We start from the raw sequence: 51,309 nt of genomic DNA on the forward strand, positions 1-51,309 counted from the left end.
GAAGGTCTCCACGAACAGACCGACGGGCTCGGCCTTGCCGATCGCGTAGGCCACCTGGACCTCGCAGCGGGAGGCCAGGCCGGCCGCGACCACGTTCTTGGCGACCCAGCGCATGGCGTAGGCGGCGGAACGGTCGACCTTGGACGGGTCCTTGCCGGAGAAGGCGCCGCCACCGTGGCGGGCCATACCGCCGTAGGTGTCGATGATGATCTTGCGGCCCGTCAGACCCGCGTCCCCCATCGGGCCACCGATCTCGAAGCGGCCGGTCGGGTTGACCAGGAGGCGGTAGCCCTCGGTGTCGAGCTTGATGCCCTCGTCCAGCAGGGCCTTCAGCTCGGGCTCCACGACGAACTCGCGGATGTCGGGGGCGAGCAGCGACTCCAGGTCGATGTCCGAGGCGTGCTGGCTGGAGACGACGACCGTGTCGAGGCGGACGGCCTTGTCGCCGTCGTACTCGATGGTGACCTGCGTCTTGCCGTCCGGGCGCAGGTAGGGGATGGTGCCGTTCTTGCGGACCTCGGACAGGCGCTTGGACAGGCGGTGCGCCAGGAAGATCGGCAGCGGCATGAGGGTCGGCGTCTCGTCGGAGGCGTAGCCGAACATCAGCCCCTGGTCGCCGGCGCCCTGCTTGTCGAGCTCGTCGAGGTCGTCACCTGCGGCGGCACCCTCGACCCGGGACTCGTAAGCGGTGTCCACGCCCTGTGCGATGTCCGGGGACTGCGCGCCGATCGAGACCGAGACGCCGCAGGACGCGCCGTCGAAGCCCTTCTTCGAAGAGTCGTAGCCGATCTCGAGGATCTTGTGGCGGACCAGCGTCGCGATGTCCGCGTACGTCTTGGTCGTGACCTCGCCGGCCACGTGCACCAGACCGGTGGTGATCAGCGTCTCGACGGCGACCCGGGAGGTCGGGTCCTCGCGCAGAAGCGCGTCGAGAATGGTGTCGCTGATCTGGTCAGCGATCTTGTCGGGGTGACCCTCGGTCACGGACTCCGAGGTGAACAGGCGACGGGACACAACGCTCCCTGGGGTTGCAGCGGCTGCTGGCTGATCATTGGCGGACGACACGGGGAGCTGCGCCCGGCATCGTCCGAGAACAGTTTATCGGTCGTACCTTGCCGTCGGCCCACCTGTCTCGCCACTCGGGAGTGCTGTGACCTGCGGCACAGGCATTCTGCCCAATGGGCGGCGGCGTTGAACAGAGCCCCACACCCCGATGTGACGTCCGGAAAAGTTGACGAATGGCTGAAAAAAGTCAACCCAATCGGGCCGCCACCAGATCCCACACGATGTCGGCGAGAGCCTCCTTGGGCCCGTGCGGCACAGGCGTCTCACTGCCGTCGGCACCGAGCACCACGGCCTCGTTCTCCTCGGAACCGAAGGTCTTGCGCTCCCCCACCTCGTTCACCACGAGCAGGTCGCAGCCCTTGCGCGCCAGCTTGGTCCGGCCGTTGGCGAGGACGTCGTCGGTCTCGGCAGCGAAGCCGACGATCACCTGTCCGGGCCGCGCCCGGTCGGCCGAGATCTCCGCGAGGATGTCCGGATTCCGCACCAGTACGATCGGCTCGGGATCCTGGCCGTCCTTCTTCTTGATCTTCCCGGCCGCGTAGACCGCGGGGCGGAAGTCGGCGACGGCGGCGGCCATGACCACGGCGTCGGCGTCGGCGGCCGCCTTGAGCACCGCCTCCCGAAGCTGTACGGCCGTACCGACCGGGACGACGTCCACGCCGGCCGGGTCGGGCAGACCGGTGGTGTTGGCCGCGACCAGCGTCACCCGGGCGCCCCGCGCGGCAGCCGTGCGGGCGAGGGCGTAGCCCTGCTTGCCGGAGGAGCGGTTACCGAGGAAGCGGACGGGGTCGAGGGGCTCTCGGGTACCGCCGGCGGAGATGACGACATGACGCCCCGTAAGGTCGGGCTCCCGCCCTCCCCGCACGAGGATGCGACGGCAGTCCTCGAAGATCTCCACCGGGTCGGGGAAGCGGCCCTTGCCGGTGTCGACCCCGGTGAGGCGGCCGACCGCCGGTTCGATGACGACGGCGCCGCGGCGGCGCAGCGTGGCCACGTTCTCCTGGGTGGCCGGGTGCTCCCACATCTCGGTGTGCATCGCGGGAGCGAAGACGACCGGGCAGCGGGCCGTGAGGAGGGTGTTGGTGAGCAGGTCGTCGGCGAGGCCGTGGGCCGCCTTGGCGAGCATGTCGGCGGTGGCGGGGGCGACCACGACCAGGTCGGCGTGCTGGCCGATCCGGACATGGGGGACCTCTTCGACGTGGTCCCAGACCTCGGTGGAGACGGGGTTACCGGAGAGGGCGGACCAGGTGGCGGCGCCGACGAAGTGCAGCGCGGAGGCGGTGGGCACGACCCGGACGTCGTGGCCCGACTCGGTGAACCTTCTCAGCAGCTCGCAGGCCTTGTACGCGGCGATGCCACCGCTGACCCCCAGCACGACCTTCGGCTTGTCCACCGGGCCTCCACTCGTTGAATCCACGACTCCATCACACACCACAGGCCCGGCAGCATGACTGCCGGGCCTGTGGATAAGTCAACCGCAATCTGAAAGTACTACTGCGCCGGGCCTTCGACGGCCTCGGAGGTCAGCAGACCCGCGTTGATCTCGCGCAGGGCGATGGAGAGCGGCTTCTCGTGGACGTGGGTGTCGACGAGCGGACCGACGTACTCCAGGAGACCCTCGCCGAGCTGCGAGTAGTACGCGTTGATCTGACGGGCACGCTTGGCCGCGTAGATCACGAGGCTGTACTTCGAGTCGGTGGCCTCGAGGAGCTCGTCGATCGGAGGGTTGATGATGCCCTCGGGCGCGGTGATGGAAGAGGACACGCTCTGCCTTCCGATGGATGGGAAAGATTCAGTCTGAATGATCAGGGACGATCACACAACGTCCATCAAGGCTAGCAGCTCGCGCGCCACGTCCTCGACGGAGGTGTTGACCAGTGTCTCGTCGAACTCCGGCTCCGCCGCCAGCTCGATCTTGGCCGCGTCCAGACGGCGCTCGATCACCTCGGGCGGCTCGGTGCCCCGTCCGGTGAGCCTGCGCACCAGCTCCTCCCAGGAGGGAGGGGCCAGGAACACCAGCCGACCCTCCGGCATGGACTCGCGGACCTGCCGGGCGCCCTGGAGATCGATCTCCAGCAGCACCGGCACCCCGGACTCCAGGTGCTCCAGCACCGCCTGTCGCGGGGTGCCGTAGCGGTTGCCGGCGAATTCGGCCCACTCCAGGAGCTCGCCGTTGGCGATGAGCTTGTCCATCTCCTCGTCGGAGACGAAGAAATAGTGCACTCCGTGCTTCTCGCCCGGGCGGGGCCTGCGGGTGGTCGCCGACACCGAGAGCCAGACCTCGGGGTGCTCCTTGCGCATATGGGCGACGACCGTGCTCTTGCCGACCCCGGAGGGGCCGGAGAGCACGGTCAGCCGCGGACGTACGTCCGGGGGCTCGGGGGTCGTCCCCCGGAATGTTGCAGCCATGCAGCGATTATTCCAGCAATCGCAGGTTGCCCGGGACGACTGTCCCGGACCGCCCGGTGATCAGGAGCCGGTGCTGCCGAACTCGCGCTCCAGGGACGCGATCTGGTTGGAACCGAGGCCACGCACCCGCCGGCTCTCGGAGATCCCGAGTCGCTCCATGATCTGCTTGGCGCGGACCTTGCCCACGCCCGGCAGGGACTCGAGCAGGGCGGAGACCTTCATCTTGCCGATGACGTCGTTTTCCTGGCCCTGCTTGATGACCTCATGGAGAGAGGCGCCGGAGTGCTTGAGTCGATTCTTGACCTCGGCCCGCTCCCGGCGAGCCGCGGCGGCCTTTTCGAGCGCGGCTGCGCGCTGTTCAGGGGTAAGGGGCGGAAGAGCCACGCCTACGTCACCTCGGATGTCGAACTGTCGGATACGGACCGGTGAGGAACCTAGTCGCCCCACACCTGGGGAGCTACGAGCAACACGCTTGCCCGTTCACTCTGCTCGGAGACTAGCGGGCAAGTCCGCCAGAGTCAGCGAGAACAGCGGAAAAGTCCTGGTCAGCCTCCGTGAGGCCAGACATTTCAGACATACTGCCCAGGATTTGAGGATGTATTCACGCTGAACCCGTCGCCGGAGCGCTCGCCGAAGCGCTCCAGGATCACTCATCGGAGGACTCATCCACCTGCGAGGACGTCCCGGATCTCACCCGCGAACCGCTCCGCGGCCGCCCGAAGCGCTCCGGCGTCGGGACCGTGACGCAAAACACCTCGGCTCACGTTTGGAACGACATTGCGCACTGCGGCCCCGAAGACCGTGGGAAGGTCGGCGGCGGTCGCCCCCTGGGCTCCGACGCCGGGCGCGAGCAGCGGACCGTTGATGTCGAGGTCGTACGACGACAGGTCGCCGACCGTCGCGCCGACGACGGCGCCGAAGGAGCCCAGCGGCTCCTCCCCCGTGTTCTCGGCGGCCAGGTGGGCCAGCATGGTCGCGCCGACCGTCCGGCCGTCGGAACGCACCGCGTGCTGCACCTCGGGGCCCTCCGGGTTCGAGGTCAGCGCCAGCACGAACAAGCCGGCTCCGCTCTCCCGGGCCAGCGCCACGGCCGGGCTGAGCGAGCCGTAGCCGAGATAGGGCGAGACGGTCAGGGCGTCCGAGAACAGCGGCGCGTCCTTGCTCAGGTAGGCCTCCGCGTACCCGGCCATGGTGGAGCCGATGTCGCCGCGCTTGGCGTCCATGACGACCAGGGTTCCGGCCGCGCGCGCCTCCTGCACCACCCTTTCCAGGACGGCCACCCCGCGCGAGCCGAACCGCTCGAAGAACGCGCTCTGCGGCTTCATGACCGCGACCCGGTCGGCCACCGCCTCCACCACGGTCCGGCTGAACCGCTCAAGCCCTGCCACGTCGTCGTTCAGACCCCACTCGGAGAGCAGCGAGGCGTGCGGGTCGATACCGACGCACAGCGGACCGCGCTCGTCCATCACACGGCGCAGCCGTGCGCCGAAGGGCTCCAACGGGCTCATACGGTCTTCCTCACATCGGCGCCCACCGCGTCGGCGAGCGTGGCGTACGGACTGGTGCGCAGGCGCGCCGCGAGGCCCTTGTGGATGGCGCGGCCCCAGAAGGGTCCCTCGTAGACGAAGGCGCTGTAGCCCTGGACCAGCGTGGCACCGGCCAGGATGCGCTGCCAGGCGTCCTCGGCGTTCTCGATGCCGCCGACGCCGACCAGGGTGATCCGGTCGCCCACGCGCGCGTACAGCCGCCGCAGCACTTCCAGGGACCGCGCCTTCAGAGGGGCCCCGGAGAGCCCCCCGGTCTCCTTCACCAGCTCGTGGCCGGAGCGTAGCCCGAGACCCTCGCGCGCGATGGTGGTGTTCGTCGCGATGATCCCGTCAAGGCCCAGCTCGACGGCCAGGTCGGCGACGGCGTCGACGTCCTCGTCGGCGAGGTCCGGCGCGATCTTCACCAGCAGCGGCACCCGGCGGTTCGCCACCACGCGGTCGGCGGCCTCGCGAACGGCCGTCAGGAGCGGACGCAGATGATCGACGGCCTGGAGGTCGCGCAGTCCCGGCGTGTTCGGGGATGACACGTTCACGACCAGGTAGTCGGCGTACCGCGCGAGCCGCTCGGCGGACTTCACGTAGTCGCCGACCGACTCGGCCTCCGGTACGGCCTTGGTCTTGCCGATGTTGACGCCCACGACGGTCTTGAAGACGGGCTCACGGGAGGCGAGCCGGGCGGCGACGGTGAGCGATCCGTCGTTGTTGAATCCCATCCGGTTGATCAGCGCCCGGTCGGCGACCAGCCGGAACAGCCGCTTCTTGGGATTGCCGGGCTGCGCCTCGCCGGTGACCGTGCCGATCTCGACGTGGTCGAACCCGAGCATCGACATACCGTCGATCGCGACGGCGTTCTTGTCGAACCCGGCGGCCAGCCCGAAGGGCCCGTGCATCCGCAGCCCGAAGGCCTCGGTGCGCAGTTCCTTGTGGCGGGGCGCCAGGGCGGCCGCGACGAAGGTGCGCAGCACCGGGATGCGAACGGCCACGCGGATCCAACGGAAGGCCAGGTAGTGGGCCTGTTCCGGGTCCATCCGCTTGAAAACGAGATTGAAGAAGATCTTGTACATGGAGTCCTCATGCGGAGGGGGACACCGTCACCGGTGCCCCCCTTCATAGACAGCTGGGCAACGCGCCCCGTCAGAGGCGCGGGGAACTGCGCGACCAGCCAGAACCGGTCCGCATCCTCACTACGGGCTTCTAGCCCCTCGCCGCGGTCAGGCGTTCCGCGTGCTCCTGGAGCGACCGCACACCCACGTCCCCGTGGTTCAGCGCGTCGATCCCCTGCACGGCCGCCGCCAGCGCCTGAACCGTCGTCAGGCACGGCACCGACCGCGCCACCGCGGCCGTCCGGATCTCGTACCCGTCCAGGCGACCCCCCGTGCCGTACGGGGTGTTGACGATGAGGTCGACCTCGCCGTCGTGGATGAGCTGGACGATCGTGCGCTCGCCGTTCGGCCCGATGCCGTCGGACTGCTTGCGCACCACCGTGGCGTTGATGCCGTTGCGCTTGAGCACCTCGGCCGTGCCGGAGGTGGCGAGCAGTTCGAAGCCGTGGGCGACCAGTTCCCGCGCCGGGAAGATCATCGAGCGCTTGTCGCGGTTGGCGACCGAGATGAACGCGCGGCCCTTGGTCGGCAGCGGCCCGTACGCGCCGGCCTGGGACTTGGCGTAGGCGGTGCCGAAGACGGAGTCGATGCCCATGACCTCGCCGGTGGAGCGCATCTCCGGGCCGAGCACGGTGTCGACGCCCCGGCCCTGGATGTCCCGGAAACGCGACCACGGCATGACCGCCTCCTTCACGGAGATCGGCGCGTCGAAGGGCAGTTCGCCGCCGTCACCGCGGGCCGGCAGCAGTCCCTCGGCGCGCAGTTCGGCGACGGTGGCGCCCAGGGAGATCCGGGCGGCGGCCTTGGCCAGCGGCACCGCGGTCGCCTTCGAGGTGAAGGGGACGGTGCGGGAGGCGCGGGGGTTGGCTTCGAGGACGTAGAGGATGTCCCCGGCCATCGCGAACTGGATGTTGATCAGACCGCGGACCCCCACCCCGCGCGCGATGGCCTCCGTGGACGCCCGCAGCCGCTTGATGTCGAAGCCGCCGAGGGTGATCGGGGGCAGCGCGCACGCGGAGTCGCCGGAGTGGATGCCGGCCTCCTCGATGTGTTCCATGACGCCGCCGAGGTAGAGCTCCTCGCCGTCGTAGAGGGCGTCGACGTCGATCTCGATCGCGTCGTCCAGGAACCGGTCGACCAGGACCGGCCGGGTGGGGCTGATCTCGGTCGACTCGGCGATGTAGGCGGCCAGCCGGGTCTCGTCGTAGACGATCTCCATGCCGCGGCCGCCCAGGACGTACGAGGGGCGGACGAGGACCGGGTAGCCGATCTCGTCGGCGATGGCCTTGGCCTCGGCGAAGGTGGTCGCCGTGCCGTGCTTGGGCGCCGGCAGGCCCGCCTCCGCAAGCACCCGCCCGAAGGCGCCCCGGTCCTCGGCCGCGTGGATCGCCTCGGGCGGGGTGCCGACGACCGGCACCCCGTTGTCCTTGAGCGCCTGCGCCAGACCCAGCGGGGTCTGGCCGCCCAGCTGCACCACCACGCCCGCGATGGGGCCGGCCTGCTGCTCGGCGTGGACGATCTCCAGCACGTCCTCCAGGGTGAGCGGCTCGAAGTACAGCCGGTCGGAGGTGTCGTAGTCGGTGGAGACGGTCTCCGGGTTGCAGTTGACCATCACCGTCTCGTACCCGGCGTCCGACAGCGCGAAGGACGCGTGCACACACGAGTAGTCGAACTCGATGCCCTGGCCGATCCGGTTCGGGCCCGACCCCAGGATGATCACCGCGGGCTTCTCGCGGGACGCCACCTCCGTCTCCTCGTCGTAGGAGGAGTAGAAGTACGGCGTCTTCGCGGCGAACTCGGCCGCGCAGGTGTCGACCGTCTTGTAGACCGGGCGCACCCCCAGCGCGTGCCGGACCTCGCGGACGACGTCCTCGCGCAGGCCGCGGATCTCGCCGATCTGCTGGTCGGAGAAGCCGTGCCGCTTGGCCTCGGCCAGCAGGCCGGGGGTGAGTTCGGCGGCGGCCGCCAGTTCGTCGGCGATCTCCTTGATCAGGAACAGCTGGTCCACGAACCACGGGTCGATCTTCGTGAACGCGAAGACCTCCTCGGGCGTGGCGCCCGCGCGGATGGCCTGCATGACCGTGTTGATCCGGCCGTCGGTGGGCCGCACCGCCTCGTGCAGCAGCGCCTTCTTGTCGCCGGGCTCGCCGGTGAACGTGAACTGGCTGCCCTTCTTCTCCAGCGAGCGCAGCGCCTTCTGGAAAGCCTCGGGGAAGTTACGGCCGATGGCCATGGCCTCACCGACCGACTTCATGGTGGTGGTCAGCGTGGAGTCGGCCTGCGGGAACTTCTCGAACGCGAACCGCGGCGCCTTGACGACCACATAGTCGAGCGTGGGCTCGAAGGAGGCCGGGGTCTCCTGCGTGATGTCGTTGGGAATCTCGTCGAGCGTGTAGCCGACGGCCAGCTTCGCGGCGATCTTCGCGATCGGGAAGCCGGTCGCCTTGGAGGCCAGCGCCGAGGACCGTGACACACGTGGGTTCATCTCGATCACGATGACCCGGCCGTCCTCCGGGTTCACCGCGAACTGGATGTTGCAGCCACCCGTGTCCACACCGACCTCGCGGATGACGGCGATGCCGATGTCCCGCAGGATCTGGTACTCGCGGTCGGTCAGCGTCATCGCCGGGGCCACCGTGATCGAGTCACCGGTGTGCACGCCCATCGGGTCGAAGTTCTCGATGGAGCAGACGACCACGACGTTGTCGTGCTTGTCGCGCATCAGCTCCAGCTCGTACTCCTTCCAGCCCAGGATCGACTCCTCCAGGAGCACCTCGGTGGTGGGAGAGAGCGTCAGGCCCTGCCCGGCGATCCGGCGCAGTTCCTCCTCGTCGTGCGCGAAGCCGGAACCGGCGCCGCCCATGGTGAAGGAGGGTCGCACCACCACCGGATAGCCGCCGCCGAGGGTGTCGACACCGGCGAGGACCTCGTCCATGGTGTGGCAGATCACGGAGCGCGCGGACTCGCCGTGCCCGATCTTGCGGCGGACCTCGGCCACGACGTCCTTGAACTGGTCGCGGTCCTCGCCCTTGTGGATCGCGGCCACATTCGCGCCGATCAGCTCGACACCGTACTTGGCGAGGACGCCGTTCGCGTCCAGCGAGATCGCGGTGTTCAGCGCGGTCTGCCCGCCCAGGGTGGGCAGCAGGGCGTCGGGACGCTCCTTCGCGATGATCTTCTCGACGAACTCCGGGGTGATCGGCTCGACATAGGTCGCGTCGGCGATCTCCGGGTCGGTCATGATCGTCGCCGGGTTGGAGTTGACCAGGATCACCCGCAGCCCCTCAGCCCGCAGCACACGGCAGGCCTGGGTGCCGGAGTAGTCGAACTCGGCGGCCTGGCCGATGACGATCGGGCCGGAGCCGATGACCAGGACGGACTGGATATCGGTGCGCTTAGGCACGCTGGCCCTCCATCAGGGAAACGAAGCGGTCGAACAGGTAGGCGGCGTCGTGCGGGCCGGCTGCCGCTTCGGGGTGGTACTGGACGGAGAAGGCCGGCTGGTCGAGCAGCTGCAGCCCCTCCACGACATCGTCGTTCAGGCAGACGTGCGAGACCTCGGCGCGGCCGAACTTGGTCTCACTGACCTGGTCGAGCGGGGCGTCCACGGCGAAACCGTGGTTGTGCGCGGTGACCTCGACCTTGCCGGTCGTACGGTCCTGGACCGGCTGGTTGATACCCCGATGGCCGTACTTCAGCTTGTAGGTGCCGAAGCCGAGCGCGCGTCCGAGGATCTGGTTGCCGAAGCAGATGCCGAACAGCGGGGTCTTCCGCTCCAGGACGGTGGCCATCAGGGCCACCGGGCCGTCGGCCGTGGCCGGGTCGCCGGGTCCGTTGGAGAAGAACACGCCGTCGGGGCCGACGGCGTAGACGTCGTCCTCGGTGGCCGTGGCCGGCAGCACATGGACCTCGATGCCGCGCTCGGCCATCCGCTGCGGGGTCATGCCCTTGATGCCGAGGTCGATCGCGGCGACGGTGAACCGCTTCTCGCCGACCGCCGGGACGACGTAGGCCTCCTTGGTCGCGACCTCCTCGTAGAGGCTCGTGCCCTTCATGTGCGGCTGGGCCTGCACGCGCGCGAGGAGCTCGGAATCGGCGGCGATCGCCTCGCCCGAGAAGATGCCGGAGCGCATCGAGCCGCGCTCACGGAGATGGCGGGTGAGGGCCCGGGTGTCGATCCCGGAGACGCCGACCACGCCCTGGGCGACCAGCTCCTCGTCAAGGGACCGCGTGGCGCGCCAGTTGGAGGGCACGCGCGCGGGGTCGCGCACGACGTAGCCCGAGACCCAGATGCGGCCCGACTCGTCGTCCTCGTCGTTCCACCCCGTGTTGCCGATCTGCGGGGCGGTGGCGACCACGATCTGGCGGTCGTACGACGGGTCGGTCAGGGTCTCCTGGTAGCCGGTCATACCGGTGGAGAACACGGCCTCGCCGAAGGTCTCCCCCACGGCCCCGTAGGCGCGGCCGCGAAAGATCCGGCCGTCCTCCAGGACGAGTACGGCGGGAAGCGCCTTCTGAAAAGCGGTTCCCCTGGTGGAGGTCGTCATCGTTCGGCGCCTTCCGTGCTGGGTGTCTTGATCATGGAGTTGATGGCGTCGACCCACTCGGGGTGCTCGGCCGCGTGGTCGGAGCGGAATCCGGAGTCGATCAGCCGGTCGCCGTGCGCCCAGGTCACCACGAGCAGTCCGCCCTCGGTGAGGACCTTGCCCGCGATGCCCTTGCCGAGAAGGGCCTCGCGGAGCGCAGCGGCGGGGATGAAGAAGTCGGTCGCCCCGGGGCGTACGACGTCCAGGCCCGCGTCGGTCAGGGTGAGCTCGACCCGGCTGCGGGAGCCGAGGCCGCGGGCCACGATGCGGTCCAGCCACTGCCCGGCGGTGGTGGAGCCGTGGTAGCGGCCGCTCATCGTCAGTTTCGCTTCGCCGAGGTCGTCCGGCGCGCTGGGCAGCTCCGGGAGGTCGCCCTGGAGGGTGCCGCGCCATTTCCAGCCCTCGCGCATCAGCCAGTAGACGAGCGCGACGAACAGGGCGAGGCCGACGAGCCAGCCGATACGGGCGGACCAGTCGGTGACCGCGGCCGACTTCTTCTCGTCGGCCAGCAGGATCAGAGGTGTCACGTCAGCTTCCCGTCCACGAGCGTCGCCTTGCCCCGCAGCCACGTGTGGGTGACACGGCCCGGCAGCTCGCGTCCCTCGTAAGGGGTGTTGCGGCTGCGCGAGGCGAAGCCCGCGGGGTCCACCAGGCCACGGTATTCCGTGTCGACAAGGGCGAGGTTGGCGGGCTCACCTGCCGAGACGGGACGGCCGTGTCCGGTGGCCTGTCCGATCTGCGCGGGCTTGACGGACATCCGGTCGGCAACGCCGGCCCAGGTCAGCAGGCCCGTGTCCACCATGGTCTCCTGTACCACTGACAACGCGGTCTCAAGGCCCACCATCCCCATGGCGGCCGCGGCCCACTCGCAGTCCTTGTCCTCGTGCGGGTGCGGGGCGTGGTCGGTGGCGACGATGTCGATCGTGCCGTCGGCGAGGGCCTCGCGCAGGGCCATGACATCGCGTTCGGTGCGCAGCGGCGGGTTGACCTTGTAGACCGGGTTGTACGACCGCACCAGTTCGTCGGTGAGGAGCAGGTGGTGCGGGGTGACCTCGGCGGTGACGTCGATGCCCCGGGACTTGGCCCAGCGCACGATCTCGACCGAGCCGGCGGTCGAGAGATGGCAGATGTGGACGCGGGAGCCGACGTGCTCGGCGAGCAGCACATCGCGCGCGATGATCGACTCCTCGGCGACGGCCGGCCAGCCGCCCAGCCCCAGTTCCGCCGAGACGACACCCTCGTTCATCTGGGCGCCCTCGGTCAGCCGCGGCTCCTGGGCGTGCTGGGCGACGACCCCGCCGAAGGCTTTCACGTACTCCAGCGCGCGGCGCATGATCACGGCGTCGTCGACGCACTTGCCGTCGTCGGAGAAGACGGTGACCCCGGCGGCCGACTCGTGCATGGCCCCCAGTTCGGCGAGTTTCCTGCCCTCCAGGCCGACGGTCACGGCGCCGATGGGCTGGACGTCGCAGTAGCCGTGCTCCTGGCCGAGTCGGTAGACCTGCTCGACCACACCGGCGGTGTCGGCTACCGGGAAGGTGTTGGCCATGGCGAACACGGCCGTGTAGCCGCCGGAGGCAGCCGCGCGGGTGCCGGTCAGCACGGTCTCGGAGTCCTCACGGCCCGGCTCACGCAGGTGGGTGTGGAGGTCGACCAGACCCGGCAGCAGCACCTTGCCGGCGGCCTCCACGACCTCTGCGCCCTCTTCCGAGAGCCCGTTGCCGACCGCCTCGATGACCGGACCGTCGATCAGGACGTCCTGCGGCTCCCCGCCGAGCACCTTCGCACCACGGATAAGGATCTTGCTCATGGGTCTTACTTCTCCTCGATGGTGCGGGCGTGACTGCCGGCGGGTTCGTTGCCGCCGAGCAGGAGGTAGAGAACGGCCATCCGGATGGAGACTCCGTTTGCGACCTGCTCGACCACGGTGCAGCGGTCCGAGTCGGCGACCTCGGCGGTGATCTCCATGCCGCGGACCATCGGTCCCGGGTGCATCACGATGGCGTGCTCGGGCATCCGCGCCATGCGGTCGCCGTCGAGGCCGTAGCGCCGCGAGTACTCGCGCTCGGTCGGGAAGAACGCGGCGTTCATGCGCTCGCGCTGGACGCGCAGCATCATCACCGCGTCGGACTTGGGGAGGACGGCGTCGAGGTCGTACGACACCTCGCAGGGCCAGTTCCCGACACCGACCGGCACCAGGGTGGGCGGGGCGACCAGGGTGACCTCGGCGCCGAGGGTGTGCAGCAGGTCGACGTTGGAGCGGGCGACCCGGCTGTGCAGGACGTCGCCGACGACGGTGATGCGCTTGCCGGCCAGGTCCTGCCCTATCCCGGCGTCCCGGCCGACGAGCCGGCGGCGCATGGTGAAGGCGTCCAACAGGGCCTGGGTGGGGTGCTGGTGGGTGCCGTCGCCCGCGTTGATGACGGCGGCGTCGATCCAGCCGGAGTTGGCGAGGCGGTAGGGGGCTCCGGAGGCGCCGTGCCGGATGACGACGGCGTCGACACCCATGGCCTCCAGGGTCTGGGCGGTGTCCTTCAGGGACTCGCCCTTGGAGACGCTCGACCCCTTGGCGGAGAAGTTGATGACATCCGCCGACAGCCGCTTCTCGGCGGCCTCGAAGGAGATCCGGGTCCGGGTCGAGTCCTCGAAGAAGAGGTTGACCACGGTGCGGCCGCGCAGGGTCGGCAGCTTCTTGATCGGCCGGTCGGCGACCCGGGCCATCTCCTCGGCGGTGTCGAGGATCAGGACGGCGTCGTCGCGGGTGAGGTCGGCGGCCGAGATGAGATGACGCTGCATCTGTCAGGCTCCGTAAGGCAGTTCATATATCGGGAGATTGCGGGCAAGCATGGGCGCGCCAGTGCGGTGCGGGCCCCTGGGCTTGCTACGAGGTCGGCTTCACACCGAGCAGCACGGTGTCGCGACCGTCCTCCTCGGTGAGCAGGACCTTGACCGTCTCCCGCAGCGACGTGGGGAGGTTCTTGCCGACGTAGTCGGCGCGGATGGGCAGTTCGCGGTGGCCTCGGTCGACGAGGACCGCGAGCTGGACCGCGCGCGGGCGCCCGATGTCGTTGAGGGCGTCGAGGGCGGCGCGGATGGTGCGGCCGGAGAAGAGCACGTCATCGACGAGGACGACCAGTCTGCCGTCGATACCGTCACCGGGGATCTCGGTGCGGGCCAGCGCACGCGGCGGGTGCATGCGCAGGTCGTCCCGGTACATGGTGATGTCCAGCGAACCGACGGGCATCTTGCGGTCGGTGATCTCCTCCAGCTTGGCGGCGAGCCGCCGGGCGAGGAAGACACCGCGGGTCGGAATGCCGAGGAGCACGACGTCGTCGGCGCCCTTGGCGCGCTCGACGATCTCGTGGGCGATGCGGGTCAGCACCCGCGCGATGTCGGGCCCTTCGAGAACGGGCCGGGCATCGGATGCCTGAAGGTCAGGCCTGAGCTGCTTGTCCATACGAAACGGACCTCCTTCTCCGCCTCACGGGACGGACCTTAAAGGACGTCGGATTTGCGCCATCCACCGTATCAGGTGCCGGAGAGGCCCCTGATCACCCCCTTGGCCTAATCGGTCATCGCTACCACGGAAGAGTCGGTGCGGACCATTCGGCTTGACGCAAGAGAGTAACGCTGCGTAACCTCACAGTGAGTTACCAGCCGCGCGGCGGGACCAAGGCCGGCCGCGTCGACACAGTGTCCGGGGAGCCATATGTCCAGCGAATACGCCAAACAGCTCGGGGCCAAGCTCCGGGCCATCCGCACCCAGCAGGGCCTTTCCCTCCACGGTGTCGAGGAGAAGTCCCAGGGGCGCTGGAAGGCCGTGGTGGTCGGTTCGTACGAGCGCGGCGACCGTGCCGTGACCGTGCAGCGCCTTGCCGAGTTGGCGGATTTCTACGGCGTTCCGGTGCAGGAGCTGCTGCCGGGCACCACCCCGGGCGGAGCCGCCGAGCCTCCGCCGAAGCTGGTCCTGGACCTGGAGCGGCTGGCCACCGTGCCGGCCGAGAAGGCGGGCCCGCTCCAGCGCTACGCGGCGACGATCCAGTCCCAGCGCGGTGACTACAACGGCAAGGTGCTGTCGATCCGCCAGGACGACCTGCGCACCCTGGCCGTCATCTACGACCAGTCCCCTTCGGTCCTCACCGAGCAGCTGATCAGCTGGGGCGTCCTGGACGCGGACGCCCGCCGCGCGGTGGCCACCCACGAGGACGCCTGACCCGCAAAACGCCTGAGCAGAAACGTGCCGCCGGGGCGTCCGGAACTCGACGGTTCCGGGCACCCGGCGGCTTTTCGTCATCGCCCTTCGCGTACTGACCGACGGCCACACGCCCACCCCAGGGGCGCGGGGCTGTATCGATATGCGGCTCCGCCGCGTGGACGCGACAAGCCCCACACGCCCCGCAGACGCCCTCTGAGCGCACCACCCATCCCACTGGGCACCCAACGCCGGAGGGCCCGCAGCAAGCGCACGCTGCGGGCCCTCCGGCGTTTTCTCGGCTCACGCCTCCCGGCGCAGCGACGGCTTCAGCTCCTTCAGCCGCCCCAGCAGTCCGTTCACGAACGACGGCGACTCCTCCGTCGAGAACTCCTTCGCCAGCTGCACCATCTCGTCGAGGACGACCGCGTCCGGCGTCTCGTCGACCCAGATCAGCTCGTACGCCCCGAGGCGCAGGATGTTGCGGTCGACGACCGGCATCCGGTCGAGCGTCCAGCCGACCGCGTACTGGGCGATCAGCTCGTCGATCCGCCGCGTGTGCTCGGCGTAGCCCTCGACCAGCTGCATCGTGTACTCGCTCACCGGCGGCTGCCGGGTGTCGTCCCGGGAGAGGCGGATCCAGTCCGCCAGAACGGTCAGGACGTCGGCCCCGCGCTGGTCGCCCTCGAAGAGGATCTGGAAGGCTCGCTTGCGGGCCGTGTTGCGGGCAGCCACGGTTAGCTGTTCACCCGGCCGAGGTAGTCGCCGGTGCGGGTGTCGACCTTGATCTTCTCACCGGACGTGATGAAGAGCGGCACCTGGATCTCGTAGCCGGTCTCCAGCTTGGCGGGCTTGGTGCCGCCGGTGGAGCGGTCGCCCTGGACGCCCGGCTCGGTCTCGGCGATGGTCAGCTCGACGGCGGCGGGCAGCTCGACGTAGAGCACCTGCCCCTCGTTCTGCGCGACCATGGCCTCGAAGCCCTCGATCAGGAAGTTCGCGACGTCGCCGACGGTCTTGCGGTCGACGTGCAGCTGGTCGTACGTGTCCATGTCCATGAAGACGAAGTAGTCGCCGTCCATGTACGAGAACTGCATGTCGCGCTTGTCGACGTTGGCCGTCTCGACCTTGACGCCGGCGTTGAAGGTCTTGTCGACCACCTTGCCGGACAGCACGTTCTTCAGCTTGGTGCGCACGAAGGCCGGGCCCTTGCCGGGCTTGACGTGCTGGAACTCGACGACGGACCAGAGCTGGCCGCCTTCGAGCTTGAGCACCAGGCCGTTCTTGAGGTCGTTCGTGGAAGCCACGGTTGCGGAATCTCCTGGACTGACGTACGACCCCGGGTCACGCGCTACAGCGCGAGCAGCTCCTTGGTCGTGATGGTGAGTAGCTCGGGTCCGCCGTCCGCCTCAGGGCGTACGACGAGCGTGTCATCGATCCGGACACCGCCCCGGCCCGGGAGGTGGACCCCCGGTTCGACGGTGACCGGCACGCAAGCGTCCAGTTTACCCATGGACGACGGGGCGAGCTGCGGGTCCTCGTCGATTTCGAGTCCGACACCGTGTCCCGTGAGGGGCTGCAACCCCTCGGCATAGCCCGCGGAGTCCAGTACCTGGCGTGCGGCGCGGTCCACGTCGCGGTACGCGGCCCCCGGTACGAGGCCCTCCCGGCCGGCCCGCTGAGCGGCGAAGACGAGGTCGTAGAGCTCGATCTGCCAGTCGGCGGGCGAGGTGCCGATGACGAAGGTACGGCCGATCTCGCAGCGGTAGCCGCGGTAGGTGGCGCCGAGGCAGACGGAGAGGAAGTCGCCCTCCTCGACCCGCCGGTCGGTGGGGCGGTGACCGCGGCGGCCGGAGTTCGGTCCGGTCGCCACGGAGGTGGGGAAGGCCCGGCCGTCGGCGCCGTGGTCGACCAGGCGGCGCTCCAGCTCGAGGGCGAGATGCCGTTCGGTACGGCCGACGAGGATCGACTCCAGCAGCTCGCCGAGGGCCTGGTCGGCGATCTCGGCGCCGATGCGGAGGCAGGAGATCTCCTCCTCGTCCTTCACGATCCTGAGCTGCTCGACGGCACAGCCGAGGTCGGTGAGGCGCAGGCGGGGGGCGACCGAGGCGAGAGCGCGGTGCCGGGTCACGGTGAGGTGGTGCTCCTCGACGGCGAGGGCATCGGCGTCCTGGGCGGCGGCGAGGCCGGCGGCGGCCACGGCGGGGTCGCCGCCGGGTCCTTCGATGAGGTGCTGCCGAAGTGACTCGTCGGGGCGTGCCTCGGTGGGGCGGTCGTCCTGTGGGCCGGGGCTGACGAGGAGGTCCTCGCGTTTGCCGAGCAGCAGGACCGAGCCCGTGGGGGCGGCGCCGGCCAGGTATCTCACGTTGGCGGGGTGTGAGATGAGGGCGGAGGCGCTGCCGCTGGCTTGGCAGCGGTCCCGTAGGCGGGTTCGGCGGGTGGCGTACACCTCTGACATGAGTCGAGCGTAGGAGTCGTGGGCGATTTTTGCCGGTTGAGGAGGGCCGAGTGGGGTGCGTTGTCGGATGCGGACGGGTGGAGGTTGCTCGCCCACGCGGCGGAGCCGCACATCGACAAGGCCTCGCGCCCCTCGGGTTTCTCCGCTGGTCCCCGTTTACCAGCTGGGCGGGCTCGCTATCGCCCGTGCCAGGACCTCGTCCAGCACGCGGGCCGTGCTCGGCACGTCCAGCTGTGAGTTGTCGATGATCGGGAGGCCCGAGCCGTACCAGCCCGCCATGCGGCCGTGGATGCGGGCCACCTCCTCGTCGGTGAGGCGGCGGTTGCCGGTGCGTTCGGCGTTGCGCTCCAGGACGATGTCCAGGCCGGGGAGGAGGACGACCGGGAGGAGGCCGGGGCCGACGTGGCGCTTCCAGCCGCCGAGGCCGACGACCGGGCGGTCGGGGAAGACCGCGTCGTCGAGGATGCACGAGATGCCGTTGGCCAGGAAGTTGCGCGCGGCGAAGCCGCAGGTGCGGCGGGCCAGGCGGTACTGGGCCTCGGAGTTGTCGTTCCAGCCGGACTGGGGGTCGGCGAAGCCGGAGCGGACCCATTCGCGGACGTCGTCGAGGCTGATGTGGGCCGTGGGGACCCGGCGGTGGTCGGCCCAGTACTTGGCCACGCTCGTCTTGCCCGCACCCGCCGGGCCGATGAGGAGGACGGCCAGGGTGGTGGCGGTCGGGTCGGGCGCGGTGGTCGCGGCCGGGGGTGCGGTGGGGATACCCACGGGGGCTCCCGGCGGCAGCGGGACATGGCCCGTGGCGTCGGGGGGCGGCGGGGCCGAGGGCAGCGGGGGAGGCGGCGGAACCGACGGCTGCGGGGGCGCGGCCGGTGGCGGCGGCACGGGCGCGGGGCCCTGCGGCGCTCCCGGATGGTGTGCGGCCGGCGGCCAGCCGGTCGGTCCCTGCCCCGGCTGATGGGGCGGCGGCAGCGGAGATCCCACTGCGTGCTGCATCCGGTGCCACTCCGTCTCGTCATGTTCGGCTGCGCTCGTTACCGAACGGTACCGCCCCCGGTCGTCGTTTGGTGAAACGGCCGGGGGCGGTACGAAGTGCCCGTGCCGCCAGGCGAATCGGGCGGAAGGAACAGCGGCGGACTTACTGCCCGACCTCGCCGTAGGCGGCGAGCAGCACGGCCGGGTCCGGGCCATCCAGGACGGTCGGCTTGGCGAGGCCGTCCAGGACGATGAAGCGCAGCAGGTCGCCACGGGACTTCTTGTCGACCTTCATCGTCTCGACGAGCTTGGGCCACTGGTCGTAGCGGTAGTACAGCGGGAGGCCGACCGACTCCAGGACCGTGCGGTGGCGGTCCGCCGTCGCGTCGTCCAGGCGTCCGGCGAGCCGGCCCAGCTCGGCGGCGAAGTGCATGCCGACGGCGACCGCGGCGCCGTGCCGCCACTTGTAGCGCTCGTTCTTCTCGATGGCGTGGCCGAGCGTGTGGCCGTAGTTGAGGATCTCCCTGAGGCCCGACTCCTTGAGGTCGGAGGAGACGACCTCGGCCTTGACCCGGATGGAGCGCTCGATCAGCTCGGCCGTGTGCGGGCCGGCCGGGGTGCGCGCGGCCTGGGGGTCGGACTCGATGAGCTCCAGGATCGCGGGGTCGGCGATGAAGCCGGCCTTGATGACCTCGGCGAGCCCGGAGACGTAGTCGTTGACGGGCAACGAATCCAGTGCGGCCAGGTCGCACAGCACACCCGCCGGCGGGTGGAAGGCGCCGACCAGGTTCTTGCCCTCGGCGGTGTTGATGCCGGTCTTGCCGCCGACCGCCGCGTCGACCATGGCGAGGACGGTGGTCGGGACGGCGATCCAGCGGACCCCGCGCAGCCAGGTGGCGGCCACGAAACCGGCCAGGTCCGTCGTCGCCCCGCCGCCCACGCCGACGATGACGTCGGAGCGGGTGAACCCGGACTGGCCCAGCGCCTTCCAGCAGTAGGCGGCGACCTCGGCGGTCTTGGCCTCCTCCGCGTTGGGCACCTGGATGGCGACGGCCTCGTAGCCCTGCCCGGCCAGGTCGGCGCGGAGCGCGTCGCCGGTCTCGGCGAGCGCCTCGGGATGGATCACGGCGACACGCTTGGCCTTCTCGCCGACCAGTCCGCCCAGTTCGCCGAGGAGTTGACGGCCGACCAGGACCTCGTACGGCTCGGTGCCCGCCGTGCCGCCGACCTGGATCCGGGTGACTGCCTCGCTCATGCTTCCTTCAACTCCAGTGCGTCCAGGGCTTCTTGGGTGACCTCTTCGGGCGTACGGCCGTCCGTCGCGACGACGGCCGTGGCGACCTCCTCGTACAGGTGCCGCCGCGCCTGCATCAGCTCGCGCCACTGTTTGCGCGGGTTGATGGCGAGCAGCGGCCGGGCCGCGTTCAGACCGGTGCGCTTCACGGCCTCCTCGACGTCCATCGAGAGGTAGACCACCCGCCGCCCGGCGAGCAGCGCACGCGTGTCCGCGTCGAGGATCGCACCGCCGCCGAGCGCGAGGACGCCCTCGTGCTCGGCCAGCGCAACCCCCACCGCCCGCTTCTCGATCTCCCGGAAGACCGGCTCGCCCTCGACCACGAAGATGTCGGCGATGCTGCGGCCCTCGGCGGCGACGATGTCCTCGTCGGTGTCCCGGTAGCCGACGCCGAGCCGCTCGGCGAGCAGCTGCCCGACCGTGGACTTGCCCACCCCCATCGGCCCGACCAGCACCACCATCGGCGCGCTGCTCACCGGATGACCAGGTTCTCGAGGTAGGACCGCACGTTGCGGCGGGTCTCTGGCACCGAGTCACCGCCGAACTTCTCCGCCACCGCATCCGCCAGCACCAGCGCGACCATCGCCTCGGCGACGATCCCCGCGGCCGGCACCGCGGACACGTCGGAGCGCTGGTGGTGGGCCTGGGCGGCCTCGCCGGTGGACACGTCCACGGTCTGCAGGGCGCGCGGCACGGTCGCGATCGGCTTCATCGCGGCCCGCACCCGCAGCAGTTCACCGGTGGACAGCCCGCCCTCGGTGCCCCCGGCACGCCCGGAGACCCGCCGGATGCCCTCGGGCGTGCCCACGATCTCGTCGTGCGCCTGGGAGCCGGGCACCCGGGCCAGTTCGAAGCCGTCGCCGACCTCGACGCCCTTGATCGCCTGGATGCCCATCAGGGCACCGGCGAGGCGGGCGTCCAGCCTGCGGTCCCAGTGGACGTGCGAGCCGAGGCCGACCGGCACGCCGTAGGCCAGCACCTCGACCACACCGCCGAGGGTGTCGCCGTCCTTGTGGGCCTGGTCGACCTCCGCGACCATCGCCTTCGACGCATCCGCGTCCAGGCAGCGCAGCGGGTCGGCGTCCAGCCTCTCGACGTCGGCCGGGGTCGGGTACACACCCTTCGGGGCCTTCACCGCGCACAGCTCGACGACATGGGAGACGATCTCGATGCCGGCCGTCTCCTTCAGGTAGGAGCGGGCGACCGCGCCGAGTGCCACCCGGGCCGCGGTCTCCCGCGCGGAGGCACGCTCCAAAACCGGCCGGGCCTCGTCGAAACCGTACTTCTGCATGCCGGCGAGGTCGGCGTGGCCGGGACGCGGGCGGGTCAGCGGCGCGTTACGGGCCAGCCCCGCGAGGATCCCGGGATCGACCGGGTCGGCCGCCATCACCTGCTCCCACTTGGGCCACTCGGTGTTGCCCACCATGATCGCGACCGGGGAGCCGAGGGTCAGACCGTGCCGGACACCACCGAGGAAGGTGACCTCGTCGCGCTCGAACTTCATCCGCGCACCGCGGCCGTAACCGAGCCGCCGCCGCGCCAGGTGGTCCGCGACCGTCTCGGTCGTGATCGGCACGCCGGCGGGAAGGCCCTCCAGCGTCGCGACAAGTGCGGGACCGTGGGACTCCCCCGCGGTCAGCCAACGCAGCCTGCTCAACGATGCTCCTCAGTGCTCGCGCCCTGGTACTGCCCTGCGTACGCGTGTCCTCGCGTACGGCGACGGCCCGACCGGGTGCGCGGCCCCGGTCCGCCACTCCGATCCTCCCACGTCCGGGCGGTGAACCCGGCCGCCGGTCCAGCAGACGGACGCGGATGTGTGCCGGGTCAGCGCTCGGCGAGCGCCTTCTCCCCGGCGCGGCGCATGGCCTCCAGGGGCGCCGGGGCGCGGCCGGTCATCTGTTCGACCTGGAGCGCGGCCTGATGGACAAGAAGGTCGAGGCCGCTCACGACGGCTCCCCCGAACATGGACCAGCGTGCGGCCAGCGCCGTGGGCCAGGGGTGGTAGAGGACGTCGAAGAGGGTGGTGGGGCGCTCGGGCACGGCGGCGGCGAGGGCGTCGGTGGTACCGGCCGGGGTGGTGGCGATCACCAGCGGGGCGCTCAGCGCCTGCTCGGCGTCGGCCCAGTCGGCGGTGCGGACCTCGACGTCGAGCCGCTCGCCCCAGCGCCGCATCTCGGCGGCGCGCTCCTCGCTGCGGACGTAGGCGACGACCTCGCCGGTGCAGATCCGGGCGAGCGCGGCCAGCGCCGAGGAGGCTGTGGCACCGGCGCCCAGGACGGCGGCGGCATCGACCTGTTCGATGCCGTGCTCGCGCAGCGCGGCGACCATGCCCGGGATGTCGGTGTTGTCCCCGAGCCGCCGGCCGTCATCCGTGAAGACGACCGTGTTGACCGCGTCGACCGAGGCCGCTGTCTCGCTGATCTCGTCGACCAGCGGGATGACCGCCCGCTTCAGCGGCATGGTCAGCGACAGACCCGCCCACTCCGGTCCCAACTGCCCGAGGAAACCGGGCAGCCGGGTCTCGTCGACCTCGAAGCGCTCGTACGACCAGTCGGTGAGCCCGAGTTCGCCGTACGCGGCCCGGTGCAGCACCGGGGAGAGGGAGTGGGCGATGGGCTTACCGAGCACGGCGGCCCGGCGGGCATCAGTTGCCCGAGTTGGCATTGAACTTTTCCTTGAGCTGCTTGAATTCTTCGTAGGTCTTCGCGAATTCGGTGTTGCTCTGGCCGTCGGTCGCCACGAAATAGATCCAGCCTTCGTCGGTCGGATCCAGCGCCGCCTTCAGTGCTTCGTCGCCGGGGTTGCCGATCGGACCGGGCGGAAGACCCTTCTGGGTGTAGGTGTTGTAGGGGTCCCTGTTGCTGTTGATCTCCGACTCGCTGATGTGGATGTTGCTCGTGCCCTTCAGATAGTTGAAGGTCGAGTCGAATTGGAGCAACTGGTTCGTCTCGGTGTTCGTGGGCTGGAGACGGTTGTAGATCACTTCCGCCATCTTGCGGAAGTCGTCGTGTGTCTTTCCTTCGGCCTGGACGAGGCTCGCGACCGTGATGACCTGCAGCGGGTTGTCCAGGTCGTACTTCTTCGCCTGTGCCGCGAGGTCGAAGCCGGCGTATTCCTCCTTGGCCGCGGCGACCATCTGTTTCAGGATCACGTCGGGCTTCATGCCCTTGGCCGCGGGATAGGTACCCGGGAAGAGGAAGCCCTCCAGCGGGTCCATGATCTTGCTGTTGGTGTTCGCGTAACTCGGCAGACCAAGGGTCTTGTATTCGGTCTTGGCGACCTTCTTGGTGGTGCCGGAGGAAAGCCCGAGCTTCTTGTCGAGGGCCGCGTAGACGGCTGCCGCGCGCTCGCCCGGGGTGACCACCACATTGGCCTTGCTCTTCGGGTCGAGCATCAGCTGCACGGCACTCGCGGCGGACATCTCCTTCTTCAGGAGATAGGCGCCTGCCTGAATCGTTTTTCCGTCCGGGTTCTGCGACTGGGCGGCCACGAACGCGTCGACGCTCTTGACCACGCCGGCCTCCTTCAGACGCCGGCCGATGTCGTATCCGACCGCACCCTTCGGGATCTCGACGGTCACCGCGCCGTTGCCGGCACCCGCGTAGTCCGGGGCCGCGCCGAAACGATTTTGGTAGAAGTGCCAGCCGTAGTAGCCGACCGTGGCCGCACCGCCGCCGAAGACCAGGCAGACCACCAGACAGGCACAGCCGTTACGGCGCTTCTTGGCCCCCTTGCCGCCCTTCGCGTCCTTGCCGCGGCCACCACCGCGGCGCCCTTTCGGGTCGTCGTCATCGTCGTCGTCATCGTCGGCGCCCGTGAAGAAGGGGTGCTGCTCCTCTTCCTCTGCGACGGGCTCCTGCTGCGGTTCCGGCTCCGGATCGCGTCGACGCCCGGGCGGCTCCGGCGGCGGGTAGGCGTCCTCGGTGCCGTAGAAATCGGGCTGCTCCCCGCCGTACGCCACCGGCTGCTGGCCGTAGGGGTCGCCCGGGTCGGCGGCGTAGGGCACCTGGCCGTGGGTGCCGGTCGCGTCCCAGCCGCCCTGGTGGTACTGCTGCGGGGCATGTCCGACGTACTGCTGGTCGTACTGCTGCTGACTGTGGCCGTCGGCGTACTGGAGCTGGCCCTGTTCGTCGTAGTAGGCGTACTGCTGCTGGACGAGGTGCTGGTCGTACCCGCCCTGCGGGTGCTGGCCCCAGTCGCCGTGCTGCTGCTGCGACTGCTGCGGATAGTGCTGCGGCTGGCCGCCGTAGGGGGACTGCTGACCCACGTGGGCCTGCTGTCCTCCCCATCCGCCGTCCCCGTACAACGGGTCCTCCGGATGCCACGGTTCGGAGCCTTCGCCCCGGCCATACTCAGTCATCGATCCCCTAGAGCCGCGAGGCGGCGCGTCACGCGGCTGGTGGGCCGGCCGGCGTTCCGCCTCTTGCTGTGCAGTGGCTGTTCGAAAACCATCGCATCGCGCGGAACGTTACCGTATCGCGATCAGATGACCACTTCGACGCCCTCACCGGGCTGATTACCTGACACCCGTTCGGATTCCAACGCCTGCTGGAGGATGATGACCGCGGCCGCCTGGTCGATGACCGAGCGGCCCTTCTTGGACTTCACTCCCGAGGCGCGCAGTCCCTGACTGGCCGTCACGGTCGTCATCCGCTCGTCGACCAGCCGGACCGGCACCGGCTTGATACCCTTGGCCAGCTCCTGGGCGAAGGCCCGGACCTTGACGGCGGCCGGGCCCTCGCCTCCCTTGAGGGAGCGCGGGAGGCCGACAACGACCTCGATCGGTTCGTACTCCTCGACCAGTTGCCGCAGTCGGCGGTGGGCGGCGGGGATGTCCCGGCCGGGGACGGTCTCGACCGGGGTGGCGAGGATCCCGTCGGGGTCGCACGAGGCGACCCCGATCCGGGCGTCCCCGACGTCGATGGCGAGTCGACGTCCTCTGCGCATATTCCTGACCGTTTCTTACTTGGCGGTCTCGGCCACGAGACGCTCCACGGCGTCGATGGCCTCGCCGACGGCGGCCGGGTTCTGGCCGCCGCCCTGGGCGACGTCCGGCTTGCCGCCGCCACCGCCGCCGAGGGTCTTGGCGGCGGTGCGCACCAGGTCACCGGCCTTGAGGCCGCGGTCGCGGGCGGCGTCGTTGGTGGCGATGACCGTGAGCGGCTTGCCGTTGTTGACCGTGAACAGAGCGACCACGGCGGCCCGTCCACCCTGGATGCGGCCGCGCACGTCGAGGACGAGCCTGCGCAGGTCGTCGGGGGTGGTGCCGTCCGGGACCTGCCCGGTCACCACGGCCACACCGCGCACGTCCTTGGCGGACTCGACCAGACCGCCGGCAGCCTGCAGCACCTTCTCCGCGCGGAACTTCTCGATCTCCTTCTCGGCGTCCTTCAGCTTGCCGAGCATGGCGGAGACCTTCTCCGGAAGCTCCTCCGGGCGGCCCTTGATCAGCTCCTGGAGCTGGGCGACGACCGTGTGCTCACGGGCGAGGAAGTTGTAGGCGTCGACGCCGACGAGGGCCTCGATGCGGCGGACACCGGAGCCGATCGACGACTCGCCGAGCAGCTTCACCAGGCCGAGCTGGGCGGTGTTGTGCACATGGGTGCCGCCGCACAGCTCCTTGGAGAAGTCGCCGATGGTCACGACACGCACCCGCTCGCCGTACTTCTCGCCGAACTCGGCGATGGCGCCCTGCTTCTTGGCCTCGTCGATGCCCATGATGTCGGCGCGCACGTCCAGGTCGCGGGCGAGCACCTCGTTGATCTTCTGCTCGACATCGGTCATCACGGCCGTCGGAACGGCGGACGGCGAGCCGAAGTCGAAGCGGAAGCGGCCGGGCTGGTTCTCGGAACCGGCCTGGGCGGCCGTCGGGCCGAGGGCGTCGCGCAGCGCCTGGTGGGTGAGGTGGGTGGCCGAGTGGGCGCGGGCGATGGCCTTGCGGCGACGCGAGTCGATCGAGGCGTGGGCCTTGGCGCCGACGGTGACCTCGCCGACCTGGACGACACCCTTGTGGACGTAGACGCCCGGGACCGGCTTCTGGGTGTCGCGCACCTCGATGACGGCACCCGTGTCCACCTTGATCCGGCCGGTGTCGCCGATCTGGCCGCCGCCCTCGGCGTAGAACGGGGTGCGGTCCAGGACGATCTCGACCTCGTCCCCCTCGGTGGCGGCAGGCGAGGAGGCGCCGTCGACGAGGATGCCGACGATGGTGGTCTCGCCCTCGGTGTCGGAGTAGCCGATGAAGTCGGTCGCGCCGGTCTTGTCGGCGATCTGACGGTAGGCGCCGGCGCCGGCGTGGCCGGTCTTCTTGGCCTGGGCGTCGGCCTTGGCGCGCTCCCGCTGCTCCTTCATCAGGCGGCGAAAGCCCTCCTCGTCCACGGCAAGCCCCTGCTCGGCGGCCATTTCGAGAGTGAGGTCGATCGGGAAGCCCCAGGTGTCGTGGAGCAGGAAGGCCTTGTCGCCGGCGAGGACCGTGCCGCCGGACTCCTTGGTCTCGGTGACGGCGGTGTCGAGGATGTTGGTGCCGGCCTTCAGCGTCTTGAGGAAGGCGTTCTCCTCGGCGACGGCGACCTTCTCGATGCGCTCGCGGTCGGTGACCAGCTCCGGGTACTGCTGGCCCATCATCCGGATGACGGTGTCGATCAGGCCGAGGACGACCGGGCCGGTGGCGCCGAGCAGCCGCATGTTGCGGATGGCACGGCGCATGATGCGGCGCAGGACATAGCCGCGGCCCTCGTTGCCGGGGGTGACACCGTCGCCGATGAGCATCACGGACGTACGCATGTGGTCGGTGACCACGCGCAGCGAGACGTCCGAGTCGTGGGCGTCGCCGTAGGCCACGCCGGTCAGCTCGGTTGCCTTGTTGATGACGGCCATGGAGGTGTCGATCTCGTACATGTTCTGCACGCCCTGCAGAATCATGGCGAGACGCTCCAGACCGAGGCCCGTGTCGATGTTCTTGCTCGGCAGCTCGCCGAGGATCTCGAAGTTGTCCTTGCCGATGCCCTCGCCGCGCTCGTACTGCATGAAGACGAGGTTCCAGATCTCCACGTACCGCTCGTCGTTGACGGCCGGGCCGCCCTCGACGCCGAACTCGGGGCCGCGGTCGTAGTTGATCTCGGAGCAGGGGCCGCAGGGGCCGGGGACGCCCATGGACCAGTAGTTGTCCTTCATGCCGAGGCGCTGGATGCGCTCCTTCGGCACGCCGACGACGTCGTGCCAGATGCGCTCGGCCTCGTCGTCGTCCTTGTAGACGGTGATCCACAGGCGGTCCGCCTCAAGGCCGTAACCACCCTTGTCCTGGGGGCTGGTGAGCAGCTCCCAGGCGTACTTGATGGCGCCTTCCTTGAAGTAGTCGCCGAAGGAGAAGTTGCCGCACATCTGGAAGAAGGTGCCGTGCCGGGTGGTCTTGCCGACCTCTTCGATGTCCGGTGTGCGCACGCACTTCTGCACGCTGGTGGCGCGGTCGAAGGGCGGCTTGACCTCACCCAGGAAGTAGGGCTTGAAGGGCACCATGCCGGCCGGGACGAGGAGCAGAGTCGGGTCGTCCGCGATGAGCGACGCCGAAGGGACGACGGTGTGCCCGCGCTCCTCGAAGAAGCTCAGCCAGCGGCGGCGAATCTCTGCCGACTCCATCAGTGGTCCTCATTCCGGTCGTGCGAGTACGTCGTGTTCTCGATGTACTTCGGGTCGCTGCGGTTGTTCTCGATGGCGGCGAACCGCCGGGGCGCGGGGAGTTCGGGATCCGCGTCGATGCCCAGCGCCTCCCCCAGCTCTTCCTCCCGCTGGGCCATGTTGTCGCGGACGTCGAGCGCGAAACCGATCGCCCGGTCCTTGATCCGGTGGCCGGTCTCCAGCGCCTTGTTCGCGGCGGTGGCGGCGAGGCTCTCGGGGGTCAGCTGCCTGAGCTTGCGGTTGACCTTGGTGGTGGCCCAGACACCGGCGGCGACACCGGTGGTGAACCAGAAGGTACGGCGGAACATCTGCCTGGCTCCTACTTTCCCCGGTTCTTCCGCCGTGCGGCCGGCACGGTCCGGCCCACGATCACGGTACGCCCGGGCTCCCGGGCGGGCACGTCCTCCGCCTTGCGGCCGGCCAGAGCCCGGCGCACGCCGTAGCCGAACGCCGCGACCTTGACCAGCGGGCCGCCGAAGGTGGAGGCGACGGTGGTCGACAGCGCGGAGGCGTTGGAGGTGACCTCCTGGACGTCGGAGGCGATCGCGTCGACCCGGTCGATCTGGGTCTGTGCGGAGCGTACGGCCGCGGAGGCGTCGGCGAGCAGCGGGACGGCCTGGTCGGTCACATCCGCCACGAGCTTGGTGGTCGCCCTGAGCGTCTGGGCCAGCCTCACGAGAGCCACCGCGAGGAAGGAGACCAGGATCGCCCAGAAGACGGCCACCAGGATCCCGGCCACCTCTCCACCGGACACCGCGCGCACCCGCTCCCTGAAACGTGCCTCAACATCGAAAAGACTGCACCGAGCCTATCGCGCCGGGGACGGGACTCCCTACCGGATTACCGCGCGCGGGAGGTGGAGTTGCGGGAACCGATTGTACGGACTGAATACAGTTAAGTACGCTCCGTGTCCCATGCGAGGTCCTCAGCGCCCCGGCTCTCCGGCGGACGGCAATCTGCCCCTGGAACTGACCGCGTTCGTGGGTCGCTCGGCCGAACTCGGCGAGCTGGCCCGGGTCCTGGAGTCCGCCCGGCTGGTGACGGTGACCGGGGTCGGCGGGGTCGGCAAGTCCCGGCTCGCGGCCCGGGCGGCCGCCGCGGTGGCGCCCCGGGACGGGGTGTGGCGGGTGGAGCTGGCGGCGGTGCGCGATCCGGAGTTCGTGGAGTACGCGGTCGTGGAGGCGCTGGGCCTGACCGACCACACCACCCGGCTGCCGCGCGAGACGCTTCTGGAGCACCTGGCCGGCCGTCGTCTTCTGCTGCTGCTCGACGGGTGCGAGCACCTGGTCGAGGGGTGCGCGGAGCTGGTGGCCGAGCTGCTGAGTCGGCTGCCCGACCTGACCGTGCTGGCGGTGGGGAGGCGGCCGCTGGGGGTGGCGGGCGAGCGGCTGTTCCCGCTGGCACCGCTCGGCGAGGACGAGGCGGTGGAGCTGTTCGCCGAGCGTGCCTCGCGGCAGGGGCTGGAGGTCGGGGACCGCGCGGCGGTGCGGGAGGTGTGCCGGCGCCTGGACGGGATCCCGCTGGCGATCGAGCTGGCGGCGGGCCGGCTGCGGGCGCTGTCGCCGGGGCAGCTCCTTGAGCGGCTCGACGACCGGTTCCGGCTGCTGACCGGCGGCGGCCGCGACGGCCTCCCCCGCCATCAGACGCTGCGGACGGCGATCGGCTGGAGCCATGAACTGTGCACCCCCGCCGAGCGGTTGCTGTGGGCGCGGCTGTCGGTGTTCGCGCAGACCTTCGACCTGGAGGCCGCCGAGTATGTGTGCGGCGGCGACGGACTGTCGTCCGAGAACGTCCTGGACGTGCTGGCGGAGCTGCTCGCGCAGTCCGTGGTGTCCCGGGAGGAGACCCCGGCGGGCGTGCGCTACCGGATGCTCGACACCGTGCGGGCGTACGGCGCCGACTGGCTGGCGGCGACGGGGGACGCGGAACGGCTGCGGCGCCGGCACCGCGACTGGTTCATAGGTCTGGCGACCTGGTGCGAGCTGGACTGGTTCTCGCCGCGGCAGGGCGAGGTGGCCGCGCGCATCGAGGCCGAGCTGCCGAATCTGCGGGCCGCCCTGGACCACTGCCTGACGGAGCCGGACGAGGCGCATCTGGGCCAGTATCTGGCGGGCTCGCTGTGGTTCTACTGGGCGGGCTGCGGGCGGCTCTCGGAGGGCCGGCGCTGGCTGGAGCTCAGTCTGGAGCTGGACTCGGAGTACCCGCGGTCCCGGCTCAAGGCGCTGTGGGTGCTCGGCTATGTGGCGATCCTGCAGGGCGACGCGGTGCCCGCGCTGGCCGCGCTCCAGGACTGCCGTGAGGAGGCCGAGCTGGTCGCCGACCCCACGGCGGTGGCGTACGCGGAGCACCGCACCGGCTGTCTGGCCCTGGTCACGGATGACATGTCACGCGCGGAGACGCTGCTGCGCTCGGCGCTCGGCCGCTACCGGAAGATCGGCGAACTCAACAGCAATGTCCTTATGGGCCAGGTCGAGCTGGCGATGACGAGGGCGTTCCTCGGCGATCTGCCGGACGCGGTGCGGCTGTGCGAGGACGTGCGGCAGGTGTGCGAGGACCATGGCGAGCACTGGGCCCGGTCGTACGCGCTGTATGTGCTGGCGTACGCGGCCTGGCGGGACGGCGACCACGCGGGCGCCCGCGAGCTGCTCAGCGACTGCCTGGGCCATGCGCACGGCTTCCATGACCTGCTGGCTTCGGTGCTGTCGATCGAGCTGCTGGCCCTGGTGACGGTGACCGAGGGCGATCCGGCGGAGGCGGCGGTGCTGCAGGGCGCGGCGGGGCGGATGTGGCCGTCGGTGGGGCTGCCGCTGTTCGGCTCGGCCCACTACAACGCCCCGCACGAGCTGTGCGAGGCGACGGCCCGGCGGGCGCTGGGCGAGGAGCGGTACGCGGAGTGCGTACGGCAGGGTGCCCGGCTGGACCGGGAGGCGGCGGTGGCCCGGGCGCTGGAGTACTTCGGGGTACGGCCGCTGGACGCGATGCCGTCACCGCGCGGGCCGGTGCGGCAGCGGCGGGACGGTGCCGGTACGCCAAAGCCCGCCGCCTCGCCCACCCGGAAGGGCGGGGAGACGGCGGGCTGACGCCTGGAGTGCTATGCCGGGGCTGGGATCAGCGGGCGTAGTACTCGACGACGAGCTGCTCGTCGCAGATGATCGGAACTTCCTTGCGGTTGGGCTCGCGGTCCAGGCGGAACGCCAGGGCCTTGAGGTTCACCTGCAGGTAGCGCGGGATCTCGCCGTCGGGGGCGAAGCCACCCTCACGGGCGATCTGGAAGAGCGTCTTGTCCTTCGAGCGGTCACGGACCTGGATGACGTCGTCCGGACGCACGCGGTAGGACGGCTTGTCGACCTTCTGGCCGTTGACCTGGATGTGGCCGTGGACGACCATCTGGCGGGCCTGGTAGATCGTGCGGGCGATGCCCGAACGCAGGACCAGCGCGTCGAGGCGGCGCTCCAGCTCGATGATCAGAGCCTCACCGGTCTTGCCCTGCACCTTGGAGGCACGCTCGTAGGCGCGGACGAGCTGGCGCTCGGACACGTCGTACTGCGCGCGCAGACGCTGCTTCTCCAGCAGACGGACCTTGTAGTCCGAGTTCTGCTTGCGGCCGCGGCCGTGCTCACCCGGCGGGTAGGGACGGGCCTCGAAGTACTTGACGGCCTTCGGGGTCAGCGCGATGCCGAGGGCACGCGACTTCTTGACCTTGGGGCGGGACTGGTTCGCCACTTGTCTCTTTCTTCCTTCTGATATCCGGCTTGTCAGGGTTAAGGGAGGTCGCAATCCGCAGCCGGGGAAACCCTCCGGAACCCGTTGCCGGGCCTGGTGGGCAGCCGCTCCCCTGGTCTGGGCACATACGTGCAGCACGCGAGTGGCCCACCGGCCGCTCCCGCCGTACGGCGGGTGGTGGTGGGCTGCCCGCGACACCGTTCGACGGTGCGCGACGCTCCTGGGGCCCCCTTGCGGAGGCTCCGGCCGACTGTCCCGCTCTGACAGCGCGGGACTCAGCGCTTCGAGGGATTCTACAGGCTGCTCAGGACCGTCTGCGACCCAGGTGCTTCCGGGTCCACTCGACCGCGTCCGCGTACCGCGCCTCGGAGCCGTGCCGGGTCGGGGTGTAGTACTCGCGGTCCTTGATCGGGTCCGGGGCGTACTGCTGCTCGGCGATGCCCTCCGGCAGGTCGTGCGGATAGACGTACCCCTGCGCGTGCCCGAGCTTGGCGGCGCCCTTGTAGTGCCCGTCGCGTAGATGCGGGGGCACCTGTCCGGCCAGTCCCTTGCGTACGTCCTCCAGGGCGGCGCCGATAGCCATGGTCGCGGAGTTGGACTTGGGAGCCAGGGCGAGGGCGATGGTGGCGTGGCTGAGGGTGAGGGCGGCCTCGGGGAAGCCGATCATGGCGACGGCCTGGGCGGCGGCCACGGCTATCGGCAGGGCGCCCGGATCGGCGAGCCCGATGTCCTCGCTGGCGGAGATCATCAGACGGCGGGCGATGAAGCGGGGGTCCTCGCCGGCCTCGATCATGCGGGCCAGGTAGTGCAGGGCCGCGTCGACGTCGGAGCCCCGGATGGACTTGATGAGGGCGCTGGCCACGTCGTAGTGCTGGTCGCCGTCCCGGTCGTACTTGACGGCGGCCCGGTCGACGACCTCTTCGAGGGTCTGGAGACCGATCTCCGGCTCGCCCTTGTCGAGGGCGGCTCCGGCGGCGGCCTCCAGGGCGGTCAGGGCGCGGCGGGCGTCGCCGCCGGCGATCCGCAGCAGGTGCTCCTCGGTGTCCTCGGGGAGGGCGACGGAGTCCTTGAGGCCGCGCTCGTCGGTCAGGGCCCTTCTGAGGAGCCCCCGGACGTCGTCGTCGGTGAGCGGTTCGAGGGTGAGGAGCAGGGAGCGGGAGAGCAGGGGGGAGATCACCGAGAAGTACGGGTTCTCGGTGGTCGCCGCGATCAGGGTGACCCAGCGGTTCTCGACCGCCGGGAGCAGGGAGTCCTGCTGGGCCTTGCTGAAACGGTGGATCTCGTCCAGGAAGAGGACGGTCTCCTTGCCGTATCCCCCGGTGGCGCGGCGGGCGCCGTCGATGACCGCGCGGACCTCCTTGACGCCCGCGGTGATCGCGGAGAGCTCCACGAACCGCTTGTTGGTCGCCTTGGAGACGACATACGCGAGGGTCGTCTTGCCGGTGCCGGGCGGGCCCCAGAGGATCACCGAGGAGGGGCCGGCCGGGCCGCCGGAGCCCTCGCCGACCAGTCTGCGCAGCGGGGACCCCGGCTTCAGCAGATGCTGCTGGCCCACCACCTCGTTTAGGGTGCGTGGGCGCATCCGCACCGCCAGGGGGCTGCCGGTCGGGTCCTTCTCCTGGCGTTCTTCTGCGGCTGCGGTGAACAGGTCGGGTTCCACGCTGAAACCCTAAAACACGGCACTGACAATGCGGCGCGCGCTGTCAGCTGGTCCAGAAGTCCCACCAGCGGGTCAGGATCAGCATGCCGATGATGCCGATGTGCAGGACCGGCAGCACCCAGGTGAACTCGCCGAAGAACGACTTCAGCCAGTTCGGGGCCGGCAGGAAGCTCTTGCGGACGTTGAAGGAGGTCACGTACCAGAACATGACGATCGTGGCGACCCAGGCCAGCGAGCACCACAGGCACAGCGCGTTGATCCGGTACAGGGACTGGAACTGCAGCCAGGTGCAGAAGCCGACGCCGAAGAGCGTGCCGAAGTTGAAGGTCAGCCAGTACCAGCGCGGAAAGCGGGCGCGGGCCAGCAGGCTCATGCCGACGCAGACGACGATGCCGTAACAGACCAGGCCGAGCATCGGGTTCGGGAAGCCGAAGGCGGCGGCCTGCTTGGACTCCATGACGCTGCCGCAGGAGACGACCGGGTTGAGGCTGCAGCCGGGGGTGAACGTCTTGCCCTCGACCTTGGCTTCCAGCAGCTTGAACTTGTCGATCGTGATGACCCAGGCGGCCAGCAGGCCGGCGGCACCGGTGATGATCAGCAGCAGACCGAAGGCGATGCCGCCGCCCTCGGTGCGCGGTGCTGCGGAGGCTTGCTCGGGCCCGGGCTCGGTGGAGACGTCGTTGACTGTCGTCTTGCTCATCACGCCGATTCCGTCTGTTTGAGAGTTGGAACTTCTTCGGGCAGGGGCCATTGTGCCGCACGAGGCGCCCTGTCCACCGTTCGGTGGACATAAGGAAGCACGCACCGGTGGTCCCGGTGGGTTCGCTGCGAACGAACGCGTGGTGGACGTCCGGGGGCTGCGCAAGCGGTACGGGGGCGTGACCGCGGTGGACGGCATCGATCTGGGCATCCGGCGGGGCGAGGTGTTCGGCCTGCTCGGGCCCAATGGCGGTCCCGGGTGAGAATCGTCGGGCAGGACGAATCGGCGCCCGCCGAGTTGACGGTCCGCGAGACGGTACGGTAAGGCGAACAGCCGGATCAAGGGCCTCTCGGGCGGCCGGCGCCGGCGCCTGGACGTGGCGCTCGGTGTGATCGGCGACCCCGAGCTGCTTCTCCTCGACGAGCCGACGACCGGTTTCGACCCGGCGGCCAGGCACCAGTTCTGGTACCTGACCCGGCTCCTCGCGGACGAGGGCACCACCGGCGCCACCGTCGAGTGGACGGAACCAGACGGCACCCTCGGTGGCGGCGCGCCTGGTGGACCGGCTGAGGGTGCGGCCAGAGCGCCCCCGTCTCTCGGAGCGGGAGACTGCGGTACTGCGCCTGGTGGCCGACGGCTGCACGAACGCGGAGATCGGCCGCCGGCTCTTCATCGGGGAGTTGCTGGAGTGAGGGGACTCGCGCCCCCTCACTCCGCCGGGCTCAGCCCAGCCTCGACTCCAGTTCCGCCACGATCTCGTTCACGCCGATCGCCGTCTGCTCGCCGGACTCCATGTCCTTCAGCTGGACGACACCCTCGGCGAGGTCACGCTCGCCGGCGACGATCGTGTAGCGGGCCCCGCTGCGGTTGGCGCTCTTCATCGCGCCCTTGAGGCCCTTGGCGCCGTAGGAGAAGTCCGCCGCGACGCCCGCCCGGCGGAGCTCCGTGACCTTGGCGAACAGGACCCGGCGCGCCTCCTCGCCCAGGGGTACCGCGAAGACGCTGGTGGCGGAGGGGAGGTTCAGTTCCACGCCCTCGGCCTCCAGGGCGAGGACCGTGCGGTCGACGCCGAGCGCCCAGCCGACGGACGGCAGCGCGGGGCCGCCGATCATCTCGGAGAGGCCGTCGTAGCGGCCGCCGCCGCCCACCGCGGACTGGGAGCCCAGACCGTCGTGGACGAACTCGAAGGTCGTACGGGTGTAGTAGTCGAGGCCGCGGACCAGCTTCGGGTCGTCCTCGAAGGCCACGCCCGCGGCCGTGATCAGTTCGCGGACCTCCTCGTGGTACGCCTTGCACGCGTCGCAGAGGTAGTCGCGGAGCAGGGGGGCGTCGCCCAACTGCTTCTGGACCGACTCGCGCTTGTCGTCCAGGACGCGGAGGGGGTTGATCTCCGCTCGGCGGAGGGTGTCCTCGTCCAGGTCCAGGCCGCGCAGGAAGTCCTGCAGGGCCGCGCGGTACACCGGCCGGCACTCCTTGTCGCCCAGGCTGTTCAGCAGGATGCGGAAGTCGCGCAGGCCCAGCGAGCGATACGCCTGGTCGGCCAGGATGATCAACTCGGCGTCAAGTGCAGGGTCCTCCGCACCGATCGCCTCGGCGCCGACCTGGGAGAAGTGACGGTAACGGCCCTTCTGCGGGCGCTCGTAGCGGTAGTACGAGCCGGAGTACCAGAGCTTGACGGGGAGGTTGCCGACCTTGTGCAGGTTCGCCTCGAGGGCGGCGCGCAGGACGGACGCGGTTCCCTCGGGGCGCAGCGCCAGTCTGTCGCCGCCCTTCGTCTCGAACGCGTACATCTCCTTGGTGACGATGTCGGTCGACTCGCCCACCCCGCGCGCGAACAGTTCGACGTTCTCGAAGCCGGGCGTCTCGATGTAGCCGTAGCCGGAGTCGCGCAGCGGCGCGGCGATCGCCTCACGGACGGCCAGGTACTTGGCGCTCTCCGGCGGGATCAGGTCGTAGGTGCCCTTGGGGGCCTGGAAGGTACTCACGAAGCTCTCTCGTCACATTCCTCGTCGGGGAGCGTCCACGCTCCCGAGGCCGGCCGCCACCTGCCGCAGATAGGCGTTGACGGCACGCTCCTGGCCGATGGTCGTCTGGGGGCCGTGGCCGGACAGCACCACGGTTGAGTCGTCGAGCGGCAGGCAGACACGGGCCAGCGAGGCCAGCATGTCGTCCATGGAGCCGCCCGGCAGGTCCGTGCGTCCGATGGAGCCGGCGAAGAGCAGATCGCCCGAGAAGAAGACCGAGGGGATGTCGGCCGTCTCCGGCATCTGGAAGGTCACCGACCCCCTGGTATGGCCCGGCGCGTGCGCGACGGAGAGTTCGAGTCCGGCCAGCTCCAGCTTCGCGCCGTCGGCCAGTTCGAACACGTCGTCCGGCTCCCCCACCGTCAGCTCGCCCATCAGCGGCATGCCGATGGTCCGGCCGAGCGCCTTCTCGGGGTCGCTCATCATGTACCGGTCCTCGGGGTGGATCCAGGCCGGCACGTCGTGCGCGCCGCACACGGGGACGACCGAGGCCACGTGGTCGATGTGGCCGTGGGTGAGGACGACGGCGACGGGCTTGAGCCGATGCTTCTTCAGTGCTTCCTCGACGCCTTGGGCGGCCTGGTGGCCGGGGTCGATGATCACGCACTCCGCGCCGGCGGCGGGGGCGACGAGATAACAGTTCGTCCCCCAGGCCCCGGCGGGGAACCCGGCAATGAGCACGATCGTCCTTCGTTGTGTCGATTCGGGTGGCTACCAGCTGTGGTCCAGAGCCTACCGGCGCTGCCGTTTCCTCAGCGAACCCATATACGGTACGGGGCTACACGCAGTGGTCGGCTCACACAGCGCACAGGACGCACGCGTACCGGTCGACATACGACACGCATGAGGAGAGAACCCGGTGGTCAGCCAGGAGCAGCGGCGGCGTCAGCTCGCCCGGGAGAAGTTCTTGCGGCAGCAGCAGCGGCGCACCAGCGCACGGCGCAAGTCACGCATGCGCAACTCCGTGATCGCGTCCGTGCTCGCCGTGATCGTGATCGGCGTTGTCGTGATCTACACGACCGGCGCGCTGAAGAACGACGCCAAGGCGAACGCCAGCTCGCAGACGACACCCAGCGCCACGCCCACCAGCAAGGCACCGGACCCGTGCGAGAAGGCCGCGGCCGGCTCGGTGAAGAAGCTGAGCTGGAAGAAGGAGCCGGCGATGACGATCGACACGTCCGCCGACTACACGATGAAGCTGGCGACGACATGCGGTGACATCGACATCGCGCTGAAGACGGCGGCGGCCCCGCACACGGTGAACTCGTTCGACTTCCTCGCGTCGAAGGGCTACTTCGACCACACCAAGTGCCACCGGCTCACCACCAACGGCATCTACGTGCTCCAGTGCGGCGACCCGACGGGTACTGGCAGCGGCGGCCCCGGGTACACGATTCCCGACGAGAACCTGAAGGACAAAAGCCTGAAGGGCGGGGTCTACCCGGCGGGCACGATCGCGATGGCCAACACCGGTCAGAAGCACACCGGCGGCAGCCAGTTCTTCCTCGTCTACCAGGACAGCCAGCTGCCGGCCAGCTACACCCCGTTCGGCACGGTCGACGCGGCCGGACTGAAGGTCCTCAAGAAGATCGCCGCCGCCGGCGAGAGCACCGGAGCCGGTGACGGGGCCCCGAACGCGACGGTCGTCATCAACAAGGCGACGGTCACGAAATCCTGAGGTCCAACTGCGGAATTTCGGTCGCGCGGGATGCGGACAGGCAACCCGCCGGTCGCCTATGTTGGCCGTGACGAAACTGTGGACGATGCCCGGGGGCGCTGAGGCCCCTCGCGGGCATCATGTGGAGGAGGCGCTGTGAGCAGCGACCCGTGGGGCCGCGTCGACGAGACGGGGACCGTGTACGTGCGTACAGCCGACGGCGAGCAGGTCGTCGGTTCCTGGCAGGCCGGCTCCCCCGACGAGGCGCTGGCCTACTTCGAGCGCAAGTACGAGGGCCTGGTTGTCGAGATCGGCCTCCTCGAAAAGCGAGTACGCACCACCGACCTGTCCGCGAAGGACGCCCAGGCCGCCATCGACCACCTGCGCGAGCAGGTGGAGGCGCACCACGCGGTCGGTGATCTGCAGGCGCTGCGGGACCGGCTCGACGAGCTGGTGAAGACCGTAGAGTCGCGTCGCGAGGAGCGTCGGGCCCAGCGTGCCAAGCAGTCCGACGAGGCCCGCAAGGCCAAGGAGGACCTGGTCGTCGAGGCGGAGCAGCTGGCCCAGTCCGACCAGTGGCGGTCGGCCGGTGAGCGGCTGCGCGCGCTGGTGGACACCTGGAAGGGGCTGCCGCGCCTGGACCGCAAGTCGGACGACGAGCTGTGGCACCGCTTCTCGCACGCCCGGTCGGCGTTCTCCAAGCGCCGCAAGGCGCACTTCGCGCAGCTGGACGCACAGCGCGAGGACGCCCGCAAGGCCAAGGAGAAGCTGGTCGCCGAGGCCGAGTCGCTGTCGGACTCGACGGACTGGGGTCCGACGGCCGCGCGCTACCGCGAGCTGATGACGGAGTGGAAGGCCGCCGGCCGCGCCCAGCGCGAGCACGAGGACGACCTGTGGAACCGCTTCCGCGGTGCCCAGGACGTGTTCTTCGCGGCCCGTGGCTCGGCCTTCGCCGAGCGGGACGCGGAGCAGACCGAGAACCTGAAGCTGAAGGAGGAGCTGGCCGCCGAGGCCGAGAAGCTCCTGCCGATCACGGACCTGAAGTCCGCGCGGTCCGCCTTCCGCTCGATCAACGAGCGCTGGGAGGCCATCGGCCATGTGCCGCGCGACGCGCGTCCGAAGGTCGAGGGCCGGATGCACACGGTCGACCGGGCCATCCAGGAGGCCGAGGAGGCCGAGTGGCGCCGGACCAACCCGGAGGCACGCGCGCGTGCCGCGGGTCTGACCGGCCAGCTGCAGGCCGCGGTGGACAAGCTGAGGACGCAGATCGACCAGGCCCGCGCCCAGGGCAACACCTCCAAGGCGGAGAAGCTGGAGCGTGAGCTGGAGGGCCGCCAAGCGCTCCTGGACCAGGCTCTGAAGGGCCTGCAGGAGTTCGGCGGCTGAGGCCGCAACATACGACGAGAGGGGCCCCGTACGCCGTGTACGGGGCCCCTCTCGTCGTATGCGTGCTTCTACGACCGGTTGCGCGCCGAGGTCACCCGGTAGACGTCGTACACGCCCTCCACGCCCCGTACGGCCTTCAGGACGTGGCCCAGGTGCTTGGGGTCGCCCATCTCGAAGGTGAAGCGGGAGGTGGCCACCCGGTCGCGGGAGGTCTGGACGGCCGCGGAGAGGATGTTGACGTGCTGGTCGGACAGGACGCGGGTGACGTCGGAGAGGAGCCGGGAGCGGTCCAGGGCCTCGACCTGGATGGCGACCAGGAAGACCGAGGACTGGGTGGGCGCCCACTCGACGTCGAGGATGCGCTCGGGCTCGCGGGACAGTGAGTCCACGTTGACGCAGTCGCTGCGGTGCACCGATACACCGCTCCCGCGTGTGACGAAGCCGATGATCGGGTCACCGGGTACGGGCGTACAGCAGCGGGCCAGTTTGACCCAGACGTCGTCGACGCCCTTCACGACCACACCGGGGTCCTGGTTGCTGCGGCGCTTGCTGCGGCGGCCGCGGGTCGGCGGGACCGACTCGTCGATCTCCTCGGTGGCCGCCTCCTCGCCGCCGAGCGCCTGCACCAGTTTCTGCACGACGTTCTGCGCGGCGACATGGCCCTCGCCGATCGCCGCGTACAGCGAGGAGATGTCCGGGTAGCGCATCTCGTGCGCGAGCGTGACCAGCGAGTCGCCGGTGAGGATGCGCTGGATCGGCAGGTTCTGCTTGCGCATCGCGCGGACGATGGCGTCCTTGCCCTGCTCGATCGCCTCTTCCCGGCGCTCCTTGGAGAACCAGGCACGGATCTTGTTGCGGGCGCGCGGTGACTTGACGAAACCGAGCCAGTCGCGGGAGGGGCCGGCGCCGGGTGCCTTGGAGGTGAAGACCTCGACCAGGTCGCCGTTGTCCAGGGTGGATTCGAGCGGAACCAGGCGGCCGTTGACCCTCGCGCCTATCGTGCGGTGGCCCACCTCGGTGTGCACGGCGTACGCGAAGTCGACGGGGGTGGCTCCGGCCGGGAGCGCTATGACATCGCCCTTGGGAGTGAAGACGAAGACCTCGTTGCGGGACAGGTCGAAGCGCAGGGACTCCAGGAACTCACTGGGGTCCTCGGTCTCCTTCTGCCAGTCGAGCAACTGGCGCAGCCACGCCATGTCGTTGAGGTGGTCGTCCTTGCCCTTGCCGGACGACTTCGGCACGTCGGTACGGACCTTGGAGGCGCCGGCGACGGCCTCCTGCTTGTACTTCCAGTGCGCGGCGATGCCGTACTCGGCGCGGCGGTGCATGTCGAACGTCCGGATCTGGAGTTCGACGGGCTTGCCGTTGGGGCCGATGACCGTCGTGTGCAGCGACTGGTACATGTTGAACTTGGGCATCGCGATGTAGTCCTTGAAGCGTCCCGGAACCGGGTTCCAGCGCGCGTGGACGGTGCCCAGGGCCGCGTAGCAGTCGCGGACGGTGTCCACCAGGACGCGGATGCCCACCAGGTCGTAGATCTCCGCGAAGTCCCGGCCGCGGACGATCATCTTCTGGTAGACGCTGTAGTAGTGCTTCGGGCGGCCGGTGACGGTCGCCTTGATCCGGGCGGCGCGCAGGTCGGCCTGGACCTCGTCGGTCACTATGGCCAGGTACTCGTCACGCTTCGGTGCCCGCTCGGCCACCAGCCGGACGATCTCGTCGTACATCTTGGGGTAGAGGATCGCGAACGCGAGGTCCTCCAGCTCCCACTTGATGGTGTTCATGCCCAGGCGGTGGGCGAGCGGCGCGTAGATCTCCAGAGTCTCCCGCGCCTTCTTCTCCTGCTTCTCGCGCTTGAGGTAGCGCATGGTGCGCATGTTGTGCAGGCGGTCGGCGAGCTTGATGACCAGGACGCGTGGGTCCTTGGCCATGGCGACGACCATCTTGCGCACGGTCTCGGCCTGTGCGGCCTCGCCGAACTTGACCTTGTCGAGCTTGGTGACGCCGTCGACGAGCAGCGCGACGACGTCACCGAAGTCGCGGCGCAGGTCCTCCAGGCCGTACTCGGTGTCCTCCACGGTGTCGTGCAGCAGGCCCGCCATCAGGGTCGCCGGGTCCATGCCCAGCTCGGCGAGGATGGTGGTCACCGCGAGCGGGTGGGTGATGTACGGGTCGCCGCTCTTGCGCTTCTGGCCGCGGTGCCAGCGCTCGGCGACCTGGTAGGCGCGCTCGATCTGGCGCAGCGTGGCGTTCTCGATCTTGGGGTCGTTGCTGCGGACTATGCGCAGCAGGGGTTCCAGGACCGGGTTGTACGGGTTCGCGCGCTGCACGCCGAGACGGGCAAGACGGGCGCGGACGCGGTTGGAGGAACCGGTGCGCGGGGGCTGGCCACTGTTGGGGCGGGCCACCGGGCGCTCGGCGGGAGCCGGTTTGGGGCGCGAGGTCTCGGCCGACTTCTCGGCGGGCGCGGACTGGGCGTGCTCGACCGGCCCGCGGGTGTCGTTCTTCGTCTGCGACACCTTCGGCGCGGGCTTGGCCGCGGGCGCCGAGGCGGGCTCGGGCTTGGCGGCGGTCAGTGGCTGGGCCTCGTCTGGCAAGAGGGCTCCTCGTGCGCGGTCCGGGTCCCCCGGTCAGGCTCCGGAGTGCCCATGGTAGCGATCCTGGGCCATGTCATCGCCTGGAGGCCGAACGGAGGACCGTATACGGGAGAAACACGGGAGGCTGCCGAAGGATTCCCCCGGGGTGTCCTGGGGGTTGCGGAGGCCCTGGGCAGGCCCTGGACAGACGCGAACGGCCGCCCCCGAGGACGGCCGTTCGATCAGTTGTACGGCGCTCAGACCTGGAGGAGGGCCTCCAGCGGCGCTCCGTCCAGGGCCGGTGCCAGGCGGGCGCGGCCGCCCAGGAATCCCAGTTCCATGAGAACGGCGAGACCCGCGACCTCGGCGCCCGCCCGGCGGATGAGCTGGACCGAGGCCTCGGCGGTGCCGCCGGTGGCGAGGACGTCGTCGACGATCAGGATCCGGTCGTCCTCGCCGAGGTCCTCGGCGTGCACCTCGATCTCGGCCGAGCCGTACTCCAGGTCGTAGGCCTGGCGCAGGGTCGCCCCGGGGAGCTTGCCCGCCTTGCGGACCGGGATGAAGCCGAGGCCGGCCCGGACGGCGACCGGGGCGCCCAGGATGAAGCCCCGGGCCTCCAGACCGACGACCTTGGTGGCGCCGGTGCGCTCGGCGATCTCGGCGAGGGCGTCGGTGAGCGCCGTGAACGCCGCCGGGTCCGCCAGGAGCGGGGTGATGTCCTTGAACATCACGCCCGGCTCCGGGTAGTCGGCCACATCGCGGATACGGCTGAGGAGCAGCTCCCTGATGTCGGTCATCGGCGCTTCCCGGAGGGTCGGTTACGGCCCCGGGTGCGGGACGCGGGCTGGTTGCGCGGGCCCACGACGGCCGGAGCGGCGTCCTCCGGGCCCTCGGAGCCGTCGAACCGGGCCTCGGCCATCTCCTCCTCGGCGGCGGCCTGGGCGCGCTTGGCGAGGACGCGCTTCTTCAGGGCCTTCATCTGCGGCTCGGCCTCCTTGAGGTCGGCGACGAGCGGCGTGGCGATGAAGATCGAGGAGTACGCACCGGCGGCGAGACCGACGAACAGCGACAGCGAGATGTCGTTGAGCGTGCCCGCGCCGAGGAAGCCGCCGCCGATGAACAGCAGGCCCGCGACCGGCAGCAGCGCGACGATCGTGGTGTTGATCGAACGGACCAGGGTGCCGTTGATCGAGTGGTTGGCGATGTCGCTGTAGGTGAAGCGGGTCTGCTTGGTGATGTCCTTCGTCTGCTCCTTGAGGCTGTCGAAGACGACGACCGTGTCGTAGAGCGAGTAACCGAGGATCGTCAGCAGACCGATGACCGTGCCGGGCGTGACCTCGAAGCCGACCAGGGCGTAGATACCGGTCGTGATGGTGATGTCGTGGATCAGCGCGACCAGGGCCGCGAGCGCCATCCGCCACTCGAAGGCGATCGCCAGGTAGATCACCACGAGGACCATGAAGATGCCGAGGCCCTCCCAGGCCTTGTTGGCGATCTCCTGACCCCAGCTCGGGCCGACCAGGTCGGCGGCGATGGACTCGGGGTCCACCTTCATGTCCTTGGCCAGCTCGGTCTTGGTCTCGTCCGACTTCGCGGTGTCCATGCCGGCGATCTGGATGCGCAGACCGCCCGTGCCGAGCTTCTGCACGACCGCCTCGTGGCCGGAGGCCTGCGACGCGTAGGTCTCCGCCTGGGCCACCGAGACACTGGTCTTCGAGGTGGTGAAGACGGCGCCGCCCTGGAAGTCGATGCCCATGTTCAGGCCGCGCACCGCCAGGCCGACGATGGCCGTGATGGTGATCAGGATGGAGATGCCGTACCAGATCTTGCGCTTGCCGACGAAGTCGTAGCTGATCTCGCCGCGGTGGAGTCGGGCGCCGAGGTTGCCGAGTTTCGACATCGCTCACGCTTCCTTCGGATCGACAGGGCCGGCGGCAGGACCGGCGGGACGGCGGGTACGGCGCAGCGGCGCCTTGGCGCCCAGGCCCTTCGGGTCGAGCCCGGACCACTTGTGGCCGCTCGCGAAGAACTTACGCCGGGCGAGGAGCGTCATCAGCGGCTTGGTGAAGAAGAAGACGACGACCACGTCGAGCACGGTGGTCAGACCGAGGGTGAACGCGAAGCCCTGGACCTTGCCGACGGTCACGATGAACAGCACGGCGGCGGCCAGGAACGACACGAAGTCGGAGACCAGGATGGTGCGCCGGGCGCGCGGCCAGGCCCGCTCGACGGCGGGGCGCAGTGTGCGGCCCTCGCGGATCTCGTCCCGGATGCGTTCGAAGAACACGATGAACGAGTCCGCTGTGATGCCGATCGCGACGATCGCACCGCAGACGGCCGGCAGGTTCAGCGCGAAGTGGATGGTGGGGCCGAGCAGCGACATGATCGTGTAGGTGAGGATCGCGGACACCAGCAGCGAGGGGATCGCGACAAGCGACAGACCGCGGTAGAAGGCCACCAGGTAGATCACGACGAGCGCGAGACCGACGGCACCGGCCAGCAGACCGGCGTGCAGCTGGTCGCCGCCGAGGGCGGCGGTGACGGTGGTGACGCTCTGCGTCTTGAAGGAGAGCGGGAGCGCGCCGTACGACAGCATGTTGGCGAGGCTCTGGGCCTCCGTCTGGGTGAAGCTGCCCGAGATCTCCGCCTGGCCGCCGGTGATGGCCTGGCTCACGGTCGGGCTGGAGACGACCTCGCCGTCGAGGACGATGCCGAACTCGTTCTGCGGCGGCTGGGAGTTCTTGGCGAGCTCGCCGGTCACGTCGGCGAACTTCTTGCCGCCGCCGGAGGTGAAGGTCATCTGGACCTGCCAGCCGGCCGCGCTCTGCGTGTTGAAGACGGCCTGGGCCTTCTTGACGTCGGTGCCGTTGACGGCGGCCGGGCCGAGCACGTACTTGTACCAGACGCCGGAGACCTGGCCGCAGGCCACCGTGGAGTCGCTCGGCTTGGCGGTCTTGCCGGCCTTGGCGCGCTGCGCGGCCTTGGAGCAGTCCAGCGCGGTGTACTCGGCCTCGAGCTTCGAGGCCGCGGCGGAGGCGCTCGCGGACGCCGAGGAGGAGGCGGAGGGGCTCGCGGACGAACTCGCGGAGGCCGAGGAGGAAGGCGTGGAGCCGGCCTTCAGGGCGTCCGTGACGGCGCGGCCCTGGGAGGTGGCGGACGACGACGGCGAGGCGGAGGACGACCCGGTCGCCTTCTCGGACGCCGACGCGCTGCTCGACGGGCTCGGGGAGGCGCTGGAGCTGCCGCTGGAGGACGCACTCGGGGAGGCGCTGGACGCGGCGCCGGCACTGGCCTCCTGGGCCAGGACCGGGCGGAAGTACAGCTTCGCGGTGGTGCCGACCTGCTTGCGGGCCTCTTCGGAGTTCGTGCCCTTGGGGATGTTGACGATGATGTTGCTGGTGCCCTGGGTCTGAACCTCCGTTTCAGACACACCCAGACCGTTGACACGGCGGTTCATGATGGAGACCGCGGTGTCCATGTTGGTCTTGTTGATCGCGTTGGGCTGGCCCGGCTCGTTCTTCGCCTGAAGCGTGATGCTCGTACCACCGGCCAGGTCGATACCGAGACGCGGAGTGGTGTTTCCGGAGGCGAACATTCCCCCGGTGAGCGCCACGATGGCGATCAGGATGAGGGCCAGCGAGCGTCCTGGCTTGCTCTGAGCGCTCGCGCTCCGGCCCCTCTTAGGTGCTGCCACCTTCTCGTACTCCCTCTCGGGCCGCCGCGCGCCTGGTCGGTGCGGTCGGCCATGACATGGTGTCGGGATCCCGTCCGGGAAACAGACGCGCCCGGGGCGCGGCCGGCGCGCGTGATGCGCGCCGTGCTCCCCGGGACACGGCTACTTCACGTCGGAGTCGCCGTCGGTCTTCTTCGGCTCTTCGTCGGCCTTCGCCTCGGTGGGCTCCGCCTCCTCGGCCTTGTCCTCCACCGTGTCCTCGGCCTTCTCGTCGGCCTTCTCCTCGGCCACGTCCTTCTTTCCGAAGTCGACGGCCTTGTCGCCGGAGGCGGCGGCAGCGCCGGCGGGCTCGTCGTCGGTCTCGGTGAGGGAGGAGGCGTCGTCCGGGACGATGGCGGTGTCGGACTTCAGGTCGTGCTCGATGCCGTGCACGATGCGGTTGTACTCGTCGTCCGTGAGGACCGCGCCGATCGCGTTCTTCGCGAAGAGGAGGTCGATGCCCGGGCCGGCGTCGAGGAGGACCGTGTCCTCGTTGACTTCCTTGACCGTCGCGTACATGCCCCCGATGGTGCGGACGCCACTGCCGGGCTGCATCTCGTTCCGCATCTGCTTGGCCTGCTGCTGGCGCTTCCTGTTGGAACGCGTCATCAGGAACATGGCCGCGATAAGGACGATGAAGAAGAGAAGAGGCAAGGTATTCACGAGACGGAATTTCCTTCGCGCAGCCGCGGCAGTGAGCGGCCTGGATGATGGGGGTGTGGTCGGCGCCGCCCGCGAAGGGCAGCATCGGCGGAGTCTAAGCGAGTCCGCGCGCATGGAACAACGCTCAGCATGGCACCTGGGTTCCTGCGCCCGCCAATGCCCCGCCGTCACGAAGAGATCACGTCTGCCCACGGGCCGGGCGGGGCGGGCGGCGGGAGACCGGCGGTCAGGGGTATTGGAGAGGCGGGACACATCCCACGGAAGGCGCGAAGGCGGTCTGCGGTGGGATGCGCGCCGGCGTTCGGGCGTCCGCCCGGTGTCACGTGCCGAACAGGTCCTGTTGGCCGGGTCCCGTCCCCCGTGGGGCGGTCAGGCCCAGGTGTGCCCAGGCGGCGGGCGTGGCGACCCGGCCGCGCGGGGTGCGGGCGAGCAGGCCCTCGCGGACCAGGAAGGGCTCGGCGACCTCCTCGACCGTCTCGCGCTCCTCCCCCACCGCGACGGCGAGCGTGGACAGGCCGACCGGGCCGCCGCCGAACAGCTTGAGCAGGGCCTCCAGGACCGCGCGGTCGAGGCGGTCGAGGCCACGCTCGTCCACCTCGTAGACGGCCAGCGCGGCGTGCGCGATCTCGCGTGTGATCAGCCCGTCCGCCTTGACCTGCGCGTAGTCGCGGACGCGGCGGAGCAGCCGGTTGGCGATCCGGGGCGTGCCACGAGAGCGGCCGGCGATCTCGGCGGCGCCGGCCGGATCGATCTCGACGTCTAGGAGTTTCGCCGAGCGGTGTACCACCCGCTCCAGTTCCCGCGGCTCGTAGAACTCCATGTGCGCGGTGAAACCGAAACGGTCGCGCAGCGGTGGGGGCAGCAGTCCCGCGCGGGTGGTGGCGCCGACCAGGGTGAACGGGGGCAGCTCCAGGGGGATGGCGGTCGCGCCCGGGCCCTTGCCGACGATGACGTCTACCCGGAAGTCCTCCATCGCCATGTACAGCATCTCCTCGGCGGGCCGGGACATGCGGTGGATCTCGTCGAGGAAGAGGACCTCGCCTTCCTGGAGGGAGGAGAGGATCGCGGCCAGGTCGCCGGCGTGCTGGATGGCGGGGCCCGAGGTGATGCGGATGGGCGCGCCCATCTCCGCCGCGATGATCATGGAGAGGGTGGTCTTGCCCAGGCCTGGCGCGCCGGAGAGCAGCACATGGTCGGCGGTGGCGCCTCGCGCGCGTGCGGCCCGCAGGACCAGGTCGAGCTGCTCGCGGACCTTCTCCTGGCCGATGAACTCGCCGAGGTCCTTGGGACGCAGGGCGGCCTCGACGGCCTGGTCCTCACGGTCGGCGACAGCACCCACCAGCCGCTCCGAGTCGGCGCCGGTGTCGGTCGTGTCGTCCCAGTTCATAAGTGATGTGCCTCAGCGGTGGTGGGGTCAGCGGGCGCGGTTGAGGGTCTGCAGGGCCGCCTTGAGCAGCTGGCCGACCTGAGGGGTGCCCCCGGCGGCCTCGGCCTGCGGGGCGACGGCGGTGACGGCCTCCTCGGCCTCCCGGGTCGCGTAGCCGAGGCCGATCAGCGCGGCGTGCAGCTGGTCCCGCCAGCCCTGGCTGACGGGTGCGCCGATCGCGGGGGCGCCGAGGGGCTCGCCGAGCCGGTCCTTCAACTCGAGGAGCAGCTTCTGGGCGCCCTTCTTGCCGATGCCGGGGACAGCGACGAGAGCCTTCTCGTCGCCGGTGGCGACGGCCCGGCGCAGGGCGTCGGGGCTGTGCACCGCCAGCATGGCCTGGGCGAGCCGGGGCCCGACGCCGCTCGCCGTCTGCAGCAGTTCGAAGGTCTGCCGCTCGTCGTCGTCGGCGAAGCCGTACAGGGTGAGCGAGTCCTCCCGTACGACGAGAGAGGTGGCGAGCTTGGTCTGCTGGCCCATCCGCAGCCCGGACAGGGTGTTGGGAGCGCACTGGACGGCGATGCCGATCCCACCCACCTCGACGACCGCGGAGTCCGGGGCGAGGGCGGCGACCGGGCCGCTCACGAAGGCGATCATGCCGTACGGCCTTTCGTTGCGTTGGCTGCGTGCAGGGCGACGGCCTGCTGGAGTCGGTTCTGGGCGGGGGCACGCCAGATGTGGCAGATGGCGAGCGCGAGGGCGTCGGCGGCGTCGGCCGGCCTGGGCGGGGCGCTCAGTCTGAGCAGCCGGGTGACCATGGCGCCGACCTGGGCCTTGTCGGCGCGCCCGGAGCCGGTGACTGCGGCCTTGACCTCGCTGGGGGTGTGCAGGGCTACCGGGATGCCCCGGCGGGCGGCGCACAGCATGGCGACGGCACTGGCCTGTGCGGTGCCCATCACGGTCCGTACGTTGTGCTGGCTGAACACGCGCTCCACGGCGACGTATTCGGGCCGGTGCTCGTCCAGCCACTGCTCGATGCCCTGCTCGATGGCGACGAGGCGAGGGCCGAGCTCAGTGTCCACGGGCGTACGCACGACACCGACGCCGACCATGGTCAGCGGCCGCCCGGCGACCCCCTCGACGACCCCGACACCGCATCGGGTCAGTCCCGGGTCCACCCCGAGTACTCGCACCGCGCCCCTCCCGTCGTTCTCCCCGAGCCACCGCTGGGCGGTACCCCCAGTTCGTGCAGGCTATCCGCTGCCACCGACAACAGCGGCGGGCCGGTGGGACGTGTCCCACCGGCCCGCCGAAACCGCTCGGCCCGCGGCCGCGTTACGCGTCGACCTTCTCCATGACCTCGTCGCTGACGTCGAAGTTGGCGAAGACGTTCTGCACGTCGTCGCTGTCCTCAAGGGCGTCGATCAGCTTGAAGATCTTCCGGGCGCCCTCCTCGTCCAGCTCGACCTGCATGGTCGGGACGAAGTTGGCCTCGGCGGAGTCGTAGTCGATCCCGGCCTCCTGAAGGGCGGTGCGGACCGCGACCATGTCGGTGGCCTCGCTGAGCACCTCGAAGGACTCGCCCAGGTCGTTGACCTCCTCGGCGCCCGCGTCGAGCACCGCGCCCAGGACGTCGTCCTCGGTCAGCTCGCCCTTGGGGACGATCACGACGCCCTTGCGGTTGAACAGGTACGACACCGAGCCCGGGTCGGCCATGTTGCCGCCGTTGCGGGTCATCGCCACGCGCACGTCGGAGGCGGCGCGGTTGCGGTTGTCGGTGAGGCACTCGATGAGCACGGCGACGCCGTTCGGGCCGTAGCCCTCGTACATGATCGTCTCGTATTCGGCACCGCCGGCCTCGAGGCCACCGCCACGCTTGATCGCGGAGTCGATGTTCTTGTTCGGAACCGACTGCTTCTTGGCCTTCTGGACGGCGTCGTACAGCGTCGGGTTTCCTTCGAGATCCACGCCACCCATGCGCGCCGCGACTTCGATGTTCTTGATCAGCTTCGCGAAGAGCTTGCCGCGCTTGGCGTCGATCACGGCCTTCTTGTGCTTCGTCGTGGCCCATTTAGAGTGGCCGGACATCTGCCTGTCTCCTTCGCGTAACCCATCTCTGCAACGAACGCCAGAGATCCTACTAGGACTCCGTCGCCCGGTTCGCGTGCACCATGTCGACGAACAGGGAGTGCACACGGTGGTCGCCGGTGAGTTCCGGGTGGAACGACGTGGCGAGCGCGTTGCCCTGGCGGACCGCGACGATGTGGCCGTCGTGCTCGGCGAGCACCTCGGCCTCGGCACCGACCGACTCGACCCAGGGGGCACGGATGAACACGCCCTCTACAGGATCGCCGTCAATCCCGCGCACGTCGACCGCCGCCTCGAACGACTCGTTCTGCCGTCCGAAGGCGTTGCGGCGCACGATCATGTCGATGCCGCCGATCGTCTCCTGGCCCGAGCGCGGGTCGAGGATCTTGTCGGCGAGCATGATCATGCCCGCGCAGGTGCCGTAGACGGGCATTCCGGCCCGCACACGCGCACGGAGGGGCTCCATCACGCCGAACAGGACGGCCAGCTTGGAGATGGTGGTGGACTCGCCGCCCGGGATGACCAGGCCGTCCACCTCCGCGAGTTCCTCGGCGCGCCTGACCGGCCTGGCCACGGCGTCGGCCGCGGCCAGGGCGACGAGGTGCTCCCGTACGTCGCCCTGGAGCGCGAGCACGCCGACCACGGGAGTGGTCATCACCAGCCCCGGTTCGCGTAGCGCTCGGTCTCGGGGAGGGTGTCGCAGTTGATGCCGACCATGGCCTCGCCGAGGTTGCGGGACGCCTCGGCGATGATCTTCGGGTCGTCGTAGAAGGTGGTCGCCTTGACGATGGCGGCGGCGCGCTTGGCCGGGTCGCCCGACTTGAAGATGCCGGAGCCGACGAAGACGCCCTCGGCGCCGAGCTGGCGCATCAGGGCCGCGTCGGCCGGGGTGGCGACACCGCCGGCGGAGAACAGCACCACCGGGAGCTTGCCGAGCTCGGCGACCTCCTTGACCAGCTCGTAGGGGGCGCGCAGCTCCTTGGCGGCGGCGTACAGCTCGTTGTTGTCGCAACCGCGGAGCTTGGCGATCTCGCCCTTGATCTGGCGCAGGTGACGGACGGCCTCGACGACGTTGCCGGTGCCGGCCTCGCCCTTGGAGCGGATCATGGCCGCGCCCTCGGCGATCCGGCGCAGGGCCTCACCGAGGTTGGTGGCGCCGCAGACGAAGGGGGTGGTGAAGGCCCACTTGTCGGAGTGGTTGACCTCGTCGGCCGGGGTGAGGACCTCGGACTCGTCGATGTAGTCGACGCCGAGCGACTGGAGGACCTGGGCCTCGACGAAGTGGCCGATCCGGGACTTGGCCATGACCGGGATGGAGACCGCGTCGATGATGCCCTCGATCATGTCCGGGTCGGACATCCGGGCCACTCCGCCGTCCTTGCGGATGTCGGCCGGGACCCGCTCGAGGGCCATGACGGCGACGGCACCCGCGTCCTCGGCGATCTTCGCCTGCTCCGGTGTGACGACGTCCATGATCACGCCGCCCTTGAGCTGCTCCGCCATGCCGCGCTTCACGCGGGCGGTGCCGGTCTCGGGGGCCTGGTTCTCGGTGGTGGACACGGGTGACCTCACTGGGTGAAAGAGGGTTTCTGCAAATACCGAGGAAACGTGAGTGGACCAGTCCACAGCAAGGGCCAATGGCCAGCCGGTGGCTCCTTTTGGCCTGCCCGGGTCGGCCGGCCCCAGCTCAGGAGGCGGATCCGGCGCCCCGGTCCACCAGTGCGGCGGGCGGCTCGTCGTCCATTTCGAAGGCCATCGGGAAGGGGGCGTATCCGGCCAGCCGGAACCAGCGGACCTTGCGGTGCTCGCGCAGCCGGCGGGCCGCGCCGACTGCGTCGTTGTGGAAGCGGCGGGCCATCGGCACCCGGCGCACGGCCTCGGCCAGCTCGCCCGTCGCGGCCTCGCCGCCGGGGGCCGCACGGACCTCCTCGACCTGCTGCGGATGCTCGAACACCGCACGCAGGGCCTGGCTGAGGTCGCTCTCGGCGACCTCCCGCTGGTCCTCCTCGGCCTGCCGGGCGGCGTGCGCGGCCTCGTACAGCACGATCGACGCGGCGGGATCCAGCACTCCCGAGGTCGCCAGCTCCTGGGCGATGGAGGCGCGCCGCAGCAGCTGGGCGTCGAGGGCGGCGCGAGCGGCGTCGATACGCGCGTGCAGCCGGTCGAGCCGCCCCGCGGTCCAGCTCAGGTAGAGGCCGGTCGCGACAAGGGCGGCGAGGATCCAGAGCGTCCAGATGAGGGTTGCGGTCACGGGCGCACACGGTAGCGGCCCGCCGACGCACCCGTGGACTCAGTCCCACGCAACCCGCACCCCGCACGGGCTCCCAATCCCGCGCATCCCGGACCACACCCGCAAAACCCAGCCCTGATTCCGTTGGCGAAGTCGCTGAGTGTGGTTGTGGGACATTCGTGACGCTCGCCCACCAGGGGTGGGTGGGGCCTGTGTTGGGGGCGGACTGT

At 69.9% G+C, this 51,309-nt stretch carries 47 protein-coding genes and 2 pseudogenes (1 of these 49 only partly in view); 6 read left to right on the forward strand and 43 right to left on the reverse strand.

Going from position 1 to position 51,309, the window contains the following annotated elements; genetic code table 11:
* From metK to pyrR, 13 genes are all read right to left on the reverse strand, one after another.
* Positions 1-1,014 carry the 5' portion of a methionine adenosyltransferase gene (metK, locus tag ABTY98_RS27545; RefSeq protein WP_352223689.1) on the reverse strand. It extends 210 nt beyond the left edge of the window, so only the first 1,014 of its 1,224 coding nucleotides appear in the window; the start codon lies at positions 1,012-1,014; the stop codon falls past the left edge of the window.
* A gap of 238 nt (positions 1,015-1,252) precedes the next feature.
* Positions 1,253-2,458, reverse strand: coding sequence for a bifunctional phosphopantothenoylcysteine decarboxylase/phosphopantothenate--cysteine ligase CoaBC (gene coaBC / locus ABTY98_RS27550; protein WP_352223690.1), 1,206 nt, complete (start codon positions 2,456-2,458; stop codon positions 1,253-1,255).
* A gap of 98 nt (positions 2,459-2,556) precedes the next feature.
* A complete protein-coding gene (rpoZ, locus tag ABTY98_RS27555) occupies positions 2,557-2,829 on the reverse strand; it encodes a DNA-directed RNA polymerase subunit omega (RefSeq protein WP_003982715.1) in 273 nt (90 codons plus the stop codon).
* 51 nt (positions 2,830-2,880) lie between these two features.
* Positions 2,881-3,474 (reverse strand): guanylate kinase, encoded by a 594-nt coding sequence (gmk, locus tag ABTY98_RS27560; RefSeq protein WP_352223691.1) that lies wholly within the window; start codon positions 3,472-3,474, stop codon positions 2,881-2,883.
* 60 nt (positions 3,475-3,534) lie between these two features.
* Positions 3,535-3,858 carry an integration host factor gene (locus tag ABTY98_RS27565; RefSeq protein ID WP_003977346.1) on the reverse strand — a complete coding sequence of 108 codons (324 nt, stop codon included), beginning with the start codon at positions 3,856-3,858 and terminating at the stop codon, positions 3,535-3,537.
* A 278-nt stretch (positions 3,859-4,136) separates the two neighbouring features.
* On the reverse strand, positions 4,137-4,982 hold the full coding sequence (pyrF, locus tag ABTY98_RS27570; protein ID WP_352223692.1) for an orotidine-5'-phosphate decarboxylase: 846 nt from the start codon (positions 4,980-4,982) through the stop codon (positions 4,137-4,139).
* Positions 4,979-6,085, reverse strand: coding sequence for a quinone-dependent dihydroorotate dehydrogenase (locus tag ABTY98_RS27575; protein ID WP_352223693.1), 1,107 nt, complete (start codon positions 6,083-6,085; stop codon positions 4,979-4,981). The genes pyrF and ABTY98_RS27575 overlap by 4 nt, the downstream gene beginning before the upstream one ends.
* A gap of 130 nt (positions 6,086-6,215) precedes the next feature.
* The gene (gene carB / locus ABTY98_RS27580) at positions 6,216-9,527 is read right to left on the reverse strand and encodes a carbamoyl-phosphate synthase large subunit (RefSeq protein WP_352223694.1); all 3,312 of its coding nucleotides are present in this window, start codon (positions 9,525-9,527) and stop codon (positions 6,216-6,218) included.
* A complete protein-coding gene (carA, locus tag ABTY98_RS27585; protein WP_352223695.1) occupies positions 9,520-10,671 on the reverse strand; it encodes a glutamine-hydrolyzing carbamoyl-phosphate synthase small subunit in 1,152 nt (383 codons plus the stop codon). Before carA ends, carB begins: the two co-directional genes overlap by 8 nt.
* The gene (locus ABTY98_RS27590; RefSeq protein WP_352223696.1) at positions 10,668-11,237 is read right to left on the reverse strand and encodes a PH-like domain-containing protein; all 570 of its coding nucleotides are present in this window, start codon (positions 11,235-11,237) and stop codon (positions 10,668-10,670) included. Before ABTY98_RS27590 ends, carA begins: the two co-directional genes overlap by 4 nt.
* Complete coding sequence (locus ABTY98_RS27595) at positions 11,234-12,520, reverse strand: dihydroorotase (protein WP_352223697.1); 1,287 nt, start codon at positions 12,518-12,520, stop codon at positions 11,234-11,236. Before ABTY98_RS27595 ends, ABTY98_RS27590 begins: the two co-directional genes overlap by 4 nt.
* 5 nt (positions 12,521-12,525) lie before the next feature.
* Positions 12,526-13,506 (reverse strand): aspartate carbamoyltransferase catalytic subunit, encoded by a 981-nt coding sequence (locus tag ABTY98_RS27600; RefSeq protein WP_352223699.1) that lies wholly within the window; start codon positions 13,504-13,506, stop codon positions 12,526-12,528.
* Between the two features lie 85 nt (positions 13,507-13,591).
* The gene (gene pyrR / locus ABTY98_RS27605) at positions 13,592-14,167 is read right to left on the reverse strand and encodes a bifunctional pyr operon transcriptional regulator/uracil phosphoribosyltransferase PyrR (RefSeq protein ID WP_352223700.1); all 576 of its coding nucleotides are present in this window, start codon (positions 14,165-14,167) and stop codon (positions 13,592-13,594) included.
* A gap of 252 nt (positions 14,168-14,419) precedes the next feature.
* On the opposite strand from pyrR, the gene bldD reads away from it, so the two are divergent.
* Entirely contained in the window at positions 14,420-14,923 is a 504-nt protein-coding gene (gene bldD, locus ABTY98_RS27610) for a transcriptional regulator BldD (RefSeq protein ID WP_020938842.1), read from the forward strand.
* Between the two features lie 282 nt (positions 14,924-15,205).
* Here the strand turns inward: bldD and nusB are convergent, their stop codons facing one another.
* The 13 genes from nusB to ABTY98_RS27675 form a co-directional block, all read right to left on the reverse strand.
* The gene (nusB, locus tag ABTY98_RS27615) at positions 15,206-15,637 is read right to left on the reverse strand and encodes a transcription antitermination factor NusB (protein ID WP_352223701.1); all 432 of its coding nucleotides are present in this window, start codon (positions 15,635-15,637) and stop codon (positions 15,206-15,208) included.
* 2 nt (positions 15,638-15,639) lie between these two features.
* Positions 15,640-16,206: an elongation factor P gene (efp, locus tag ABTY98_RS27620; RefSeq protein ID WP_352223702.1), complete on the reverse strand. Its 567-nt coding sequence runs from the start codon at positions 16,204-16,206 to the stop codon at positions 15,640-15,642.
* Between the two features lie 44 nt (positions 16,207-16,250).
* Positions 16,251-17,357: a M24 family metallopeptidase gene (locus ABTY98_RS27625; RefSeq protein ID WP_352223703.1), complete on the reverse strand. Its 1,107-nt coding sequence runs from the start codon at positions 17,355-17,357 to the stop codon at positions 16,251-16,253.
* Positions 17,358-17,513: 156 nt separating this feature from the next.
* A complete protein-coding gene (locus ABTY98_RS27630) occupies positions 17,514-18,350 on the reverse strand; it encodes a Pro-rich N-terminal domain-containing protein (RefSeq protein ID WP_352223704.1) in 837 nt (278 codons plus the stop codon).
* A 142-nt stretch (positions 18,351-18,492) separates the two neighbouring features.
* Positions 18,493-19,584 carry a 3-dehydroquinate synthase gene (gene aroB, locus ABTY98_RS27635; RefSeq protein WP_352223705.1) on the reverse strand — a complete coding sequence of 364 codons (1,092 nt, stop codon included), beginning with the start codon at positions 19,582-19,584 and terminating at the stop codon, positions 18,493-18,495.
* Positions 19,581-20,084 carry a shikimate kinase gene (locus ABTY98_RS27640; protein ID WP_352223739.1) on the reverse strand — a complete coding sequence of 168 codons (504 nt, stop codon included), beginning with the start codon at positions 20,082-20,084 and terminating at the stop codon, positions 19,581-19,583. The genes aroB and ABTY98_RS27640 overlap by 4 nt, the downstream gene beginning before the upstream one ends.
* A gap of 11 nt (positions 20,085-20,095) precedes the next feature.
* Positions 20,096-21,280: a chorismate synthase gene (aroC, locus tag ABTY98_RS27645; RefSeq protein ID WP_352223706.1), complete on the reverse strand. Its 1,185-nt coding sequence runs from the start codon at positions 21,278-21,280 to the stop codon at positions 20,096-20,098.
* A gap of 167 nt (positions 21,281-21,447) precedes the next feature.
* Positions 21,448-22,287 (reverse strand): shikimate dehydrogenase, encoded by an 840-nt coding sequence (locus ABTY98_RS27650; protein WP_352223707.1) that lies wholly within the window; start codon positions 22,285-22,287, stop codon positions 21,448-21,450.
* Positions 22,268-23,983, reverse strand: a complete 1,716-nt coding sequence (mltG, locus tag ABTY98_RS27655) for an endolytic transglycosylase MltG (protein WP_352223708.1) — start codon at positions 23,981-23,983, stop codon at positions 22,268-22,270. Before mltG ends, ABTY98_RS27650 begins: the two co-directional genes overlap by 20 nt.
* A 122-nt stretch (positions 23,984-24,105) precedes the next feature.
* Positions 24,106-24,570: a Holliday junction resolvase RuvX gene (gene ruvX, locus ABTY98_RS27660; RefSeq protein WP_352223709.1), complete on the reverse strand. Its 465-nt coding sequence runs from the start codon at positions 24,568-24,570 to the stop codon at positions 24,106-24,108.
* 15 nt (positions 24,571-24,585) lie between these two features.
* A complete protein-coding gene (gene alaS / locus ABTY98_RS27665; protein WP_352223710.1) occupies positions 24,586-27,258 on the reverse strand; it encodes an alanine--tRNA ligase in 2,673 nt (890 codons plus the stop codon).
* Entirely contained in the window at positions 27,258-27,605 is a 348-nt protein-coding gene (locus ABTY98_RS27670) for a hypothetical protein (protein WP_352223711.1), read from the reverse strand. Before ABTY98_RS27670 ends, alaS begins: the two co-directional genes overlap by 1 nt.
* An 11-nt stretch (positions 27,606-27,616) precedes the next feature.
* Positions 27,617-28,060, reverse strand: coding sequence for a DUF948 domain-containing protein (locus ABTY98_RS27675; protein WP_352223712.1), 444 nt, complete (start codon positions 28,058-28,060; stop codon positions 27,617-27,619).
* A gap of 151 nt (positions 28,061-28,211) precedes the next feature.
* Between ABTY98_RS27675 and ABTY98_RS27680 the strand changes: the two genes are divergently transcribed.
* The gene (locus ABTY98_RS27680; protein WP_352223713.1) at positions 28,212-30,377 is read left to right on the forward strand and encodes an ATP-binding protein; all 2,166 of its coding nucleotides are present in this window, start codon (positions 28,212-28,214) and stop codon (positions 30,375-30,377) included.
* A 28-nt stretch (positions 30,378-30,405) separates the two neighbouring features.
* Here the strand turns inward: ABTY98_RS27680 and rpsD are convergent, their stop codons facing one another.
* The 3 genes from rpsD to ABTY98_RS27695 all read right to left on the reverse strand — a co-directional run bounded on the left by rpsD (position 30,406) and on the right by ABTY98_RS27695 (position 33,380).
* On the reverse strand, positions 30,406-31,020 hold the full coding sequence (gene rpsD / locus ABTY98_RS27685) for a 30S ribosomal protein S4 (RefSeq protein ID WP_351707197.1): 615 nt from the start codon (positions 31,018-31,020) through the stop codon (positions 30,406-30,408).
* Positions 31,021-31,324: 304 nt separating this feature from the next.
* Positions 31,325-32,680: a replication-associated recombination protein A gene (locus tag ABTY98_RS27690; RefSeq protein WP_352223714.1), complete on the reverse strand. Its 1,356-nt coding sequence runs from the start codon at positions 32,678-32,680 to the stop codon at positions 31,325-31,327.
* Positions 32,681-32,723: 43 nt separating this feature from the next.
* Positions 32,724-33,380, reverse strand: coding sequence for a vitamin K epoxide reductase family protein (locus ABTY98_RS27695; RefSeq protein ID WP_352223715.1), 657 nt, complete (start codon positions 33,378-33,380; stop codon positions 32,724-32,726).
* Between the two features lie 142 nt (positions 33,381-33,522).
* On the opposite strand from ABTY98_RS27695, the pseudogene ABTY98_RS27700 reads away from it, so the two are divergent.
* Together ABTY98_RS27700 and ABTY98_RS27705 are read left to right on the forward strand one after the other, a co-directional pair.
* A pseudogene (locus ABTY98_RS27700) lies at positions 33,523-33,918 on the forward strand (ATP-binding cassette domain-containing protein); the annotation flags it as partial.
* Positions 33,911-34,060 (forward strand): annotated as a pseudogene (locus ABTY98_RS27705) (LuxR C-terminal-related transcriptional regulator); the annotation flags it as partial. The pseudogenes ABTY98_RS27700 and ABTY98_RS27705, both read left to right, overlap by 8 nt.
* Positions 34,061-34,102: 42 nt before the next feature.
* Here ABTY98_RS27705 and hisS read toward each other — a convergent pair.
* Complete coding sequence (gene hisS / locus ABTY98_RS27710; protein WP_352223716.1) at positions 34,103-35,365, reverse strand: histidine--tRNA ligase; 1,263 nt, start codon at positions 35,363-35,365, stop codon at positions 34,103-34,105.
* A gap of 12 nt (positions 35,366-35,377) precedes the next feature.
* Positions 35,378-36,085 carry an MBL fold metallo-hydrolase gene (locus tag ABTY98_RS27715; RefSeq protein WP_352223717.1) on the reverse strand — a complete coding sequence of 236 codons (708 nt, stop codon included), beginning with the start codon at positions 36,083-36,085 and terminating at the stop codon, positions 35,378-35,380.
* 178 nt (positions 36,086-36,263) lie between these two features.
* Between ABTY98_RS27715 and ABTY98_RS27720 the strand changes: the two genes are divergently transcribed.
* Positions 36,264-37,082: a peptidylprolyl isomerase gene (locus tag ABTY98_RS27720; protein ID WP_352223718.1), complete on the forward strand. Its 819-nt coding sequence runs from the start codon at positions 36,264-36,266 to the stop codon at positions 37,080-37,082.
* A gap of 135 nt (positions 37,083-37,217) precedes the next feature.
* Complete coding sequence (locus ABTY98_RS27725) at positions 37,218-38,447, forward strand: DUF349 domain-containing protein (RefSeq protein WP_352223719.1); 1,230 nt, start codon at positions 37,218-37,220, stop codon at positions 38,445-38,447.
* A gap of 68 nt (positions 38,448-38,515) precedes the next feature.
* Here ABTY98_RS27725 and ABTY98_RS27730 read toward each other — a convergent pair whose 3' ends face one another.
* The 12 genes from ABTY98_RS27730 to ABTY98_RS27785 form a co-directional block, all read right to left on the reverse strand.
* Positions 38,516-41,044 (reverse strand): RelA/SpoT family protein, encoded by a 2,529-nt coding sequence (locus ABTY98_RS27730; protein ID WP_352223720.1) that lies wholly within the window; start codon positions 41,042-41,044, stop codon positions 38,516-38,518.
* A 236-nt stretch (positions 41,045-41,280) separates the two neighbouring features.
* Positions 41,281-41,820, reverse strand: coding sequence for an adenine phosphoribosyltransferase (locus ABTY98_RS27735; protein ID WP_352223721.1), 540 nt, complete (start codon positions 41,818-41,820; stop codon positions 41,281-41,283).
* Positions 41,817-42,923 (reverse strand): protein translocase subunit SecF, encoded by a 1,107-nt coding sequence (gene secF, locus ABTY98_RS27740; RefSeq protein ID WP_352223722.1) that lies wholly within the window; start codon positions 42,921-42,923, stop codon positions 41,817-41,819. The genes ABTY98_RS27735 and secF overlap by 4 nt, the downstream gene beginning before the upstream one ends.
* 3 nt (positions 42,924-42,926) lie before the next feature.
* A complete protein-coding gene (gene secD / locus ABTY98_RS27745) occupies positions 42,927-44,717 on the reverse strand; it encodes a protein translocase subunit SecD (protein ID WP_352223723.1) in 1,791 nt (596 codons plus the stop codon).
* A 141-nt stretch (positions 44,718-44,858) separates the two neighbouring features.
* The gene (gene yajC / locus ABTY98_RS27750; RefSeq protein ID WP_352223724.1) at positions 44,859-45,398 is read right to left on the reverse strand and encodes a preprotein translocase subunit YajC; all 540 of its coding nucleotides are present in this window, start codon (positions 45,396-45,398) and stop codon (positions 44,859-44,861) included.
* 319 nt (positions 45,399-45,717) lie between these two features.
* Positions 45,718-46,785 (reverse strand): Holliday junction branch migration DNA helicase RuvB, encoded by a 1,068-nt coding sequence (gene ruvB, locus ABTY98_RS27755; protein WP_352223725.1) that lies wholly within the window; start codon positions 46,783-46,785, stop codon positions 45,718-45,720.
* A gap of 27 nt (positions 46,786-46,812) precedes the next feature.
* On the reverse strand, positions 46,813-47,418 hold the full coding sequence (gene ruvA / locus ABTY98_RS27760; RefSeq protein ID WP_352223726.1) for a Holliday junction branch migration protein RuvA: 606 nt from the start codon (positions 47,416-47,418) through the stop codon (positions 46,813-46,815).
* A complete protein-coding gene (gene ruvC, locus ABTY98_RS27765; RefSeq protein ID WP_352223727.1) occupies positions 47,415-47,954 on the reverse strand; it encodes a crossover junction endodeoxyribonuclease RuvC in 540 nt (179 codons plus the stop codon). Before ruvC ends, ruvA begins: the two co-directional genes overlap by 4 nt.
* Before the next feature lie 142 nt (positions 47,955-48,096).
* The gene (locus tag ABTY98_RS27770) at positions 48,097-48,849 is read right to left on the reverse strand and encodes a YebC/PmpR family DNA-binding transcriptional regulator (protein ID WP_352223729.1); all 753 of its coding nucleotides are present in this window, start codon (positions 48,847-48,849) and stop codon (positions 48,097-48,099) included.
* Between the two features lie 52 nt (positions 48,850-48,901).
* Positions 48,902-49,504 carry a pyridoxal 5'-phosphate synthase glutaminase subunit PdxT gene (gene pdxT, locus ABTY98_RS27775; RefSeq protein ID WP_352223731.1) on the reverse strand — a complete coding sequence of 201 codons (603 nt, stop codon included), beginning with the start codon at positions 49,502-49,504 and terminating at the stop codon, positions 48,902-48,904.
* On the reverse strand, positions 49,504-50,409 hold the full coding sequence (gene pdxS / locus ABTY98_RS27780) for a pyridoxal 5'-phosphate synthase lyase subunit PdxS (RefSeq protein ID WP_128789220.1): 906 nt from the start codon (positions 50,407-50,409) through the stop codon (positions 49,504-49,506). The genes pdxT and pdxS overlap by 1 nt, the downstream gene beginning before the upstream one ends.
* A 127-nt stretch (positions 50,410-50,536) precedes the next feature.
* A complete protein-coding gene (locus ABTY98_RS27785; RefSeq protein WP_352223732.1) occupies positions 50,537-51,100 on the reverse strand; it encodes a LemA family protein in 564 nt (187 codons plus the stop codon).
* Between the last annotated feature and the right edge of the window lie 209 nt (positions 51,101-51,309).

Origin of the sequence: Streptomyces sp. NPDC096040 (genome assembly GCF_040303265.1) — a bacterium.
GTDB lineage: Bacteria > Actinomycetota > Actinomycetes > Streptomycetales > Streptomycetaceae > Streptomyces.

Bases quoted from the DNA above. Each gene is read 5' to 3' on its own strand.
- ABTY98_RS27625 (WP_352223703.1), bottom strand. From the start codon at position 17,357: ATGTCAGAGGTGTACGCCACCCGCCGAACCCGCCTACGGGACCGCTGC.
- mltG (WP_352223708.1), bottom strand. From the start codon at position 23,983: ATGACTGAGTATGGCCGGGGCGAAGGCTCCGAACCGTGGCATCCGGAG.
- pyrR (WP_352223700.1), bottom strand. From the start codon at position 14,167: ATGGACAAGCAGCTCAGGCCTGACCTTCAGGCATCCGATGCCCGGCCC.
- gmk (WP_352223691.1), bottom strand. From the start codon at position 3,474: ATGGCTGCAACATTCCGGGGGACGACCCCCGAGCCCCCGGACGTACGT.
- ABTY98_RS27630 (WP_352223704.1), bottom strand. From the start codon at position 18,350: ATGCAGCACGCAGTGGGATCTCCGCTGCCGCCGCCCCATCAGCCGGGG.
- carA (WP_352223695.1), bottom strand. From the start codon at position 10,671: ATGACGACCTCCACCAGGGGAACCGCTTTTCAGAAGGCGCTTCCCGCC.
- aroB (WP_352223705.1), bottom strand. From the start codon at position 19,584: ATGAGCGAGGCAGTCACCCGGATCCAGGTCGGCGGCACGGCGGGCACC.
- bldD (WP_020938842.1), top strand. From the start codon at position 14,420: ATGTCCAGCGAATACGCCAAACAGCTCGGGGCCAAGCTCCGGGCCATC.
- pdxT (WP_352223731.1), bottom strand. From the start codon at position 49,504: ATGACCACTCCCGTGGTCGGCGTGCTCGCGCTCCAGGGCGACGTACGG.
- ruvA (WP_352223726.1), bottom strand. From the start codon at position 47,418: ATGATCGCCTTCGTGAGCGGCCCGGTCGCCGCCCTCGCCCCGGACTCC.
- ABTY98_RS27650 (WP_352223707.1), bottom strand. From the start codon at position 22,287: ATGCCAACTCGGGCAACTGATGCCCGCCGGGCCGCCGTGCTCGGTAAG.
- ABTY98_RS27595 (WP_352223697.1), bottom strand. From the start codon at position 12,520: ATGAGCAAGATCCTTATCCGTGGTGCGAAGGTGCTCGGCGGGGAGCCG.
- ABTY98_RS27575 (WP_352223693.1), bottom strand. From the start codon at position 6,085: ATGTACAAGATCTTCTTCAATCTCGTTTTCAAGCGGATGGACCCGGAA.
- secF (WP_352223722.1), bottom strand. From the start codon at position 42,923: ATGTCGAAACTCGGCAACCTCGGCGCCCGACTCCACCGCGGCGAGATC.
- pyrF (WP_352223692.1), bottom strand. From the start codon at position 4,982: ATGAGCCCGTTGGAGCCCTTCGGCGCACGGCTGCGCCGTGTGATGGAC.
- ABTY98_RS27695 (WP_352223715.1), bottom strand. From the start codon at position 33,380: ATGAGCAAGACGACAGTCAACGACGTCTCCACCGAGCCCGGGCCCGAG.
- alaS (WP_352223710.1), bottom strand. From the start codon at position 27,258: ATGGAGTCGGCAGAGATTCGCCGCCGCTGGCTGAGCTTCTTCGAGGAG.
- ABTY98_RS27670 (WP_352223711.1), bottom strand. From the start codon at position 27,605: ATGTTCCGCCGTACCTTCTGGTTCACCACCGGTGTCGCCGCCGGTGTC.
- ABTY98_RS27600 (WP_352223699.1), bottom strand. From the start codon at position 13,506: ATGCAGCGTCATCTCATCTCGGCCGCCGACCTCACCCGCGACGACGCC.
- ABTY98_RS27680 (WP_352223713.1), top strand. From the start codon at position 28,212: ATGCGAGGTCCTCAGCGCCCCGGCTCTCCGGCGGACGGCAATCTGCCC.
- ABTY98_RS27735 (WP_352223721.1), bottom strand. From the start codon at position 41,820: ATGACCGACATCAGGGAGCTGCTCCTCAGCCGTATCCGCGATGTGGCC.
- ruvB (WP_352223725.1), bottom strand. From the start codon at position 46,785: ATGAACTGGGACGACACGACCGACACCGGCGCCGACTCGGAGCGGCTG.
- ABTY98_RS27640 (WP_352223739.1), bottom strand. From the start codon at position 20,084: ATGGTGGTGCTGGTCGGGCCGATGGGGGTGGGCAAGTCCACGGTCGGG.
- ABTY98_RS27770 (WP_352223729.1), bottom strand. From the start codon at position 48,849: ATGTCCGGCCACTCTAAATGGGCCACGACGAAGCACAAGAAGGCCGTG.
- ruvX (WP_352223709.1), bottom strand. From the start codon at position 24,570: ATGCGCAGAGGACGTCGACTCGCCATCGACGTCGGGGACGCCCGGATC.